The sequence below is a fragment of the Vibrio sp. 2433-A1 genome, assembly GCF_056726085.1.
This window is the reverse complement of record NZ_JBRESC010000003.1, coordinates 230,686-278,929: the sequence shown is the minus strand read 5'-3', so window position 1 is coordinate 278,929 and position 48,244 is coordinate 230,686. Positions and strand designations below refer to the sequence as shown.

The 48,244-nt window shown below is 45.1% G+C and carries 51 protein-coding genes, 10 tRNA genes and 1 rRNA gene (1 of these 62 cut by a window edge); 19 read left to right on the top strand and 43 right to left on the bottom strand.

Features of this window, described 5'->3' with window-relative positions:
• Window positions 1-4: 4 nt before the first annotated feature.
• The 4 genes from rrf to ACU01J_RS05185 all read left to right on the top strand — a co-directional run bounded on the left by rrf (window position 5) and on the right by ACU01J_RS05185 (window position 2,063).
• A 5S ribosomal RNA gene (gene rrf, locus ACU01J_RS05200) occupies window positions 5-120 on the top strand.
• Between the two features lie 69 nt (window positions 121-189).
• Window positions 190-266: transfer RNA gene (locus ACU01J_RS05195), tRNA-Asp, on the top strand.
• 755 nt (window positions 267-1,021) lie between these two features.
• On the top strand, window positions 1,022-1,240 hold the full coding sequence (locus tag ACU01J_RS05190; protein ID WP_481084699.1) for an FIST C-terminal domain-containing protein: 219 nt from the start codon (window positions 1,022-1,024) through the stop codon (window positions 1,238-1,240).
• Between the two features lie 142 nt (window positions 1,241-1,382).
• The gene (locus ACU01J_RS05185) at window positions 1,383-2,063 is read left to right on the top strand and encodes a DedA family protein (protein WP_481084698.1); all 681 of its coding nucleotides are present in this window, start codon (window positions 1,383-1,385) and stop codon (window positions 2,061-2,063) included.
• 81 nt (window positions 2,064-2,144) lie between these two features.
• Here ACU01J_RS05185 and ACU01J_RS05180 read toward each other — a convergent pair whose 3' ends face one another.
• Window positions 2,145-3,455 carry a cation:proton antiporter gene (locus ACU01J_RS05180; RefSeq protein ID WP_481084697.1) on the bottom strand — a complete coding sequence of 437 codons (1,311 nt, stop codon included), beginning with the start codon at window positions 3,453-3,455 and terminating at the stop codon, window positions 2,145-2,147.
• 168 nt (window positions 3,456-3,623) lie between these two features.
• On the opposite strand from ACU01J_RS05180, the gene metH reads away from it, so the two are divergent.
• Window positions 3,624-7,304 (top strand): methionine synthase, encoded by a 3,681-nt coding sequence (metH, locus tag ACU01J_RS05175; RefSeq protein ID WP_481084696.1) that lies wholly within the window; start codon window positions 3,624-3,626, stop codon window positions 7,302-7,304.
• Window positions 7,305-7,372: 68 nt separating this feature from the next.
• On the opposite strand, the gene mgtE is transcribed toward metH, so the two are convergent.
• From mgtE to ACU01J_RS05115, 12 genes are all read right to left on the bottom strand, one after another.
• Complete coding sequence (gene mgtE / locus ACU01J_RS05170; RefSeq protein ID WP_134835649.1) at window positions 7,373-8,728, bottom strand: magnesium transporter; 1,356 nt, start codon at window positions 8,726-8,728, stop codon at window positions 7,373-7,375.
• Between the two features lie 112 nt (window positions 8,729-8,840).
• A complete protein-coding gene (locus tag ACU01J_RS05165) occupies window positions 8,841-9,119 on the bottom strand; it encodes an HPr family phosphocarrier protein (protein WP_053441023.1) in 279 nt (92 codons plus the stop codon).
• A gap of 3 nt (window positions 9,120-9,122) precedes the next feature.
• A complete protein-coding gene (gene rapZ / locus ACU01J_RS05160) occupies window positions 9,123-9,986 on the bottom strand; it encodes an RNase adapter RapZ (protein ID WP_481084695.1) in 864 nt (287 codons plus the stop codon).
• Entirely contained in the window at window positions 9,986-10,432 is a 447-nt protein-coding gene (ptsN, locus tag ACU01J_RS05155) for a PTS IIA-like nitrogen regulatory protein PtsN (protein ID WP_481084694.1), read from the bottom strand. Before ptsN ends, rapZ begins: the two co-directional genes overlap by 1 nt.
• A gap of 4 nt (window positions 10,433-10,436) precedes the next feature.
• Complete coding sequence (hpf, locus tag ACU01J_RS05150; protein WP_053441026.1) at window positions 10,437-10,724, bottom strand: ribosome hibernation promoting factor; 288 nt, start codon at window positions 10,722-10,724, stop codon at window positions 10,437-10,439.
• A gap of 24 nt (window positions 10,725-10,748) precedes the next feature.
• Complete coding sequence (locus ACU01J_RS05145; protein ID WP_481084693.1) at window positions 10,749-12,206, bottom strand: RNA polymerase factor sigma-54; 1,458 nt, start codon at window positions 12,204-12,206, stop codon at window positions 10,749-10,751.
• 50 nt (window positions 12,207-12,256) lie between these two features.
• Window positions 12,257-12,982 carry an LPS export ABC transporter ATP-binding protein gene (gene lptB / locus ACU01J_RS05140; protein ID WP_053441028.1) on the bottom strand — a complete coding sequence of 242 codons (726 nt, stop codon included), beginning with the start codon at window positions 12,980-12,982 and terminating at the stop codon, window positions 12,257-12,259.
• Between the two features lie 2 nt (window positions 12,983-12,984).
• Window positions 12,985-13,482, bottom strand: coding sequence for a lipopolysaccharide transport periplasmic protein LptA (lptA, locus tag ACU01J_RS05135; protein ID WP_481084692.1), 498 nt, complete (start codon window positions 13,480-13,482; stop codon window positions 12,985-12,987).
• Window positions 13,463-14,026, bottom strand: coding sequence for an LPS export ABC transporter periplasmic protein LptC (gene lptC / locus ACU01J_RS05130; RefSeq protein ID WP_481084691.1), 564 nt, complete (start codon window positions 14,024-14,026; stop codon window positions 13,463-13,465). The genes lptA and lptC overlap by 20 nt, the downstream gene beginning before the upstream one ends.
• Entirely contained in the window at window positions 14,023-14,580 is a 558-nt protein-coding gene (gene kdsC / locus ACU01J_RS05125; protein ID WP_481084690.1) for a 3-deoxy-manno-octulosonate-8-phosphatase KdsC, read from the bottom strand. Before kdsC ends, lptC begins: the two co-directional genes overlap by 4 nt.
• A complete protein-coding gene (locus ACU01J_RS05120; protein ID WP_481084689.1) occupies window positions 14,580-15,545 on the bottom strand; it encodes a KpsF/GutQ family sugar-phosphate isomerase in 966 nt (321 codons plus the stop codon). Before ACU01J_RS05120 ends, kdsC begins: the two co-directional genes overlap by 1 nt.
• A gap of 18 nt (window positions 15,546-15,563) precedes the next feature.
• Window positions 15,564-16,529, bottom strand: a complete 966-nt coding sequence (locus ACU01J_RS05115) for a calcium/sodium antiporter (protein WP_481084688.1) — start codon at window positions 16,527-16,529, stop codon at window positions 15,564-15,566.
• 244 nt (window positions 16,530-16,773) lie between these two features.
• Between ACU01J_RS05115 and mlaF the strand changes: the two genes are divergently transcribed.
• The 8 genes from mlaF (at window position 16,774) to ACU01J_RS05075 (ending at window position 22,214) form a co-directional block, all read left to right on the top strand.
• Window positions 16,774-17,571 (top strand): phospholipid ABC transporter ATP-binding protein MlaF, encoded by a 798-nt coding sequence (gene mlaF / locus ACU01J_RS05110; protein ID WP_481084687.1) that lies wholly within the window; start codon window positions 16,774-16,776, stop codon window positions 17,569-17,571.
• The gene (gene mlaE / locus ACU01J_RS05105) at window positions 17,571-18,359 is read left to right on the top strand and encodes a lipid asymmetry maintenance ABC transporter permease subunit MlaE (protein ID WP_481084686.1); all 789 of its coding nucleotides are present in this window, start codon (window positions 17,571-17,573) and stop codon (window positions 18,357-18,359) included. Before mlaF ends, mlaE begins: the two co-directional genes overlap by 1 nt.
• A gap of 20 nt (window positions 18,360-18,379) precedes the next feature.
• Window positions 18,380-18,862, top strand: a complete 483-nt coding sequence (mlaD, locus tag ACU01J_RS05100; RefSeq protein ID WP_481084685.1) for an outer membrane lipid asymmetry maintenance protein MlaD — start codon at window positions 18,380-18,382, stop codon at window positions 18,860-18,862.
• An 11-nt stretch (window positions 18,863-18,873) separates the two neighbouring features.
• The gene (mlaC, locus tag ACU01J_RS05095; protein ID WP_481084684.1) at window positions 18,874-19,515 is read left to right on the top strand and encodes a phospholipid-binding protein MlaC; all 642 of its coding nucleotides are present in this window, start codon (window positions 18,874-18,876) and stop codon (window positions 19,513-19,515) included.
• Window positions 19,512-19,841 (top strand): STAS domain-containing protein, encoded by a 330-nt coding sequence (locus tag ACU01J_RS05090; RefSeq protein ID WP_481084683.1) that lies wholly within the window; start codon window positions 19,512-19,514, stop codon window positions 19,839-19,841. The genes mlaC and ACU01J_RS05090 overlap by 4 nt, the downstream gene beginning before the upstream one ends.
• On the top strand, window positions 19,834-20,088 hold the full coding sequence (gene ibaG / locus ACU01J_RS05085; protein WP_004409843.1) for a BolA family iron metabolism protein IbaG: 255 nt from the start codon (window positions 19,834-19,836) through the stop codon (window positions 20,086-20,088). The genes ACU01J_RS05090 and ibaG overlap by 8 nt, the downstream gene beginning before the upstream one ends.
• A 9-nt stretch (window positions 20,089-20,097) precedes the next feature.
• Window positions 20,098-21,357 carry a UDP-N-acetylglucosamine 1-carboxyvinyltransferase gene (murA, locus tag ACU01J_RS05080; RefSeq protein ID WP_053441039.1) on the top strand — a complete coding sequence of 420 codons (1,260 nt, stop codon included), beginning with the start codon at window positions 20,098-20,100 and terminating at the stop codon, window positions 21,355-21,357.
• Window positions 21,358-21,473: 116 nt separating this feature from the next.
• The gene (locus ACU01J_RS05075) at window positions 21,474-22,214 is read left to right on the top strand and encodes a 1-acylglycerol-3-phosphate O-acyltransferase (protein ID WP_481084682.1); all 741 of its coding nucleotides are present in this window, start codon (window positions 21,474-21,476) and stop codon (window positions 22,212-22,214) included.
• A 299-nt stretch (window positions 22,215-22,513) separates the two neighbouring features.
• Here ACU01J_RS05075 and ACU01J_RS05070 read toward each other — a convergent pair.
• From ACU01J_RS05070 to mutY, 13 genes are all read right to left on the bottom strand, one after another.
• Window positions 22,514-22,589: transfer RNA gene (locus ACU01J_RS05070), tRNA-Asn, on the bottom strand.
• A 38-nt stretch (window positions 22,590-22,627) separates the two neighbouring features.
• A tRNA-Thr gene (locus ACU01J_RS05065) sits at window positions 22,628-22,703 on the bottom strand.
• A 10-nt stretch (window positions 22,704-22,713) separates the two neighbouring features.
• Window positions 22,714-22,789, bottom strand: a tRNA-Asn gene (locus tag ACU01J_RS05060).
• A 21-nt stretch (window positions 22,790-22,810) separates the two neighbouring features.
• Window positions 22,811-22,886, bottom strand: a tRNA-Thr gene (locus tag ACU01J_RS05055).
• Between the two features lie 54 nt (window positions 22,887-22,940).
• A tRNA-Phe gene (locus ACU01J_RS05050) sits at window positions 22,941-23,016 on the bottom strand.
• Between the two features lie 221 nt (window positions 23,017-23,237).
• Entirely contained in the window at window positions 23,238-24,863 is a 1,626-nt protein-coding gene (locus ACU01J_RS05045) for a methyl-accepting chemotaxis protein (RefSeq protein WP_481084681.1), read from the bottom strand.
• 313 nt (window positions 24,864-25,176) lie between these two features.
• Window positions 25,177-25,252, bottom strand: a tRNA-Asn gene (locus ACU01J_RS05040).
• Window positions 25,253-25,298: 46 nt separating this feature from the next.
• Window positions 25,299-25,374: transfer RNA gene (locus ACU01J_RS05035), tRNA-Phe, on the bottom strand.
• 7 nt (window positions 25,375-25,381) lie between these two features.
• Window positions 25,382-25,457 (bottom strand) — tRNA-Thr (locus ACU01J_RS05030).
• 70 nt (window positions 25,458-25,527) lie between these two features.
• Window positions 25,528-25,603, bottom strand: a tRNA-Phe gene (locus tag ACU01J_RS05025).
• Window positions 25,604-25,706: 103 nt separating this feature from the next.
• Window positions 25,707-26,843, bottom strand: coding sequence for a membrane-bound lytic murein transglycosylase MltC (mltC, locus tag ACU01J_RS05020; protein WP_481084680.1), 1,137 nt, complete (start codon window positions 26,841-26,843; stop codon window positions 25,707-25,709).
• 71 nt (window positions 26,844-26,914) lie between these two features.
• A complete protein-coding gene (locus ACU01J_RS05015) occupies window positions 26,915-27,187 on the bottom strand; it encodes an oxidative damage protection protein (protein WP_481084679.1) in 273 nt (90 codons plus the stop codon).
• Window positions 27,188-27,204: 17 nt separating this feature from the next.
• The gene (gene mutY, locus ACU01J_RS05010) at window positions 27,205-28,260 is read right to left on the bottom strand and encodes an A/G-specific adenine glycosylase (RefSeq protein WP_481084678.1); all 1,056 of its coding nucleotides are present in this window, start codon (window positions 28,258-28,260) and stop codon (window positions 27,205-27,207) included.
• A 180-nt stretch (window positions 28,261-28,440) separates the two neighbouring features.
• On the opposite strand from mutY, the gene trmB reads away from it, so the two are divergent.
• Entirely contained in the window at window positions 28,441-29,160 is a 720-nt protein-coding gene (gene trmB, locus ACU01J_RS05005) for a tRNA (guanosine(46)-N7)-methyltransferase TrmB (RefSeq protein WP_481084677.1), read from the top strand.
• Window positions 29,161-29,297: 137 nt separating this feature from the next.
• Window positions 29,298-30,218, top strand: a complete 921-nt coding sequence (gene glsB / locus ACU01J_RS05000) for a glutaminase B (RefSeq protein ID WP_481084676.1) — start codon at window positions 29,298-29,300, stop codon at window positions 30,216-30,218.
• Between the two features lie 35 nt (window positions 30,219-30,253).
• On the opposite strand, the gene ACU01J_RS04995 is transcribed toward glsB, so the two are convergent.
• The 8 genes from ACU01J_RS04995 to ACU01J_RS04960 form a co-directional block, all read right to left on the bottom strand.
• Entirely contained in the window at window positions 30,254-30,919 is a 666-nt protein-coding gene (locus ACU01J_RS04995) for a YajG family lipoprotein (RefSeq protein WP_481084675.1), read from the bottom strand.
• A 136-nt stretch (window positions 30,920-31,055) separates the two neighbouring features.
• Window positions 31,056-32,234 (bottom strand): radical SAM family heme chaperone HemW, encoded by a 1,179-nt coding sequence (gene hemW, locus ACU01J_RS04990; protein WP_481084674.1) that lies wholly within the window; start codon window positions 32,232-32,234, stop codon window positions 31,056-31,058.
• 5 nt (window positions 32,235-32,239) lie between these two features.
• Complete coding sequence (locus ACU01J_RS04985; RefSeq protein ID WP_481084673.1) at window positions 32,240-32,839, bottom strand: XTP/dITP diphosphatase; 600 nt, start codon at window positions 32,837-32,839, stop codon at window positions 32,240-32,242.
• A 99-nt stretch (window positions 32,840-32,938) separates the two neighbouring features.
• Entirely contained in the window at window positions 32,939-33,370 is a 432-nt protein-coding gene (locus ACU01J_RS04980; RefSeq protein WP_481084672.1) for a DUF4426 domain-containing protein, read from the bottom strand.
• Window positions 33,371-33,417: 47 nt separating this feature from the next.
• Window positions 33,418-33,708: a DUF167 family protein YggU gene (gene yggU / locus ACU01J_RS04975; RefSeq protein ID WP_481084671.1), complete on the bottom strand. Its 291-nt coding sequence runs from the start codon at window positions 33,706-33,708 to the stop codon at window positions 33,418-33,420.
• A complete protein-coding gene (locus tag ACU01J_RS04970; protein WP_481084670.1) occupies window positions 33,708-34,265 on the bottom strand; it encodes a YggT family protein in 558 nt (185 codons plus the stop codon). Before ACU01J_RS04970 ends, yggU begins: the two co-directional genes overlap by 1 nt.
• Before the next feature lie 38 nt (window positions 34,266-34,303).
• Window positions 34,304-35,122, bottom strand: coding sequence for a pyrroline-5-carboxylate reductase (gene proC / locus ACU01J_RS04965; protein WP_481084669.1), 819 nt, complete (start codon window positions 35,120-35,122; stop codon window positions 34,304-34,306).
• 23 nt (window positions 35,123-35,145) lie between these two features.
• Window positions 35,146-35,862, bottom strand: a complete 717-nt coding sequence (locus ACU01J_RS04960; RefSeq protein ID WP_481084668.1) for a YggS family pyridoxal phosphate-dependent enzyme — start codon at window positions 35,860-35,862, stop codon at window positions 35,146-35,148.
• Window positions 35,863-35,887: 25 nt separating this feature from the next.
• Between ACU01J_RS04960 and ACU01J_RS04955 the strand changes: the two genes are divergently transcribed.
• Window positions 35,888-36,925 (top strand): type IV pilus twitching motility protein PilT, encoded by a 1,038-nt coding sequence (locus ACU01J_RS04955; RefSeq protein ID WP_481084667.1) that lies wholly within the window; start codon window positions 35,888-35,890, stop codon window positions 36,923-36,925.
• Window positions 36,926-36,942: 17 nt separating this feature from the next.
• Window positions 36,943-38,049, top strand: a complete 1,107-nt coding sequence (locus ACU01J_RS04950) for a PilT/PilU family type 4a pilus ATPase (RefSeq protein ID WP_481084666.1) — start codon at window positions 36,943-36,945, stop codon at window positions 38,047-38,049.
• 88 nt (window positions 38,050-38,137) lie between these two features.
• Here the strand turns inward: ACU01J_RS04950 and ruvX are convergent, their stop codons facing one another.
• From ruvX to metK, 8 genes are all read right to left on the bottom strand, one after another.
• Window positions 38,138-38,563, bottom strand: a complete 426-nt coding sequence (gene ruvX / locus ACU01J_RS04945) for a Holliday junction resolvase RuvX (RefSeq protein WP_481084665.1) — start codon at window positions 38,561-38,563, stop codon at window positions 38,138-38,140.
• A 21-nt stretch (window positions 38,564-38,584) separates the two neighbouring features.
• On the bottom strand, window positions 38,585-39,148 hold the full coding sequence (locus tag ACU01J_RS04940; protein WP_481084664.1) for a YqgE/AlgH family protein: 564 nt from the start codon (window positions 39,146-39,148) through the stop codon (window positions 38,585-38,587).
• 57 nt (window positions 39,149-39,205) lie between these two features.
• Window positions 39,206-40,159 carry a glutathione synthase gene (gene gshB, locus ACU01J_RS04935; protein ID WP_481084663.1) on the bottom strand — a complete coding sequence of 318 codons (954 nt, stop codon included), beginning with the start codon at window positions 40,157-40,159 and terminating at the stop codon, window positions 39,206-39,208.
• A gap of 12 nt (window positions 40,160-40,171) precedes the next feature.
• On the bottom strand, window positions 40,172-40,903 hold the full coding sequence (gene rsmE / locus ACU01J_RS04930; protein ID WP_481084662.1) for a 16S rRNA (uracil(1498)-N(3))-methyltransferase: 732 nt from the start codon (window positions 40,901-40,903) through the stop codon (window positions 40,172-40,174).
• Between the two features lie 129 nt (window positions 40,904-41,032).
• On the bottom strand, window positions 41,033-41,734 hold the full coding sequence (locus ACU01J_RS04925) for an endonuclease (RefSeq protein WP_481084661.1): 702 nt from the start codon (window positions 41,732-41,734) through the stop codon (window positions 41,033-41,035).
• Between the two features lie 78 nt (window positions 41,735-41,812).
• Window positions 41,813-42,310, bottom strand: a complete 498-nt coding sequence (locus ACU01J_RS04920) for a SprT family zinc-dependent metalloprotease (protein ID WP_481084660.1) — start codon at window positions 42,308-42,310, stop codon at window positions 41,813-41,815.
• A gap of 69 nt (window positions 42,311-42,379) precedes the next feature.
• Window positions 42,380-43,177, bottom strand: coding sequence for a DUF2189 domain-containing protein (locus tag ACU01J_RS04915; RefSeq protein WP_481084659.1), 798 nt, complete (start codon window positions 43,175-43,177; stop codon window positions 42,380-42,382).
• 272 nt (window positions 43,178-43,449) lie between these two features.
• Window positions 43,450-44,604 carry a methionine adenosyltransferase gene (metK, locus tag ACU01J_RS04910; protein WP_481084658.1) on the bottom strand — a complete coding sequence of 385 codons (1,155 nt, stop codon included), beginning with the start codon at window positions 44,602-44,604 and terminating at the stop codon, window positions 43,450-43,452.
• A gap of 320 nt (window positions 44,605-44,924) precedes the next feature.
• Between metK and tkt the strand changes: the two genes are divergently transcribed.
• Window positions 44,925-46,919 (top strand): transketolase, encoded by a 1,995-nt coding sequence (gene tkt / locus ACU01J_RS04905; protein ID WP_481084657.1) that lies wholly within the window; start codon window positions 44,925-44,927, stop codon window positions 46,917-46,919.
• Window positions 46,920-46,998: 79 nt separating this feature from the next.
• Here the strand turns inward: tkt and ACU01J_RS04900 are convergent, their stop codons facing one another.
• Window positions 46,999-47,235, bottom strand: a complete 237-nt coding sequence (locus ACU01J_RS04900) for a hypothetical protein (protein WP_481084656.1) — start codon at window positions 47,233-47,235, stop codon at window positions 46,999-47,001.
• A gap of 200 nt (window positions 47,236-47,435) precedes the next feature.
• Here ACU01J_RS04900 and epd point away from each other — a divergent pair, with 200 nt between their 5' ends.
• A protein-coding gene (epd, locus tag ACU01J_RS04895) for an erythrose-4-phosphate dehydrogenase (RefSeq protein WP_481084655.1) crosses the window boundary here: on the top strand, window positions 47,436-48,244 show its 5' portion. The gene runs 232 nt beyond the window's last position; 809 of the gene's 1,041 nt are visible here — the first part of the coding sequence; the start codon lies at window positions 47,436-47,438; the stop codon falls past the right edge of the window.

Genomic DNA, 48,244 nt, shown 5'->3' with positions numbered 1-48,244 from the left:
TTTGCTTGGCGACCATAGCGATTTGGACCCACCTGATTCCATGCCGAACTCAGAAGTGAAACGAATTAGCGCCGATGGTAGTGTGGGGCTTCCCCATGTGAGAGTAGGACATCGCCAGGCTTTAAATTTCGTTTTTAGATTTTAGACAAATCTAAAGGCAAAAACTTAGACTTAGAGTCTAACCAGTGCGGAGCGGTAGTTCAGTTGGTTAGAATACCGGCCTGTCACGCCGGGGGTCGCGGGTTCGAGTCCCGTCCGCTCCGCCACTTATTCCAGACCTCAGCAGAAATGCTGGGGTCTTTTTGTATCTGCGGGATTATTTTGGTCTGCGATCAACGAGTCCCAGTTGCCCGCAACCCTGGCCGTCAGCCACTTATTTAGAAAGCCTAGTCTTGCGACTAGGCTTTCGTCGTTTTATAAGCTCGTTGCTGACGCAACGGGCTTTTTGCGTTTATCATCAAATCGCTTCAATCACATAATCTAAGTTGGCAGTTAGGCATAAATAGCTAACTGTAGTTTATGAGAAGGATGCTAATATGAATCCATAGTAGTTAGTTTAGGATTGTGAAAGCCATTGGACCTCTCGCTAATTTCGATATCGGATAGCTTTAATATTTTACTCATGGTTTAGGGGCCACTCATTAAGGAAGTATCTCAAACTCTAAAAACACTTTTCGTGAGTTATGTATCTCAAGGTGGATAGTACGCCTTCTGAATAGGACGTAAAGTGACTCCTTCTGAAGTAATATGCTCTATGAGTTCGATGATCAAAATGCGTTAGATATTTATCACAGTTACCTTAGGGAGCTTTCAAATGAGCTCTCTTCAAGTGGACTGCGGTTTCCTCTTGAGATCTCAGAACCTAAGTGGTTATAACTTTACTTGCAAGGGATTTCGAGTTGGGATCAATTACCTTTGCCGGCAGTATCTCTCTAGGAGTGTTAGCCAAATTAATGCGGGCACATGTAGACTTCCTGGCTGATTGCACTCAAGAGGCTGAAAAGTTTGTCGCGAATATATCGTGAAATCACCACAAGTTGCTATTCTGATTAGTTGCGTTGGTCGAAGGCTGCTGTTGAAGCAATTAGCCGATGATAAAGTAGACGCGATGCGCGAAGAGTTAGGTGATGAGACCATGCTATGTGGCTCCTTCTCTTATGACGAAATTGCTCCTTTAGAGAGTCGTCATAACGCGGAGATACATAATCATGGGTTACTTCGAAGGCAGTTAGTTGGTTGAGGCGGTGAATGGCTTGTTTTTTTGAACTATTGAGAGTGCTTCATTTTTATCAATCTTGACGATTGCGTATTGAATTTGTACTTTTTGATTAACGAGGCTACAACAAGGATATACTGACGGCCAAGATGATAAGGATAGGCGTATGTTGGACTCTATGCTTTCGGTGCTTTTCGCTTTATGGAACCAAGATTTCTCCATTTTACAAAGTCCCGGAAGTGCAGCTCTAATCTATAGCATTGTTGCTATACTGATTTTCCTCGAAAGTGGCTTTATACCTTCTGCGCCATTCCCTTGTGATAGTGTCGTTGTGCTCTCCGGCACCTTGGCTGCGGTTGGAATACTTGACCCTATCGCAATATTACTCTTGATCTGTGTATGCGCTGCCTTAGGTAGCTGGGCTGGCTATTTACAAGGGACATGGTTGAATCGCTTACCTAGAGTACAAAGTTGGTTGAAAGCTGTTCCTGCAAATCGCATGACTCAAGTAGATACTTTACTTGGAAAACATGGCCTCGTAGCTCTGTTTAGTGCGCGTTTTATTCCTGTTGTACGTTCATTGCTCCCTCTGATGATGGGAATGCGTGCGAATAAAGTGAATAAATTCCATTATTTCTCTTGGTTGAGTGCGATTTTATGGACGTTTCTGCTATGTTCTTTTGGCATGCTGCTACCGTTACTGCCTGAAACCATGAGCAAGTACATTACAGCAGGGCTTATGGCGGCGCCCGTTATTACGCTATGTCTAGCCATAACTAGCTTTGTGATTCTTAAAATTAGAAGGGCGAATACTAAACAGGTTAAAGTCGAAGCGGTACAAAAATAACGACAGACTAAGCTAGTTCAGAGTTTTTACGATATAAAAAAGGTAGTCATTCTAGGCTACCTTTTTTCATTGTTCTGAGATTTACGACTCTTGTTCTGTGGCGCTGCTCTCTGAGTCCATCTCTTTTTGCGCGAGCTTGGCTTTTTCGATCATTGGGGTAATGGTTGACCCTTGAACGAGGATGGAGAATACGACGACCGAGTAGGTCATAACCAAGATGATTTCTTTTACGTCGATGAGCTTATCTTGAATCACCCAAATGCCGGAAGGAATCGATAGCGCCATAGCTAATGCAAGACCACCACGTAGTCCGCCCCAAGTTAAGATTCTAACTGACCAAGGGTTATATTTACGGTAGCACTTAAACCCTATGTAGGATAAGAATACGCTAAGGTAGCGGGAAGCAAGTACCAGTGGAATCGAAAACGCCATTAAAATCCAGTCTTCTTTGTGGAATTCGAACAGTAGCATCGACATTCCGATTAATAGGAAGAGTACCCCATTGAGGAATTCATCGATTAGTTCCCAGAACTGGTCTAGGTGATCTTCACTTTTTTTGGAGAAACCGGTAAAGCGAGTCCAGTTACCAATCATGATACCTGAAACTACCATAGCTAGTGGACCTGACACATGTAGCACCTCAGCGAAAGCATAGCCAGCGGTTGGAATACCAATTGTGAGTAGAAGATCCATTGAGTGGTCATCAGTAGCACTAATCAAGTAGTGGAATATAAGACCTAATACGAAGCCATAGGCTATACCACCAAGAGCTTCTTGGGCGAATAACATAGTAACGCTACTAATTGTTGGTGCTTCTGTTCCAAAAGCTATGGTGAAGATGGTGACAAAAATGACCAAACCAAAACCATCATTGAATAAAGACTCGCCTTCAATTTGGGTAGAAATACGCTTTGGAGCTTTGAGCTTTTTAACAATAGCCAAAACTGCAATTGGGTCAGTCGGTGAAATCAAGGCACCAAACAGTAAGCAGTAGACCAAATCAAATTGGATGCCGATGAACTGACAGAATCCGTAGAGTACGAAACCAATAAAGAAAGTCGAAAATAGCGTTGCGGCTAATGCTAAAATCGCAATTTCCCATTTTTGATCTTTTAAGTGTGGCAATTTGATTCCCAAACCGCCAGCAAATAGTAAGAAGCCTAAGATGCCTTTAAGCAAGAAGTCTTCAAAATTGATGCTTGCAACAGTTTGGGATGCAATCTCTGCTAATTGAAACCAATTATTCTGACCTGCAATTAGGATGATTAGGGAAAGCATCATTGAGCCTGCGGTAATTGCAATGGTGGTTTGCATTTTACCTATCTTACTGTTTACAAAAGCAATCAACATAGCCGCAGCAGACAGAAAGCAAAGCGTGTAATAGACTGACATTAGACTTTTACCATGTAACAAAATATGAATAGGAATTTTCTGATGAGTTTGTTCAAATAGCAAACATTATTTGTCAGCTTTAAGTCATCAATTTCCTTATTTAGACGTCTAGACTCCTTTTTAATGTGTGATAGGATGGAATGATAACTAAAGGAATGAGGCTGTACTGTGGGAAGTAATGTAAGGCAACAGATTGAAGCTCAATTAAAGCAACGTATTCTCTTGATCGATGGTGGTATGGGCACCATGATCCAAGACTATAAACTTGAAGAGCATGATTATCGTGGAGAGCGTTTTGCTGATTGGCATTGCGATTTGAAAGGTAATAATGACCTTTTGGTACTGTCTCAATCAAAGCTGATTAAAGATATCCATCTTGAATATCTAGAAGCCGGCGCAGATATTCTTGAAACCAACACATTTAACGCGACCACTATCGCGATGGCTGACTATGATATGGAAAGCCTCAGTGAAGAGATTAACTTTGCGGCCGCTAAGTTAGCGCGTGAAGCTGCGGATGAGTGGACGGCGAAAACACCAGATAAGCCTCGTTACGTTGCTGGCGTACTTGGTCCAACTAACCGCACATGTTCTATCTCACCAGATGTAAACGATCCTGGTTATCGTAACGTCAGCTTTGATGAGCTTGTGGCGGCATATTCTGAGTCAACCCGAGCACTGATCAAAGGTGGCTCCGACCTTATTTTAATCGAGACTATTTTCGATACGCTTAATGCTAAAGCATGTGCCTTTGCCGTTGACTCGGTATTCGAAGAGTTAGGTATTGCTCTTCCAGTGATGATTTCCGGTACGATTACCGACGCATCAGGTCGTACACTCTCCGGTCAAACGACAGAAGCTTTTTATAACTCTCTACGTCACGTGCAGCCAATTTCATTTGGTCTTAACTGTGCTCTTGGCCCAGATGAACTTCGTCCTTATGTCGAAGAGCTCTCCCGCATATCTGAGTCGTTTGTCTCTGCGCACCCTAATGCTGGTTTACCGAATGCATTTGGTGAGTATGACTTGACTCCTGAAGATATGGCCATTCACGTTAAAGAGTGGGCGCACAGCGGCTTCTTAAACCTTATTGGTGGTTGTTGTGGTACAACCCCAGAGCATATTCGCCAAATGGCCCAAGCTGTAGCTGAGATCACTCCTAGAGAATTACCTGATCTAGTGACCGCTTGTCGTTTATCCGGTTTAGAGCCACTAACCATCGAAAAAGAAACGCTATTTATTAACGTTGGTGAGCGTACCAATGTGACGGGTTCTGCTCGTTTTAAGCGTCTGATTAAAGAAGAGCTTTATGATGAAGCGCTGGAGGTTGCTCGTCAGCAAGTTGAAAACGGTGCTCAGATCATCGATATCAATATGGATGAAGGCATGCTTGATGCGGAAGCCTGTATGGTGCGCTTCCTTAATCTATGTGCGTCAGAGCCTGAGATTTCGAAAGTTCCAATCATGGTCGACTCTTCTAAATGGGAAGTTATCGAGGCTGGCCTCAAATGCATTCAAGGCAAAGGCATCGTTAACTCTATCTCGTTAAAAGAGGGTAAAGAGAAGTTTGTCGAACAAGCGAAGCTGATCCGTCGTTATGGTGCTGCGGTTATCGTGATGGCATTTGACGAAGTCGGTCAGGCCGAAACGCGTGAGCGTAAGTTAGAAATCTGTACCAACGCGTATCGAATCTTAGTTGATGAAGTGGGCTTCCCACCGGAAGATATTATTTTTGACCCGAATATCTTTGCCGTCGCGACAGGTATTGAAGAACACAACAACTACGCCGTTGATTTTATTGAAGCGGTTGCAGATATTAAACGCGATTTACCACATGCAATGATTTCTGGTGGTGTCTCAAACGTTTCGTTCTCATTCCGAGGCAATAACTACGTCCGTGAAGCGATTCATGCGGTGTTCTTATACCACTGTTTCAAGAACGGTATGGACATGGGCATCGTTAACGCAGGTCAGCTTGAAATTTACGACAACGTGCCAGATAAGCTGCGTGAGGCGGTAGAAGATGTGGTTCTTAACCGTCGTGATGATGCGACTGAACGACTGCTTGATATCGCTGCGGAATATGCAGGTAAAGGTGTCGGTAAAGCAGAGGATGTTTCTGCACTTGAGTGGCGTACATGGCCAGTAGAGAAGCGCCTTGAACATGCATTGGTGAAAGGCATTACCGAGTACATTGTTGATGACACCGAAGAGGCGCGTGTTAATGCAGCTAAGCCACTAGAGGTGATTGAAGGCCCTCTAATGGATGGCATGAACGTTGTCGGTGACCTGTTTGGTGAAGGCAAGATGTTCTTACCACAGGTTGTGAAATCAGCGCGTGTAATGAAGCAGGCGGTTGCTCACCTAGAACCTTATATCAACAAGGAGAAGCAAGCTGGCTCTACAAATGGAAAAATTTTGTTAGCGACGGTAAAAGGCGATGTGCACGATATCGGTAAAAATATCGTTGGTGTGGTTCTGCAATGTAATAATTACGAAATTATCGACCTTGGTGTGATGGTGCCTTGTGAGAAGATCCTAAAAGTTGCTAAAGAAGAGAACGTCGACATCATTGGTCTATCTGGCTTGATTACTCCATCACTGGATGAAATGGTGCATGTTGCTAAAGAGATGGAGCGCCTTGAGTTTGATCTGCCGCTACTGATTGGTGGTGCAACGACCTCGAAAGCGCATACTGCGGTAAAAATTGAGCAGAACTACAGCAAGCCAGTCGTATATGTAAATAATGCTTCACGTGCGGTAGGTGTGTGTACCTCACTGCTATCTGACGAACTTCGCCCGGCATTTGTTGAAAAGCTCGATGCAGATTATGAACGTGTGCGTGATCAGCATAACCGTAAAAAGCCCCGCACTAAGCCAGTAACACTAGAGCAAGCGCGTGCCAACAAGGTTGATATTGATTGGGACAACTACACTCCGCCAGTGCCAGCTAAGCCGGGTGTACATGTGTTTGATGATTTTGATATCGCGACACTACGCAACTACATTGACTGGACGCCATTCTTTATGACTTGGTCGCTGGTGGGGAAATATCCTAAGATCTTTGAACATGAAGAAGTAGGCGAAGAAGCTCAACGCTTATTTAAAGATGCCAATGAGTTGCTAGACCGTGTTGAGAAAGAAGGCTTAATGCAAGCGCGTGGTATGTGTGCATTATTCCCAGCTGCAAGTGTTGGTGATGATATTGAAGTCTACACCGATGAGTCGCGTACTGAAGTGGCTAAAGTGTTGTGTAATCTGCGTCAGCAAACTGAAAAACCAAAAGGCTTCAATTACTGCTTGTCTGATTACATTGCACCGAAAGAGTCAGGTAAGAAAGATTGGATTGGTGCCTTTGCCGTCACTGGTGGTATCAATGAGCGTGAGTTGGCCGATGAGTACAAAGCCCAAGGTGATGACTACAATGCGATTATGATTCAGGCGGTTGCCGACCGATTAGCAGAAGCATTTGCAGAGTGTCTACATGAGCGTGTGCGTAAAGAAATCTGGGGTTATGCCGCTGACGAGAACTTGTCGAACGAAGAGCTGATTCGTGAGAAATACCAAGGCATTCGCCCAGCACCAGGCTATCCAGCTTGCCCAGAACACACAGAGAAAGGCCCTTTGTGGGAGCTGATGAAGGTAGAAGAGACGATCGGTATGACCCTCACGTCGAGTTATGCAATGTACCCTGGTGCATCTGTGTCGGGTTGGTACTTCTCTCACCCTGATTCACGTTACTTTGCGATCGCTCAGATCCAGCATGATCAAGTTGAGAGCTACGCTGATCGTAAAGGTTGGGATATGCTTGAGGCTGAGAAGTGGCTTGGGCCAAACATTAATGGTTAGAGCTGAAGGCTAGAACAAGTAAAAGCGCAGTTATTACGACTGCGCTTTTTTGTATCAGCTAATTGGTACTAGATTAGAATGGTTGCTAAACCTAAGAACACCGATAGACCAATCACATCGGTTACCGTGGTTAGCGCCATACCGCCAGCAAGGGCAGGGTCGATATTCATCTTCTTTAACAGAATAGGGATGGTTACCCCAGCGATGCCTGCGACGAGTAGGTTAGTGAGCATGGCTGCGGAAATAATCCCACCGAGCATCCAATTTCCTTTCCAAGCCACAACAATTCCGCCAATGATTAAAGCCCACATGATGCCGTTGAGTAAGCCGATGGCTGCTTCTTTCATCAGTAGTTCGCGTTTGTTGGAGTCACCAATATGACCCAGTGCCAAACCTCGAATTACAAGTGCGACGGTTTGGTTACCTGCAACACCCCCCATAGAAGGAACTATGGTCATCAATACAGCGATTGCCGCCATTTGATCTAAGGTGGCTTCAAACATATTGGAGACAGAAGCTGCCGCCAATGCTGCAAGTACGTTAGCGCCTAACCAGACACTTCGTTTACGTGCAGATTTAACCACAGGCGCAAAGGTATCTTCGTCATCATCCATACCCGCCATGCTCATCATCGAGTGCTCGGCATCTTCACGGATAACATCAACCACGTCATCGATGGTGATACGACCGACCAGATGCTGGTTCTCATCGATAACCGGCGCTGATACCCAGTTACGGCGCTCAAACAGGCTAGCGATATCAGAATCACTCATTGTCACGTCGATCGCTTCATCTGCATCTTCCATGACATCGCTGACTTTGACATCTGGCTGAGTCGTTATAAGGGTTGTGATCGGTAATTCACCGATTAAGCGGCTTTCTTCATCGATAACGTACAAAGCATCTGTGGCTTCTGGGAGCTCGCCTTTCATACGTAAATAACGCAAAACAACATCGACATCAACATCACCACGAATGGTTATGACGTCGGTGTTCATCAAGCTACCAGCTGTATCTTCTGGGTAGGAAAGGGCGGTTTCGACCAGTAAACGCTCTGCTGCATCCATCTGCGATAGAACTTCGCGAGAAACGTCATCAGGCAAGCTACGCAGTACGTAGGCAACATCATCGGTTTCCATGCCTTCGGTCGCTTCAGCAAGCATCTCTGGCGCCATTTTTGACACCAGATCGTCTTTCACATCCTCATTTAATTCATCAAGGATCTCACCGTAATCTTCGGGATCGGTAAGTTGCCAAAGTACTTCACGGCTTTTTCGCGGTGAGGCTTCTAACAGGTGGGCAATATCTTCTGGCTCCATATCCTGCAATTGGCGACGGACATGAACAAAGCGGCCATTTTCTAATGCTTCTGTGACTTCTTGGAGGGCTTGGTGAGCTTGGTCGAATTCTATTTGCTCTGCCATTGGTTCCCCCTGACTCTATAAGCTTACAATGCTAAGGATAGTAACTTAATTTTAGAGCGGATTTAATAAGTTAATGTTAAGGAAGGTGATTTTATCAGTAGAGAAGAGGCGCTTACTCATCTTCGTCGAATTTATCTTCAATCAGGTGGCAAACTGCTTCTAATGCCGGGTGAGCATCACTGCCTTCAGCGCTGATGGTGACGTGTTCACCCTGAGCAGACTCAAGCATCAATAAACCCATGACACTGTCGGCGGTTGCTTCTTTACCTTCGTGATTCTGAATGGTGAGAATTACATCGAATGATTGAGCTAACTCAACCAGTTTTACAGCAGCACGAGCATGAAGCCCTAAACGATTTTGGATTAGAACTGTACGACTTTGCTGCTGCATAAACTATTCCTTATGATTTTTCTCTAATGATGCATGGCGAATTTGCACCTGATGACCCATCTGTGCAAAGTACTCACCAATTTGCTGAGTGAGATAAACTGAGCGGTGTTTTCCGCCAGTACAACCAATCGCTACAGTTAGATAGCTGCGGTTGTTTTTCTCAAGTAACGGTAACCAATTTTCAATGAATTTTTGAATTTGCTGTTTTAGATCCATCACTTCTTGGTGGCTTTCCAAGAAAGACTTGATCGGCGCATCGAGCCCAGTCAGTGGACGTAAATCTGGTTCCCAGTGAGGGTTGGGTAAAAAGCGCACGTCAAAGACGTAATCAGCATCACTTGGCAGACCATATTTAAAACCAAATGACTGGAATACCATCACCAGATCTTTACGCTCTCGGCCTTCAATACGCATGCGAACCGTTTCACTGAGGTTATGCAGCGATTGGTGGCTACTATCAATCACCAAGTCTGCATTCTCTTTTAGAGGTGAAAGGATACATCGCTCTTTTTCAATCGCTTGCTCCAGAGAGGTATTTTCGAGACTGAGCGTCAGTGGGTGAATACGGCGCGTTTCGCTATAGCGTTTTAGCAGTGTCTCTTTGTTAGCGTCTAAAAAAAGCACGCTGACATCGGAACCCTGTTTCAATTTGGTGAGAACATCTTCAACTAAGTTCGGCTCGGCTGGCAGGTTACGAATATCAATACTTACCGCGACATTCTGTTTACTGGATTGCACTGACTGGACAAACGCCTCAAGCATATCGACAGGAAGATTATCGACACAGTAGTAACCCAAGTCTTCAAGCACTCGTAGCGCGACGCTTTTGCCAGCTCCGGAGTAACCACTTACTACGATAAGGCGCATTATTGGCTAACCATGATGTCGTAAAGTTCTTGATCGGACTGAGCTTTACGCAGTTGTTTTAAGACCTGCTTATCGTTAAGACGTTCAGCCATACTCGAAAGAGTTTTTAAGTGTTCTTTGCACTGCGCGTCAGGCACTAGCAAAGCAAAAAGTAGGTCGACAGGACGGTTATCGATAGCATCAAACTCTACAGGTGATTCGCATTGGAGCAAAACAGCGACGGCTTTGTCACTTGAGTGCATACGAGCATGGGGAATGGCAATCCCATTTCCAATGCCAGTACTGCCCATTTTTTCACGACTGAGCATACACTCAAACAGTTCGGTAGAATTTTGCCCAGTTTGCTCAGCAACTAGTTCACTGATCATTTCAAGGGCTCGCTTTTTACTAGTACATTGGACTGCACTTTTGGTGCAGTCCAATGTGAGGATTTCGCTTAGTTGCATGGTGTTAGTGGGCGTTTAGTTTTTCTTTGTGCTTATTGAGCTGTCGAACAAGTTTGTCGACGAGGGAATCTATTGCTGCATACATACTCTCATCATCAGATGACGCATGAATCTCAGCTTGGTTTACATGAAGGGTAGCTTCTGCGATTTGGTTAAGTTTTTCAACTTTTAATACCACATGGATACTGTTGATATGATCGAAAAATCGCTCAAGCTTTTGAAACTTATCGTTTACGTAGTCTTGCATTGAATCGGTTAGATCAACGTGATGGCCAGTAAGATTAATTTGCATAGACTTTCCTTCTCGGTTGTTGGCCTAAAGCAGGCGTTTGCGCTGACTTGAAGGAGCGATACCTAATGATTCACGGTACTTCGCTATTGTTCTTCTAGCGACCTGAATTCCTTGGTCAGCAAGTAGAGCTGCAATTTTGCTATCACTCAGAGGCTTCGCGCTATTCTCTGCGGCGACGAGCTTCTTAATTAGTGCGCGAATTGCAGTAGATGAGCACTCCCCGCCATTGTCAGTACTGACGTGGCTAGAAAAGAAGTACTTCAGTTCAAAAATACCACGTGGAGTATGCATATACTTCTGAGTGGTAACTCTTGATATGGTCGACTCATGCATATCAACGGCTAATGCAACGTCATTGAGCACCATAGGTTTCATCGCTTCTTCACCATACTCAAAGAAATCACGCTGATGTTCAACAATACACTTAGCAACTTTGAGCAGTGTCTCGTTTCTACTTTCCAAGCTCTTAATTAACCACTTTGCTTCTTGCAAATTGCTGCGGATGTACTGACTGTCAGGACTACTGCCTTTACCTAGTGCGGCATACTGCTGGTTAACTTTAAGTCTTGGAATAGAGTCTGGGTTAATCGTGACGACCCATTTACCGTGATCTTTAAACACAGACACATCAGGAATGACATACTCTGCATGCTCTGAAGCAATGCGGCTTCCCGGTCTTGGGTCAAGTTGCTGAATCAGTTTTAGAACTTCGCGTAACTCAGCTTCTTTGAGTTTAGTTTCCTTGATAATCAGTTTGTAGTCACGATTACCAAGTTGGTCAATATGGTTGATAAGTACTAACTTGGCTTCTGCTAGCCAAGGCGTATCTTCAGGGTAGGTGGCAAGCTGGAGCAACAAGCAATCTTGCAAGTTGATGGATGCCACACCAAGTGGGTCAAACTGTTGAATACGTTTACGAACCGCTTCGATTTCTTCGATCTCAATCTCTTCGTTATCAAAGCTTTCAAGAATATCTTGCGTTGAAATGGTTAGGTAGCCGTAGTCATCGATCGCATCAATCAGAGTCAGTGCAATGGTTCGGTCTGTTTCACTGAATGGAGTCAGATCGAGCTGCCAAATCAGGTAGTCGTATAGAGATTGAGTCGTTTCACCTTGATAAACAGGTGTGTCATCATCAAGGGCAATACCGGTACTGCCTGTATTGGCGCTGTACACATCGTCCCAAGTGGTATCGATCTCTAAATCGTTGCTGATTTCTGATTTTTCAATCAGTTCTGAGCTGTCTTTTACCTCAGGTTCAGCAACTTCAACGGTTGGTTCTTTTTCCTCATTGTGGCTGTTCTCTTCTGAAGAAGGTTCATCACTATTTTCTTCAACCTCTAGCAGAGGGTTTGAATCCAAAGCTTCTTGAATTTCTTGTTGAAGATCTAGCGTTGACAGTTGCAACAAACGAATCGCTTGCTGCAATTGAGGAGTCATCGCTAACTGCTGTCCTAGCTTGAGTTGTAATGAGGGTTTCATTCAGTATTGTTTGCCTTAATGCTGGAGAATCTTACCGTTCTTCCCTTTAATCATAGACGGAATTGTTCGCCTAGATAAACTTGTTTTACTTGTTCGTTATTTAGCACTTGGTCTGGTGTACCTTCTGCGATCAGGTGTCCTTGGCTCACGATATAAGCTTTTTCACACACATCCAGTGTTTCGCGAACGTTGTGGTCAGTGATAAGGACGCCAAGGCCTCGGTCTCTTAAATGCTCGATAATCTTCTTGATATCGATAACCGAAATTGGGTCAACGCCAGCAAATGGTTCATCGAGGAGGATGAACTGTGGATTAGCTGCTAGTGCGCGAGCAATTTCAACACGACGTCTTTCACCACCAGATAATGCCATACCTGCACTAGCGCGAATGTGCTGAATGTGGAATTCTTCCAACAAATCTTCCAGCTTATCTTGGCGCTCTTCGCGGGTCATTTCTTCGCGTGTTTCTAGCACTGCCATGATGTTGTCTTCAACCGATAACTTGCGGAAGATCGACGCTTCTTGAGGCAGATAGCCAATACCCATACGAGAACGGCTGTGCATAGGTAAGATACTGATATCTTTATCGTCAATGGTGATGGCTCCTTGATCACGAGCGACAAGGCCGACAATCATATAGAAAGACGTCGTCTTACCCGCACCGTTAGGACCAAGGAGTCCAACGATCTGCCCAGATTCTACCTGAAGGCTTACATCGGTAACCACAGTGCGATTACCATAGGTTTTCGCTAAATGCTCAGCTTTGAGTATGGCCATAATTATTCTTGTACTGCTTGTGGCTGAAGAACGGTAGAAACGCGATCGCCTTTCTCTTTACCGTCAGCAATCAGCTTTTGAGATGAAATCTTGTAGCGAATTTTGGTACCACGAATCACACTATCGTCTTGCGACAGCTTAGCTTTGTCGATCATCGTCAACTGATCGTCAGCCATTACGTAGTAAAGCTCTTTCGCTTCACCGTATAGAGTCTTACCATCATCCGTGAGCTGAGAGAAGGTTGCCAAATCACCATAACCCTCAATTTCTTGGATAGACCCATCCTTTGGATCGCGAGTTACGATAACTTTGTCTGCGTTAATATTGATACTGCCTTGCTTAAGCTTAACGTCACCAAGAAAGGTGACTTTATTACTTTGCATATCTAGCTGCTGGCTATCAGAGTCAATATAAACAGGTTGATCCTGGTCTGTTGATAGCGCTAGCGCTTGGCTAGAGATAAATAAACAAGAAATCAGACTAAGGTGTGAGAGTTTCATATCTACCTTGTACATGTTTGTATAGGGTGGCGTGATTATCGGCAAAGTTACCGTTCATTGCTTGCCCTACCGTTTCAAATTGTGGACCAACCAAAGTGACTTGGCTATCTGCCCAAAAATCTCTACTGTCTAACTGAATATTCATCACTTCAGTCGACATAGTGTCAAATCCAGAGTCGGGCAATAAGTTTGTCGCAAGGACATCCTCATACAGGGTTAACACATGTTCTTTGGTTAATACACCGCGAACTGCTGTAATTTCCCACTCTTGGGTTGTGCCTTCCTTATACACTTTAAGGACCGGCTGTTGGAATATGGTGTCACCGCTCTTTGCGTAGTGATCGAGCTTGACTGATGTAATGATGTAGCTACGGATACCGTCTTCAGTATAAGAAGTATTTTCTAGCCCTTCCCCACTAAACATTGGGAGTTCTGTATCTGGTTCAACCTGAATATCATAACTCTGCTGCTTGTCTAAAAGATAGTAAGCAGACCAGCATATTATGAAACTCACGATGATATAGCCAATACGAGAGAGACTCATATACTTAAACCTTTATGAACGTCGAGTTCGTTTCGTGCTTGAAGAATAAGGTCGCAGACTTCCCTAACTGCTCCGTGGCCACCTCGAATCGAAGTGACGTAATTTGCTCTTTTAGAGAGGAGAGGGTGACCATCGGCAACGCAGACTTTGAGTGCCACTTTCTCCATGACTGGCCAATCAATCAGATCATCGCCAATATAGCCAGTTTGTTCTGGAGCGATATTTAATTTGCTACAGATGTCTTGGTACGCTTTGATTTTATCGTCTTGGCCTTGGTAGATCAGCGAAATGCCAAGGGCTTTCATGCGATTCTCAACAATTTGCGAACGACGACCAGTGATGATAGCAATCTCAATACCAGCATTCATTAGTGACTTAACGCCATAACCATCACGGGTATGGAAAGTTTTAAGCTCTTCACCTTGGTTGCCCATGTAGATTAAACCGTCAGAGAAAACACCATCGACATCGCAAATGAGTAGCTTAATCTGTTTAGCAATCGCGAGAGTAGAAGGTTCCACTGGTTGATACAGGGTTTCAATCATTTCCGGCATTACATCACTCCTGCTTTTAATAAGTCATGCATGTTCAGCGCACCAACCACTTTGCCTTGTTCACATAGAATTAGTCCATTGATACTTTTATCTTGCATTAAGTTTAGGCCTTCAGCCGCGAGCATATTGGGTTCAGCAACCGTTGGGTTCACTGTCATCACATCGCCAATCAACGCGCTATGAATATCAATTCTTTTGTCAAGGATACGCCTTAAATCACCATCAGTGAAGATACCAACCAGTTGCTGGTGGTTATCGACAACGGCAGTCATACCAAGCCCTTTTTGGCTGATTTCAAGTAAAGCGTCACGTACCACAGTTGTTGGTGTCACTAATGGTAGTGCACTACCTGTATGCATGATGTCAGCAAGTTTAAGCAACAATTTACGTCCTAATGCGCCACCTGGGTGTGATAGGGCAAAATCTTCAGAGGTAAAACCGCGCGCTTGCATTAGCGCCATAGCCAGAGCATCACCCATTACCAGTGTCGCGGTTGTGCTAGAAGTTGGCGCTAACTGAATCGGGCAAGCTTCTTTCGGCACGGTAATTTGCAGGTGAATATCTGATAATTTGGCCATGTTTGAGTTTGGTTTGCCTGTCATGCTGATGATTTTGATATTGAGGCGTTTCAATACCGGGAACAGGGCTAAGATTTCTCCTGACTCACCTGAATTGGAGATCGCCAGAACAATATCACCAGGTTCAATCATACCAAGATCACCGTGTGCGGCTTCACCGGGGTGAACAAAAAACGATGAGGTGCCGGTACTAGCCAGCGTTGCCGCAATCTTGTTGCCGATATGGCCCGATTTACCCATTCCCATCACTACAACTTTGCCGTCTTTATTGGCAATGATTGACTCACATGCTTTAACAAAGTCTTGGTTCAGGTACTGGTCTAACTGCTCTAAAGCTTCAATTTCAGTTTCTAGAACTTCTAACGCAGCAGAACGAAAATCAAACATAGAGAACTCCCGAGAATCTTAAGCGGTCATGTTCATGATTAGGTAAGCTTGGTAGCCAATAAAGCAGCAGAATAGGGCTGCGCCTTCGTAACGGTTAATGCTACGTGATTTGCCTAGGGCCATTGCAACCAACAGTAATGACACACCTAACATGACCCAGAAATCACGTCCCATAGCATATTCGCTTAGGATTGATGGGTTCAGAATACCAGGGATACCCATTACCGCGAGAATATTGAATACGTTGGAGCCGATAATGTTACCTACCGCCATATCGTCTTCACCTTTCATCACACCAGCAAGAGAGGCTGCAAGTTCAGGAAGACTAGTACCTATGGCGATAATGGTTAAGCCAATCACTAGGTCACTCATACCGAAGTATTGAGCGATGATTACTGCGTTATTGACTAGAACGTCCGCAGCCAAAGGCAGAACGATAAGACCAATCACCACCCACATTGCTGCTTTACCGTTACTCACGCCTTCTGGCACTTCGGATTCCTGCTCTGCAATCAAGGCATCGCCTTTTTTCTTCTCGTTGCGGCTAATGCGGAGCATGGCAAGAATAAAGGCAGCAAACAGGACAAACAGTAGAACACCTTCGTAGAAACCTAAGTGGTTGTCCCAAAGTAGGACGCCAGCAAGAATTGTCACGCCAATCATCAGTGGCAATTCACGACGTAGTACTGCCGAGCTAATCGATAGTGGCTTTATCAACGCCGTGATACCAAGAATCAGAGCAATGTTGGCGATGTTTGAACCCAGTACGTTGCCAACCGCTGTATCTGTTTTTCCATCTAGGGCTGCGGTGGCCGAAACCATCATTTCTGGAGCAGACGAACCCATTGCAAGAATAGTCATACCGATAACTAGTGGTGAAATACCGACATTGCGAGCCAGAGCAGCAGCGCCAAATACCAGCTTATCTGCACTCCAAACCAAAAAAACTAATCCAATAATGAGAAACGCAACGGCTTCGAACATGATAATTCCTAATCAATATACAACGAGACAATTTAACCGTTAATTTTGACGGTTTGGTTTATAAAAGGGAAGCGCTACCTTCAAATTAATTGTTAACTATAACTACGATTAGAAGAGTTTAAGTGTGAGCAGTTATTACTGTTGCTAATATTAAACTCACTCACATTTAATCGAACAGTGCTTTAAATTATGTATGAATGTGCTTATGATTGCCCATTCCTTAAGGAGTGACGAAGAGTTGAACATGGAATTCGAAGATTTAGTAACGGTAAAACAGCTAACCTTCTCTCGTGGTGAGCGTAAGATCTTTGATGATGTGAATCTCCACGTACCAAAAGGTAAGGTAACTGCGATTATGGGCCCGTCAGGTATAGGTAAAACGACCTTGTTGCGCCTTATCGGTGGCCAGATTTCCCCTGACTTGGGTGAGATTTGGTTCGATGGTCACAATATTCCTACCTTGAGTCGCTCTAAGCTCTATCAAGAGCGCAAAAAGATGAGCATGTTGTTCCAGTCAGGAGCTCTGTTCACGGACCTCAGCGTATTTGATAATGTTGCTTTCCCCTTGCGTGAACATACGCAACTTGAAGAGTCTTTAATCCGAACGTTAGTATTACTTAAGCTTGAAGCCGTTGGTCTGCGTGGTGCAGCTGAGCTGATGCCAAGCGAGCTCTCTGGTGGTATGGCAAGACGTGCGGCTTTAGCAAGAGCAATTGCCCTTGATCCTGACCTAATCATGTTTGATGAACCTTTTGTTGGCCAGGACCCGATTACCATGGGTGTGCTGGTGGAGTTGATTCGCAACCTCAATCAAGCATTAGGCATCACCTCAATTGTCGTTTCTCATGATGTGCCTGAAGTGATGAGCATTGCAGATTGGTGCTACATCTTGGCGAATGGCAAGGTTGTCGCGTGCGGCACCCCAGAGGAGCTACGCGATAACTCGGATCCTCAAGTACAACAATTTCTCAAAGGGGAGGCTGACGGCCCAGTACCATTTAGCTACCCATCTCAATCTTTAGCCAAGGAGCTTTTCTCATAATGGCAGGTTTTGCTAATTTCGTAGCTTCTGTAGGTCAAAGAAGCATGGCTATCTGTGAATCATTTGGCCGTGCCAGCTTAATGTTGTTTGGCGCTATCGCTAGCCGACCTCAACCGATTAAGAATCTGCCATTGCTGATAAAGCAGCTATACAGCGTCGGTGTCCAATCGCTGCTCATTATTGTGCTATCGGGCTTATTTATCGGCATGGTTCTGAGCTTACAAGGTTATGTCATCTTAGTTGACTTTGGCGCGGAAGGTGCTTTAGGTCAGATGGTCGCGCTATCTTTACTCCGTGAGCTTGGCCCAGTGGTCACGGCGTTGTTGTTTGCTGGTCGGGCTGGTTCAGCATTAACCGCCGAGATAGGCTTAATGAAAGCGACAGAGCAGCTTTCTAGTATGGAAATGATGGCGGTTGATCCACTTAAAAGGGTGATCGCACCACGTTTTTGGGCAGGTGTTATTTCTATGCCGATGCTGGCGATGATTTTTATGGCCGTCGGTATTTGGGGTGGACAATTGGTTGGAGTGGATTGGAAAGGAATCGATCACGGCAGTTTCTGGTCTGCGATGCAGGCTTCAGTGGAACTAGGGCAAGACATCGGTAACAGTATGATCAAGAGCGTAGTGTTTGCGATTACGGTGACTTGGATTGCGTTATTCAACGGTTACGATGCTATCCCAACTTCGGAAGGGATCAGCCGAGCGACAACACGTACAGTTGTCCACTCTTCATTGGCTGTACTTGGGCTAGACTTCGTGCTGACCGCCTTGATGTTTGGTAATTAAATGATGTTTGGGAATTAATCATGCAACAAACTCGAAAGATTGAATTATGGGTTGGTAGCTTTGTTATCGCAGGAATTTGCGCAATTCTGGTGATGATTTTTCAAGTTGCTGACGTGAAAGGACTGGGTTCCAACGATACTTATACGCTCAAAGCGGAATTTGACAATATCGGTAGCCTTAAAGTTCGCTCACCGGTCAAAGTTGGTGGCGTCGTGATTGGGCGCGTGACCAATATAGGCTTAGATAGTGAGTCCTTACTACCGGTTGTCAGCATGGCGATCAATAGCACGTATAACCAGTTTCCAGAGACCTCTAGTGTAAAGATCCTGACATCGGGCTTAATCGGTGAACAGTACATCGGCTTAACGCCAGGCTTTGTTTATGACGATGAGCAAATGCTGGTGGAAGGCGACTACATTGAAGATACAAAATCAGCGCTGGTGCTAGAAGATTTGATTGGTCAGGTCTTGTATAGCGTTGGTGGCGATTCAGAGAGTGAGTAAGGAGCAGTAATATGTTTAAAAAGTTAGTACTTACTCTGTGCTCATTGTTGTTGACGTTTCAAGTTGCAGCCAATGAAATCGATAAAACCCAGCCATACCAGATGATGAAGCAAGTCTCTGAAGTGGCGTTTGCGCGATTAAAGGCCGAGCAGGAACAAATTCATCAAGATCCTGAACACTTGAAAGTGATTGTTGATGAAGAGCTAATGCCGTACATCAATGAGAAATATGCGGCGCTTAAGCTGCTTGGGCCAAATTTAAAAGGCGCTAAGCGTGAAGATGTCGCAACATTCATTGTTGCGTTTCGTGCTTACCTGAACAGCTCATACGCACAGGTTTTGACGCAATATACCGATCAAACTATCGAGTTTGGTCCAGAGTTAAAACTCGACCCTAAGAAAAGTATTATAGGGGTTAAAGTGGACATCGTTGATACGCCTAGACCTAATATCAAGTTGGAATTTAAGCTACGCAAAGACAAGAAAACTGGCGAGTGGCAAGTCTTCGATATGATTGCTGAAGGCATTAGCTTGTTGTCGAGTAAACAATCTGAGTGGAATGGTAAACTGCGTCAAGAGGGTATTTTGGCGGTCGCTAAAGAACTTGAAACGCTTGCTCAGCAGCCGATTCGCTTTGAGAGCAAAACACAATGATAAACCCAGAGTGGCGTTCAAATAGCGCAGCTGAGTTTGTATTGAGTGGCGACCTAAACCGAGAGTCAGTGCCTAAATTGTGGAGCTCTTTAAAGCAGCAGCAATGGCCGGGCAGTGAGGTTGAGGTTTCACTTGAGCAGCTTAAAAAAATCGACTCAGCAGGAATGGTGATGTTAATTCACCTAATAGAGCATGCAAAAAAACAAAACTGTCATATAATGCTCAGTTTCGTGCCGGATGAACTGCGCACACTATTTCAGTTAAGCAATGTTGATGAGTTTATTGCTCAACATTTAAAGAATAATACAGGGGTGAATTGTGGATAGCGCAAAAGTACAACAGATTTTAAACGACGCTTTGAAATTAGAAGAACTACACGTTAAAGGCGAAGGTAGCCATTACGAAGTAGTTGCTGTTGATGCTTGTTTCGATGGAATGAGTCGCGTTAAAAAACAACAACTAATCTACGCACCACTAATGGAATACATCCAAAGAAATGACATCCATGCAGTTTCAATTAAAGCTTACACTCCGGATGAGTGGGCGCGTGATAAGAAACTGATGTCACTGTAAGGTTTAATAATGGAAAAGTTTCGAGTAACAGGTTCTGATCAGCCATTAGTTGGTGAAGTCACTATCTCAGGTGCAAAGAATGCTGCACTACCAATTTTATTTGCATCGATTCTGGCTGAAGAGCCAGTAGAGGTGACAAACGTACCACGCTTACGCGACATCGATACTACGATGGAGCTGCTAGAGCGTTTAGGTGCAAAAGTAGAACGTAATGGTTCTGTTCATGTCGACCCAAGTAGTATTAATGAGTACTGTGCGCCATATGACTTAGTAAAGACGATGCGTGCATCTATCTGGGCTCTTGGTCCACTAGTGGCTCGCTTTGGTCAAGGCCAAGTGTCACTGCCAGGTGGTTGTGCTATCGGCGCTCGTCCAGTGGATTTGCATATTCACGGTCTTGAGCAGCTAGGCGCGACAATCACACTTGAAGATGGTTACGTGAAAGCCAATGTTGATGGTCGTCTAAAGGGCGCTCACATTGTTATGGACAAAGTGAGCGTTGGTGCAACCATCACGATCATGTGTGCTGCAACACTAGCTGAAGGTACCACGGTACTTGATAACGCGGCGCGAGAGCCAGAGATTGTTGATACTGCTGAGTTCCTGAATAAGCTTGGTGCGAAGATCTCAGGCGCTGGTACAGATACCATCACTATTGAAGGTGTTGAGCGTTTAAGCGGCGGTACTCACGCTGTAGTTGCTGACCGCATTGAAACGGGTACTTTCCTAGTTGCTGCTGCGGTATCTGGCGGTAAAGTAACTTGTCGTAATACCAAAGCTCACTTGCTTGAAGCGGTTCTCGCTAAGCTTGAAGAAGCAGGCGCGAAAGTAGAGACAGGTGAAGACTGGATTTCTCTTGATATGACGGGTCGTGAGCTAAAAGCGGTGACAGTGCGTACAGCGCCACACCCAGGCTTCCCAACCGATATGCAGGCGCAATTCACGCTACTTAACCTGATGGCGAAAGGTGGCGGTGTGATTACCGAAACTATCTTTGAAAACCGCTTTATGCACGTGCCAGAGCTGATGCGTATGGGTGCTAAAGCAGAGATTGAAGGTAACACGGTTATCTGTGGTGATGTTGATGAGCTGAGTGGCGCACAAGTAATGGCAACAGACCTTCGTGCTTCAGCAAGTCTGGTTATTGCCGGTTGTATCGCTCAAGGCGAAACTATTGTTGACCGCATCTACCATATCGACCGTGGCTACGACAAGATTGAAGACAAGCTATCGGCACTAGGTGCGAATATCGAGCGTTTTCAAGACTAATTTAGCTTTGAGCTAACATTTGTAAGCCGAAACGCAAGTTTCGGCTTTTTTATGAGCGATAGATCAGTTAGAGTCTGGTCAACTTATTTTTACTCCCAGAACTCTTGGAGAATACAATGATTGCACTATTACGTGTATTAGCAGTTGCTATTTTTGCAGTCGTAATGTTTGTGTTTGGCTGTGGCTACTGTTTGCTGAGCCCACGTAACCCTAAGCATGTTTTTACCTTTGGCCGCCTGTTCGGCAAGATGTCACGAGTGTTTGGTATTAAACTGGAACTCCGCTTGCCAGAGGACGCATATCAGCGTGGTCAGCACATCTATATTGCTAACCACCAAAACAACTGGGACCTATTTACGGTTTCTTCTGCAGTAACGCCTAAAGTGGTTACTGTCGGCAAAAAGAGCTTAGCTTGGATGCCGCTATTTGGTCAGCTTTACTGGCTGACAGGTAACATTTTGATTGACCGTGCGAACCGTTCTAAAGCAAAAGGCACGATTGATCAGGTCGTTGATCAAATGAAGCAAAGTGATGTATCAGTGTGGATGTTCCCAGAGGGTACACGTTCACGTGGTCGTGGTTTACTGCCGTTTAAGACTGGCGCGTTCCACGCGGCTATCGCTGCTAAGCTGCCAATCGCTCCAATCGTATGCAGTTCTACGGCTGGCATAAAGCTCAACCGATGGAACAACGGTCATGTGATTGTTGAAATGCTGCCACCAGTGTCGGTAGAGGGCTACGGCAAAGAAAACGTAAGAGAACTTGCTAACGAGTGCCGAGAGCAAATGAAGGCGAAGCTAGAAGCACTAGACCATGAAGTCGCGATGCTTAATCAGCAAGAAGGTGTTAAGGCGTAGCCTCAACATCTAAATAGAAAACTTTAAGCCAGTAGTCTTATGTCTACTGGCTTTTTTGTACTTTTAGGGTCGTGCGATATTGATATCTAGGCAATCTAAGAAGCGCTCTGAATATTCAGTATTTAATTAGGTGAGAGTTGTGGAATCCATAGTAAATAGGTGTGTAGGACTTCTCGGGAGTTTTAGACAATATGGTAGGGTACAGCTAAGGAATGATGTCTAAGGGCTTGGTTAGGAGTGGCAAGAAGGAAATATTTAGATATAAAAAAAGCCAAGTCTTTCGACTTGGCTTCAAAAAGTGGCTCCTCCTGCTGGGCTCGAACCAGCGACCTGCGGATTAACAGTCCGTCGCTCTACCAACTGAGCTAAGGAGGAATTATTCTTTTTATGCTCTTCCTTGCTAGAAGAAAGAGTGGTGCCGACTACCGGAATCGAACTGGTGACCTACTGATTACAAGTCAGTTGCTCTACCTACTGAGCTAAGTCGGCACACTAAATGTGGCTCCTCCTGCTGGGCTCGAACCAGCGACCTGCGGATTAACAGTCCGTCGCTCTACCAACTGAGCTAAGGAGGAATTGTCCATTGAGAAAAGAAATGGTGCCGACTACCGGAATCGAACTGGTGACCTACTGATTACAAGTCAGTTGCTCTACCTACTGAGCTAAGTCGGCGCACTTTATTTCTTTTCGTGTTGTTGTCTTATTTAGACACCAACAAATAAATTGTGGTGCCCGGAGGCGGAATCGAACCACCGACACGAGGATTTTCAATCCTCTGCTCTACCGACTGAGCTATCCGGGCGACGAGGTGTATTAAAAGGCTTTTCGTTCTTTAGGTCAACATTAAAATGCAAAAAAAATATCGTTTGTTGTTTTTCTATACTTAATGGGCTGTTTTTATCCATTTTGAGCAAGAAATGTATAGAGGACAACAGGGGATATGCGATAGAAAAGGCGTAATAGTCTAGCTAAGACAATAAAAAAGCACGCAAAGAGGCGTGCTTTTTACTAGTCTGAGTTCGATTAGTGTTTAACAGTAAACTTGCTTACCCAGTTTTCGAGCTCATTGGAAAGCTGAGTCAGGCTCTGAGTGCTGTTATGACTCTCTGTAACGACGCTACTTAACTGATTACCACTCTCTTCAATCATGTTAATACGCTGAGAGATATCATCGCTGACTTGGGTTTGTTCTGCAGCTGCGGTCGCGATTTGATGACTCATTTGCGTAATGGACTCTAGAGCCACTACGATTTGCTGCAGGGCTTCTGAAGCATGTTGTGATTCTTCTACCGTGCTTTGACTGGTTTCGGCACACACTTCCATGGTTTGAATAGCGTTGCGAGAACCTTCTTGCAAGTTAGTGATCATTTGCTGGATCTCTTTGGTGCTATCTTGAGTTCGACCCGCTAGGTTACGTACTTCGTCCGCAACCACTGCAAACCCACGACCCTGTTCACCGGCACGTGCAGCTTCGATAGCGGCATTGAGTGCTAATAGATTGGTCTGTTCAGCAATATCACCGATAACATCGAGTACTCTAACGATATTGTTGACGTCGCTATCAAGATCAGCCACGGCTTGGCTAGCGGTGCCTAGTTGAGATGCAAGGCCTTGAATGTTGTCGACGGTATTATGAATCAGTTGCTGAGTATGCTGACTCTGTTTATCCGCTTCTTCGGTATTACGTGCCGTGTCGCTAGCTGAGTCTGCGACATTAATTGCAGATGAAGCCATTTCCGTCATTGCCGTTGCGATCATCGCTGTCGATTGCTGTTGTGAGCCGGTTAGATCGGCAATGGAGGCTGCTCGACCTTCCACGTTACCTAATTCATTACGCAGGGCGTGCATTGAGTTGTCTAAGTTACCGACTAACTGAGCAAGTGATAGACTCATTTGCTGTACAGCTTCGTAGATACTGCCGCTAGGCGCTTGCTCACTGAAAGAGCTTTGAATATGGCCGTTTGCCACATCTTGCACCGCTTTGCGTACATCTTGCGGCTCACCGCCAAGTAACGTAAGTATGCGGCGGATAGAGACAATCAATATTGCGAGTATCCCCCCTGCGATAACGAGGCATAAAGCAAGCTGCCATTTTGCTGTAGACCAAAAACGAGCGTTGGCTTCATTAAAACCAATACCGGTGCCGACTACCCAACCCCAGTGCGGTGTTCTGGCTGCGATGGATAGTTTGTCTTCAATTGATCCATCCGCTTGCTTTTGGGTCCATGTGTATTCAACTATTTGGTCAGTACGTTGGCCCAGTACATTACGGATCAATTGGCCTACGCTCTTACCGTCACCATCTTTAAAGTCATTGAAACTGGTGCCATGTAGCTGAGGATCTAGTGGGGTTGCAATGAACGTCATGTTTTCATCTGCGACATAAACGTATTCATTATCTTTGTATAGATTATTGCGTAGGAGTCGAGTTGCCAGTGCTTTGGCTTCGCTTTCTTCCATCGCACCTTCTACCGACATTTTTTCAACTTCGGTAAGGATGCTATAAGCACTCTTAAATAATTCAGTGACTCGTTGTTTATTATCAAAGTTACTAGCAGAACGGAGCGCCAATAAGCCAGTTGCCGATAAGGCGAGTAATGCGATAAGGATAATTCCTGACAACAAATAAGTCTGTGTCTTTAGTTTCATAAAATTAGCTCACAAATCAGTTATTTTTATATATCTAACAGCTACATATCGTTCTGTAACATAACTATCATCCTATTGTAGTTCATAAAAAGCAAATAGGGGACAGGTGTCAAACTATGATTTGAGTTAAATTTTTGGGGTGAAATAAGTTCTTTTTCGGAAAGCTAGCGCATAGCGCTATAGCTATTTGAGCCAGTGTAATTGTCATTGAGTATGGGAAGCGGTGAATGTAAGGGTATTTTCTAAAAGAGCTTAGGAAATTGAGGAAAGCAGAAATGAAAAAAGCCAAGTCTTTCGACTTGGCTTCTTAAAGTGGCTCCTCCTGCTGGGCTCGAACCAGCGACCTGCGGATTAACAGTCCGTCGCTCTACCAACTGAGCTAAGGAGGAACTATTCTGTTTGTGTCTTACCAATATTAAGTAAGCGCACCAAATATGGTGCCTCGAGGCGGAATCGAACCACCGACACGAGGATTTTCAATCCTCTGCTCTACCGACTGAGCTATCGAGGCAAAAGAATGGTGCCGACTACCGGAGTCGAACTGGTGACCTACTGATTACAAGTCAGTTGCTCTACCTACTGAGCTAAGTCGGCACACTATATTCTTTTTGCTGCAAATTGCTTTGCATCTCTGTTGACGTCTAAGACACCAACAATCAAATTGTGGTGCCCGGAGGCGGAATCGAACCACCGACACGAGGATTTTCAATCCTCTGCTCTACCGACTGAGCTATCCGGGCGACGGAGCGCTATTAAACGGATTTTCGGTCTTGCCGTCAACATGTTTTTAGAAAAAAATAAAAAAAACTGCTTAAGTGTCGATTATTTAGTCGTTTTTGCTGGTTATGTTTTACCTGAGTTAAAGTCTTTTTGAAATTTAGTCACTTTTTCTAGATAGCGACGCGCTTCTGCGTTGGGGTGTTTTTTCGTCAGAGCCCAATAAACTTGATTGGGTTGCAAAGAGTTTAAGTCTCTCATCGCTCGTTTGCGGTCATTGCGGTTGAATGTGTTCAAAACACCACCAGTACCACCGTTGTAGGCAGAAATCATACTGTACTCTAGCGACAGTGGGTGGCTTACATCTTTCAAATAGCGATTTTTTAAGATGTAGAAATAGGCGGTACCCGTATCAATATTGTTTTCTGGGTTGAATAGATACTCAGGTGTTGGTTGTCCTGACTTCTTCTTCACCAGTTTAAATACATCTTTACCGGCTGTTTTAGGCACAACTTGCATCAAGCCGTAAGCATTAGCCCAACTTACAGCGTATGGGTTGAAACTACTTTCCGTTTTGATAATGGCATAAATCAAGTCTTCTGGAATGCCATATTTACGAGAAGCGCGCTGAACAATGTTTGCATATTTATAGCTGCGAATTTCTAATTGTTCTTTCACCATTGGGATTTCAACGTAGTACGCCTTTTTGAAATCTACGTCTTTCACTTTGAGCTTGTTGGCAATTAGGTAGTCGGCAAAGCGATTGGCACGCCAAGACCATTGGATTGGTTTCTTATCTTGGTCAACAACCTGACGATAAAGAAAAGGTTGGCCTTCAAGTACGATCTCTTTTGAAGAGAATAGATCGACATTAGCAGGATCGTCAGGAGTCAGCAGAGTTGTGATAATGGCATTTTTGAGGTGCTGTTTAGGATCGGTTGGCGAAACGGTTTCGATCGTGATTAAGCCTTTATCAAAGTTAACCTCAGAGCGACTTAAGTAGTTATCGATGTATTTTACGTAGTTGTTTTTACCTGCAAACTTGATTTCGCTTCGTCCCCAGCGTTTTTCGATATTGCCAGAGAAACTATTGATTAAGGCATCTAACGCATCGGTATCTTTTTCAAACTGACCGGGTAGCTGAGCGAGGTTTTTTGCAAAGCGGTTGGTTGGCTCATAATTGACGTCATAAAGCCCTTCAACAAATTCTCGACTACAGCCCGTTAGTGCCAATGTGAACAGAAAATACGCTAACTTCTTCATAATGCTCCTAAAAAAAAGACATCACTGCGGACAATGATGTCGTTTCTCTTCAATTTCAACTCTGCTTGCGACTATTCGCTAGGTGGAGTGTAACCTTCGATATGAACGTCTTTACCTTCAAATAGGAAGTTAACCATTTCAGTTTCGATCAACTTACGATGCTCAGGATCCATCATATTCAATTTCTTTTCATTGATCAGCATGGTCTGTTTGTGCTGCCACATCGACCATGCTTCTTTTGAAATGTTATCAAAGATACGTTTCCCTAGGTCACCTGGGTAAAGCTGAAAGTCTAGACCATCAGCTTTTTTTTGTAGTCGAGCACAAAATACAGTGCGGCTCATAACGACTCCTTTAAATATTAGTTTTGAAGTTCGAACGGCAGGCTTTCCAGTAGTTGTTTCACTGGAGCGGCTAAACCGATCTCTTCAGGTTGCGATAAGTTATACCAAAGACCTTTGTCCGCTTCCATGATCACGTTAGGTTGCTTTGATAGGTCTACCAAAATCGGTGTGATATCTAGATGGTAGTGGCTAAAGGTATGACGAAAGGCAATCAACTGAGTTTGTTGCTTAATCTCTCTGTCTTGAATACCTCGATTGTCGATTTGAGATTGGATATCTGCGTTGCTATTTTCAGGGAAACAAAATAGCCCGCCCCAAATACCCGATTGTGGGCGCTGCTCTAGCCATACCTTACCGTCATGATGCAACATGACAAACCAAGCCTCTTTAACGGGCTTATCTTTCTTTGGCTTTTTGCCTGGGTAGTCGAGTGGATTGCCTTGCTTATTGGCGACACAAAATGATTCCACTGGGCACAGGGTACATTTAGGCTTGCTGCGGGTACAAACCATGGCGCCCATATCCATCATCGCTTGGTTGTATTTGTCGACATCAACTGTCGGCGTGTGCTGTTCGGCGAACTGCCACAGTTGGTTCTCAACTTTTTTCTGCCCTGGCCAACCTTCGACGGCAAAGCAGCGCGCTAGGGTGCGTTTAACATTGCCGTCCAAAATTGCATGAGGCTGTTTATATACCGAAGACAAAATCGCGGCAGCTGTTGAGCGGCCAATACCCGGTAGGGCGTTCATCTCTTCAATGCTGAGTGGGAACTCACCACCGTATTGCTCGGCGACGACTTTAGCCGCTTTGTGCAGATTTCGCGCGCGGGCATAGTAGCCAAGCCCAGTCCATAGGTGTAGCACTTCATCTTGCTCAGCATTGGCTAAATCAATTACGGTTGGGAAACGCTCTAAAAAGCGTTGGTAATAGGGAATTACTGTCGCTACTTGGGTTTGTTGCAACATAATTTCTGACAGCCAAACGCTATATGCGGTTTTATTTTGCTGCCACGGTAGGCTTTTTCGGCCATAGTTTTCGTACCACTCTAAGATGGCGCTGGCGAATGGAGTCACGACTTGCTCTATTTATAATTTGATTTGCTAAAATTGCACCACATTCGGTGGCTAAAGTACAACCGATAAAGTGTAGGGTTATAATATCGGTGAAATATCCTAAAAGACTTGCACCAGTGGCAATTCTTTGGATAATCACAATCCCTTTGAGTCGAGACCAATTTTTAAACAGGCAAAATCATGAGTGAAGTGACCACTAACGAGTACAACGAAGACGGTAAAATGATACGCAAAATTCGCAGCTTTGTTCGCCGCGAAGGTCGTTTGACCAAAGGTCAAGAAAACGCGATGAATGAGTGTTGGCCAACAATGGGTATTGATTACCAAGAAAAGCTTCTAGATTGGAAGGAAGTGTTTGGTAACGATAACCCTGTTGTTCTAGAAATTGGTTTTGGTATGGGTGCATCGCTGGTTGAAATGGCGAAGAACGCTCCTGAGAAAAACTTTATCGGTATCGAAGTACACAGCCCAGGTGTTGGTGCGTGTTTATCAGATGCTCGTGAAGCCGGTATCACTAACCTACGTGTTATGTGTCACGATGCGGTAGAAGTGTTTGAGCACATGATCCCTGATAGCAGCCTTGCAACGCTACAACTGTTTTTCCCGGACCCATGGCACAAGAAGCGCCACCATAAGCGTCGTATCGTTCAGCTAGGTTTCGCTGAAATGGTGCGCCAGAAGCTGATTGATGGTGAAGGTATTTTCCACATGGCGACTGACTGGGAAAACTACGCAGAGCATATGATTGAAGTGATGAACGAAGCGCCTGGTTTCGAAAATATCGCAGAAGAGGGGGATTACATTCCTCGTCCAGATGAGCGCCCGCTAACAAAATTTGAAGCACGTGGTCACCGTTTAGGTCACGGCGTTTGGGATATTAAGTTCAAGCGCGTAAAATAATCGCCACGACTGATTCCGAATGAATGCATTCTCGTGATGCGATTCATTTTAGTGAAAGACAAAAGCCAACATTGATGTGTTGGCTTTTTTGACCCTACAAGAAAATAATAACAAGTCATTGATTTTTAAGGTTGCCGATGAAACCGACACAAGAAATTTTAAATGAGATTCTCGAAGAGGTTCGCCCATTAATTGGTCAAGGTAAGGTGGCCGATTATATTCCTGCTTTAGCAAAAGTGCCGGCATCTAAGCTGGGGCTGGCGGTTTTTACTAACCAAGGGGAAGTGATTAAAGCAGGTGATGCGGACGAGCCTTTTTCTATTCAGTCGATTTCAAAGGCGCTGAGCTTAACCTTAGCTATGTGCCTGTATAAGCCGGAAGAAATCTGGGCGCGTGTTGGTAAAGAGCCATCTGGGCAAGCATTTAACTCGCTTATTCAGCTTGAAATGGAGCAGGGTATTCCGCGTAATCCATTTATCAATGCTGGAGCGATTGTCGTGGCTGATCTGCTTAACAGCCGTTTATCTGCACCGCGTCAGCGTTTGTTGGAATTCGTCCGTCAGCTTTCTGGTGATACTCATATTTGCTATGACAAAGTGGTTGCGGCCTCAGAGATGATGCATAGTGACCGTAACGCTGCCATTGCTTATCTGATGCGTTCATTTGGCAACTTCGAGAATGATGTTATTCCAGTACTGAATAACTATTTCCATGCCTGTGCACTGAAGATGAGTTGTGTCGACTTAGCGAAAACTTTCAGCTATCTGGCCAATAAAGGCACATCCGTTCAAACGGGTAAATCAGTGATAACATCAACGCAGACCAAACAACTCAACGCACTGCTCGCTACGTGTGGCTTGTATGATGGCGCCGGTGAGTTTGCTTATCGAGTAGGGATGCCGGGTAAATCGGGCGTTGGTGGCGGCATTATGGCCGTTGTCCCGGGTGAAATGACCATTGCAGTCTGGTCACCAGAGCTAGATCCGTCAGGCAACTCTTTGGCAGGTACCAAAGTGCTTGAGTTACTGGCTGAGCGTATTGGACGTTCTATTTTCTAGAAAAGAAAAAGCCGTAGATCACTACGGCTTTATTTTTACTTCTCAAGTGCTGCTTGAATTTCTGGGTCTGTGACAATCTCGATGAGTTGATCACGGTAAGCTCTCAAAATATTATTTTGCGGTGATTCATCAGCCGCTTCGTCAATGACATCTCTGTCTTTAAAGCGTTTTTCTACTAGCTTGCCATCTTGCAGTTCATAGACACTAACCACAGAGTCAGTATCAAAGTTGAACGCTGATACCCAGTTAAGATTGATGCTGAAATACCATTCGCTGATATTGAGTATCAAGAGTTTTTGAGCGTTCTTGTCTACAAGTAGTGCCTTAGCTTCGTTTTCCGAAGGCATCACTTCAACATTGGCTTCAACTGCATCCCAACCACTTTCTTGGAACCCTTGAGCTAATCGGTGCTCTAAGAACTGAGCCAGATTTCGTTCATCATCTCCGTCCTCGGTAGCTAAAACCTGACCTACGTGCCAGTCGAATGGAATCCCGAATGTACCATGCACAACGCCAACAAAATCTTTAGGTCTGTCGTCATTAGCAACTCGTAGGCGGTTATCAATAACCGAAATCACGACTTTGTCATCGTGAGTTACGTTTGGATTTGGGCTTTGCTCTTCTAGTGGTATCGAACTAACACAGCCAGATAGAGTAAATGCAGCACATAGCCCTAGCCATAGCTTGATTGTTTTCATCATTATCCCTTCATATTATTATGTAATTGATAAGGATGTTACTTGATAACAATCGTTAGCTAAATCAACGGCTTGTGCTGTCACTCTCATTTTAAAACGGACTCTTGGATTTACCGTTGTCGTCTCAGAAGTGAGATGCTCAATACTCTTCTGCCATAAAAGCTTCTAACAAGTCATTGAGGAATAGCTTACCTTTCTCGGTGATTTGCCAATGGCTATCACTTTCATCGAGATAGCCCATCTCAATCGCCCAATCTATGGTTTCTTGCACTGCTTCAAAGCCTAAGCCTGTAGTATCAAGAAAGTCCTGCTTCGGACACGCTTCGATCAGACGGAAGCGGTTCATAAAGAACTCGAAAGGACGGTCTTCATTCGCAACTTGCTCTTCACTGTTTAAATACGGTTTGACCATATTATCGTAAGCAGCGAGGTAGCCTTTCGGATGCTTGATCTTAGTGGTTCGGACAATACGTCCATCACTAAAGCTGAGCTTGCCATGAGAACCACATCCGATACCTAAATAATCACCGAAGCGCCAGTAATTTAGGTTGTGCTGGCATTGATAGCCCGGTTTGCTGTAACCAGAGATCTCATACTGAACATAGCCGGCATCTGCTAGCTTCTTATGACCTAATTCGAAGATGTCCCACAAGTCATCATCATCTGGCAGAGTCGGCTGCTTGTAGTAGAACATGGTGTTAGGTTCGATAGTGAGTTGATACCAAGAGAGGTGTGGAGGATTGAGTTCGATCGCTTTCTCTAGATCGCTTAGGGCTTGTTCAACAGATTGATTCGGCAGGCCATGCATAAGATCGAGGTTAAAACTGTTTAAGCCGATCTTATGCGCAAGTTTGGCGGCATTGACCGCTTCGGCTTGACCGTGAATACGCCCCAGTCGTTCGAGCTTTTGCTGTTCAAAGCTTTGTACGCCAACAGAGATACGAGTTACCCCAGCTTTTTGATAGCCAGCAAAACGTTCGGCTTCAATGGTGCCAGGGTTGGCTTCCATGGTGATCTCAATATCTGGTTTAAACGGTAGCTTTGCTTCAATCCCTGCCAGTAAGTGAGCAATACCTTCGGCTGAGATTAAGCTTGGTGTTCCGCCACCAATAAAAATCGAGTGTAGTAAGCGCGGGTTATCGTTGAGCTGGTAGCGCTCGATATCCGCTTCTAGATCTTGCAATAGTGCCGCAATGTACTCTTGCTCTGGGATCTCTGCTTTCATCGCATGAGAGTTAAAATCGCAGTAAGGGCACTTTTGTACACACCATGGGATGTGGACATAAAGGCTTAACGCTGGTGGAATTAGTTGGCTCATTACAATTACAAAGGTTGCTCAGAAAGCGTAGCAAACAGTGTTTTGAGTGCTTTACCGCGATGAGATAGCTGCTTTTTACGTACTGGTTCTAGCTCTGCCGATGCGCAGCTATCTTCAGGTACAAAGAATATAGGGTCGTAGCCAAAGCCATTTTCGCCGTGGGCTTCGGTTAGAATGCGACCTTCCCACTTACCATGGCAAACAATCGGTGTTGGATCGTTCTCGTGGCGCATAAGAACAAGCACGCAGTGGAATCGAGCTGTACGCTCTGCTTCCGGTACATCTTTCATTGCTTCAAGCAGCTTTTCAAGGTTCTGTTGGTCTGTTGCGCCTTCGCCAGCGTAACGAGCTGAGTAGATACCAGGAGCACCCTTCAATGCATCGACTTCAAGACCTGAATCGTCCGCAATAGCCGCAAGGCCAGTTTCTTGTGCAGCGTGACGCGCCTTGATGATGGCATTTTCAATAAAAGTGGTTCCTGTTTCTGCTACTTCTGATACGTTGAACTCGCTCTGCGCAACAACGTCGAAGCCAAAATCAGACAGCAGGCCTGCCATTTCACGAACTTTGCCTTGGTTACCTGTTGCTAGCACTATCTTTTTCATCTTGGCCTCTTTTGTTACAGCAAAGGAGAGCTAGCCGCTCTCCCTTTAAATAGGTTTTGGTCTTAGGGGGCAAAAAGCGTTTAGATCATCACAACCCCATTACTCTTCGACATAAAATTTCTGGCTGAACTTTAATGCGCCTGTGCCTTTAATTCCAGCGTTAACATCAATATTGAACGTTAAGCGCTCCTCTTCTGAGATTGGAAACTCCGCAAGGTAGTAGATTGCATCGCCTTCTTTCACTTCTTTGAACGTCAGTTCGCGCATTTGGCCAATTAGGTTTTTACTATGACCTGAAAGCTGTGCAGTGATGGCAGGTTTACCCGCTTGAGAGTTGTCTAGCACACTAATGTTCAAAATTGCCGAGTAGCCGTTGCGCTTAAGTTTATAACTACGTGCTACCTGTGGAGTCAGAAAGGTTGAGTTGAAAGCCGAGTAGTGGACTTCAACATCTTTGATGTTCTTAAACTGTCCAGCAAAGCTAGGAACCGTGAATAGGCTTACCAGTAGTAGAGTGATCCATTTTTTCATTATGTGTCCTGATGTTTTTTTAGTATTTGGATTTAAATAAAAAGCCATCAAATGATGGCTTTAATTTCTTGTGGGATTTGCACTGGCGATTGGATGCGGACTTGTTTATGTCGCCCGAGTTCGCCTTTTTCTATGATTATTAATCCCTTCGCCACTTTAAATTGCTTGGCGAGATACTTACTTAAATGCGCATTGGCTTTGCCATCAATAGGAGGAGCCGTAATGGCAATTTTCAGCTCCTCACCATGTTGGCCAACAATTTTATCACGGCTGGCTTTCGGTTGGATGTAGAGCCTTAGCAGTAGATCTTCTCCATCAAACCAAGCGGCTTGTGACATTATAGCTGATACCAAATCGGGCCAATGATGTCGCCCATTAAGAAATTAGCGAATTGCAGAGCAATAAATAGCACCAATACGCTTAAATCAAAGCCACCCATCGCAGGAATGATACGGCGAATTGGCGTTAGCATTGGTTCTGTGAGTTGGTGGAAGACATACTCGATTGGGCTACGACCTTGGCTAACCCAGCTAAGGATTGCGCGAATAAGCAGAACCCAGAATAGTAAACCGCCAGCCGCTTTGACCAGTGATAATAGACCTAAGAATAGGAAGTCAGCGCTAAAGCTTACTGAACCATTTGAAGCGACTAAGATAAGCGCCACAAACTTCAATACACATAATATGTATGCAAACAGAACCGTGGCTAAATCTAAACCGCCCACAGACGGAACAATGCGGCGCAATGGCGCAATAACAGGTTGTGTAGCTTTAACAATAAATTGCGAAAACGGGTTGTAGAAGTCTGCACGTGCAGCTTGCAACCAAATACGTAAGATCACCACCATAATGTAGAGATCAAACAGGGTGGAAATCAGAAAACTCATTGAATTCATAGGTTACCCTTAATAGTAGAGCCATCAGCTCAAAGTTATTAAAATAATTTTTCCATCTCTTCAGCGCGCGTTACCGCTGCTTGCATAGCTTTGGCTACTATATCTGAAAGTTGGTGTTCGTTGAATGTTCGTAGCGCTTCTGCGGTTGTACCACCTTTAGAAGTCACGTTCTCACGTAAGGTCGCAAGCTCAGTATCCGGGTTGCCAGTAACCATACTTGCAGCGCCTAGGGCAGATTGTTGGACAAGCAGTCGGGCTGTCTGTTTATCAAACCCTTGTGCGATGGCTTCCGCTTGCATTGCTTCCATAAATAGGAAGAAGTAGGCAGGCGCACTGCCAGCAGCAGCAATGATATTATTGATGCCTGATTCTTGTTCTACCCAACATACCTTGCCACAGGATTGCATTAGCTCAGCTGCAAAGGCTTTATCTTGCTCTGATACATGTGATGGTGCGTAAAGACCACTCATCCCTAGCCCAAGTTGTGATGGAGTATTTGGCATCACTCGCACTAAGTTGAGCGAGCTATTTAACATCTGATCAAATCGCGCACTTTGAATACCCGCTGCGATAGAGATAACCAATTTTCCTGACCAGTCGATCGCTTGTAGAGGCTTACATACTTCTTCCATCATCTGTGGTTTGACGGACAACACCACTACGTCAGCGTCCTGCGCTGCTTGGATGTTATCGCTAGTGGTATGAATACCATAGGCTTGCTTTAGAGGCAGACGACGAGTTTCAGACGGAGCAGTTGCAGTAATCAACGATGCTGGATATCCATCTGCAATTAAGCCCGATACGATAGCTTTGACCATATTGCCTGCGCCAATAAAGGCGATCTTCTTGTGTTCCATTGGTTATTCGATCCTTTAAAGATTTAAGCTTTATTGCTGTAATCGCGTGCACCAAAAATGGCAGTGCCAATGCGCACCATAGTACTTCCTGCCTCAATCGCCGCTTCCATATCGCCACTCATACCCATAGAGAGGGTATCAATTGGTTGTTCAGGATAACGTTGCGCGAGCTTCTCTTTCAGCTCTGCCAGTTGAGTAAAGGCGTTGAGTTGAGAGGCGTAGTCAGTAACGTTGGCCGGAATTGACATCAATCCTCTTAAAGTGAGGTTTGGAAGTGAAGAAATCAACTCTGCAAGCTCAAAGATTTCATCCTCGTTAAGCCCTGACTTAGATTGTTCGCCACTGGTGTTGACCTGCATGAGTACTTGAATTGGGTCGGTTCCCGCAGGTCTTTGATCATTGAGGCGCTGTGCGATCTTGGCACGATCAATGGTGTGCACCCAAGCAAAGTTCTCTGCGACGTGGCGAGATTTATTCGATTGAATCGGGCCAATAAAGTGCCACTCTAGTTCTAGCTCTGGATGGTGTTCGGAAAAATGTGCTACTTTGTTTGCACCTTCTTGCACATAGTTTTCACCAAAAGCGCGCTGCCCTGCTTGCGCTGCTTCGAGAATTGCTTCGTTAGGCTTGGTCTTGCTCACTGCGAGAAGTTGCACTGTCTCTCGACTGCGTCCACACTTTTGTTGTGCAGCCTCAATCTGTAAGGTGATCTGTTCAATATTTTGTTGAATACTAGTCATAGCCGATTTTACTTAAGGATTTTAAATGGATATCGCTGAATTACTGGATTTTAGTGTAAAGCATAATGCGTCAGATCTACATCTTTCTGCTGGAGTATCTCCAATGGTGAGAATTGATGGTGAAGTAAGAAAGCTAGGTGTCCCTGCGTTTAGCCATGCTGATGTGCATAAATTAGTGTTTGAAATTATGAATGACGGGCAGCGCAGTGAGTTTGAAGAGCGCTTAGAAGTCGACTTTTCATTTGAACTGCCTAACGTTGGGCGCTTTCGTGTTAATGCTTTTAACCAGACTCGTGGCTGCGCGGCGGTGTTTCGAACTATCCCAACAGACATCCCAACCTTAGAGCAATTGTCTGCGCCAAAGATCTTTGAAAGCATCTCGGATATGGAAAAGGGCTTGGTATTAGTCACGGGCCCAACAGGTTCGGGAAAATCGACCACGCTAGCGGCCATGGTTGATCATATTAACCGTAACCATAATAAGCATATCTTGACCATCGAAGATCCGATCGAGTTTGTCCATGACAATAACAAGTGTTTGATCAACCAGCGTGAAGTTCACCGCGATACTCACAGTTTCAAAAATGCACTGCGCAGCGCACTGCGTGAAGATCCAGACGTGATCTTGGTCGGTGAGTTGCGCGACCAAGAGACTATCAGCTTAGCTTTGACAGCTGCGGAAACGGGGCACCTGGTGTTCGGTACTCTGCACACCAGCAGCGCAGCGAAAACCATTGACCGTATTATTGATGTTTTCCCTGGCAGTGATAAAGAGATGGTGCGCTCGATGTTGTCAGAGTCATTGCGTTCAGTCATCGCGCAGAAATTATTAAAACGTATTGGTGGTGGTCGCGTGGCTTGTCATGAGATCATGATGGCGACACCTGCTATTCGCAACTTGATCCGCGAAGATAAAGTCGCTCAGATGGCGTCGGTAATTCAAACCGGTGCGGCTCATGGCATGCAGACGATGGAGCAAAATGCCAAGCAGTTGATTGCCCAAGGTTTGGTTGACCAAGCTGAGGTGGCAAAGAAAATCGAACTTGAAACATCGATGTTCTAATTAGCTGGAGCAGAATAATGGATATTGATGCTTTTTTGCAGGGGATGATCAACCAGAAGTCTTCTGATCTCTATATCACCGTCGATGCGCCGATTCTTTATCGCGTCGATGGTGAGTTACGTGCGGACGGTGAAAAGCTTTCACGTGCGGTTGTGACCTCACTGCTTGAAACCATGATGGATCATGATCGCCTGCATGAATTTCATACCAGTAAAGAAGCCAACTTTGCGATCGTGCGTCACTTTGGTCGATTTAGGGTATCTGCCTTCTATCAGCGCGAAATGCCTGGTGCTGTGATTCGCCGTATTGAAACTAAAATTCCGACCTTCGAAGAGCTTCGGTTGCCAGATGTGCTGCAAGATCTCTCGATTGCCAAGCGTGGCCTAGTGCTGGTCGTGGGTGCAACAGGCTCTGGTAAGTCGACCACTATGGCGGCGATGACTGGCTATCGTAATACCCACCGTACAGGGCATATCTTGACTGTGGAAGACCCGATTGAGTTTGTTCATGAACATCAGCGTTGCATCATTACGCAGCGTGAAGTGGGGCTTGATACTGAAAGCTATGAGGTGGCGCTCAAGAACTCACTGCGCCAAGCGCCGGATATGATTCTTATTGGCGAAATTCGCTCCCGTGAAACCATGGAATATGCAATGACCTTTGCTGAAACAGGTCACCTCTGTATGGCAACACTCCATGCGAACAACGCCAACCAAGCGTTAGAGCGCATTTTGCATTTGGTGCCGAAAGAGCAAAAAGAGCAGTTCCTGTTTGATTTATCGATGAACTTACGTGGTGTCATTGCCCAGCAGTTGATTCGCGATAAAAATGGCCAAGGGCGTCATGGCGTGTTTGAAGTGCTGCTTAATAGTCCACGAGTGTCAGATTTGATTCGTCGCGGTGATTTGCATGAACTGAAAACAACCATGGCTAAGTCACAGCAAGTGGGGATGCAGACTTTCGATCAAGCCTTGTATCAGCTGGTCGTCGATGGAAAGATTAATGAAGAAGATGCATTACACAGTGCAGATTCAGCCAATGATTTGCGCCTAATGTTGAAAACTCAGCGTGGTGATAGTTCGGGAGGCAGTAGTTTAGCCAACGTTAAGATCGATATGGACTAACATACTCACTCTTGAGTGATGACGCTTAACTGATTGAAATAAAAAGGGGTGATGCTTGCACATCACCTTTTTTACTTATTACTTCTCGCTAGTCGCCGTACTGAGTTTCAAACCAGCTCTCTAAAATAACCACTGCGGATTGGCAGTCGACATTGCCTTTGCTCAGTGCTTTGTAGCCGCCCATGGCGAATAGGTCTGAGCGCGCTTCGGTAGTCGATAGGCGCTCATCATGCAGCTCAACCGCTATGCCAAAGCGGCCATGAAGTCGATTGGCAAACTTTTTCGCTCTTGGGGTAATGGTTTCTAAATCGCGGCCATGTAGGTCGGTTGGTAATCCCACCACCACTAAGTCAGGTTGCCACTCTTTAATTTGTTTTTCGATATCATCCCAGTTTGGAATGCCATCATTGGCTTTGAATGCTTTGAGTGGTGACGCGGTGCCAGTAATTTCTTGGCCAATAGCGCTGCCAATACTCTTGGTACCAAAATCAAAGGCCATAATAGTTCTAGACATAATTACTCTTTACGAATGGGGTTAGGCGTGGCCGATGTCGCTTGAAAGCTGAGCTACGTTAATCCCCAACATTTGAACCGCTTTTTGCCAGCGCTCGTTAATTGGGGTATCAAACATCACGTTAGGGTCAGCTTCTACGGTAAGCCATGAGTTTTCAGATAGCTCAATCTCAAGTTGCCCTGCTTCCCAACCTGAATAGCCTAGAGCAACGATATAATGATTCGGCTCTGCTTCGGTGCCCAATACACTGAGGATGTCTCTCGATGTCGTCACCGAAAGGTAATCACTCATTTTGATGCTCGATTCATAGTTATCTTTCGGCTGGTGGAGAATAAAGCCACGGTCTTCTGAAACAGGCCCACCATTAAGAACCGGCTTGTCTAAGCTTTCTGTTTGAAGTTTAGGGTGAGACGCTTGAACATCGACTTTTTCGAGCATCTTACCTATGGTGATATCAATCGGTGCATTGATCATCAGCCCCATTGCACCATCTTCATTATGCTCGCAAACGTAAATAACACTGCGCTGAAAGTATGGGTCTTTCATCCCCGGCATTGCCACTAAAAAATGGTTGGTTAAGTTCATAGTCACTCCAACTCAAAATGGGGCGATCAATGACCGCCCTATGATTAGCATGGCAAATTATTTTGATTCTTTTAGGCGACGCTCAATTGCGTCCATAAGTTTGCCAGTAATAGAGACATCAAAAGCTGCTTCGATTTCACGAATGCACGTCGGGCTCGTTACGTTGATCTCAGTTAGCTTATCGCCAATCACATCCAGACCAACAAAGATAAGTCCTTTTTCTTTAAGTGTAGGCGCTACTGCTTCGGCGATCTTTTTATCTGTCTCGCTAAGTGGGCGAGCTTCACCTGTACCGCCAGCTGCTAGGTTGCCACGAGTCTCACCTTTTGCAGGAATACGCGCTAGGCAATATGGCATTGGTTCACCATCAACAACCAAGATACGTTTGTCACCGTTACTGATATCAGGGACGAAAGTCTGCGCCATTGCGTAGTTCTGACCATGGTTAGTCAGGGTCTCGATAATCACAGATACGTTTGGATCGCCTTCTTTAACGCGGAAGATAGACGCGCCACCCATACCATCAAGCGGCTTAAGAATTACATCACCATGCTTTTCACGGAACTGCTTAATCTTCTCTGCTTTACGCGTCACGATAGTGGTCGGTGTTAGCTCAGGGAACCAAGCCGTAAACAGCTTTTCGTTACAATCGCGTAGGCTTTGCGGTTTGTTGACGATCAGTGTGCCTTGCTCTTCAGCGCGCTCTAGGATGTAAGTGGCGTAGATGTATTCCGTATCAAACGGAGGATCTTTACGCATCAGTACCGCATCTAGCTCTGAAAGCTCGATAGTTTGCTCAGATTTGAACTCATACCAACCCGTTGGATCTTCTTTAAGCTCAACCACTTTAGTATCAGCAACTGCTACACCTTGGTCTAGGTGAAGGTCATCCATTTCCATGTAGTGGATTTCGTAGCCGCGGCGCTGCGCTTCAAGCATCATGGCAAAGCTAGAGTCTTTCTTGATGTTAATGGACGAGATAGGGTCCATTACGATACCTAATTTGATCATATTATTCTCCGTCTAACCAAGATCGCCGAAACGAACTTGCAGGGCTGTAATTGCAGTAAGCGCCGCCGTTTCGGTACGTAGTACACGTGGGCCGAGTAGCGTCTCTTCAAATTTGTAGTTTTCCGTCATACCGATCTCTTCCGCTGATAAGCCACCTTCTGGGCCAATCAACAGACGCACCTTCTCTACTGGTGTTGGTAGAGTATTGATCGAGTATTTTGCACGCGGGTGGAGGTTCAGTTTTAGACCGTCATATTCCTCTCCACACCACGCTTCTAATTGCATGATTGGGCGGATTTCTGGGACTGTGTTGCGACCACACTGCTCACAAGCACTGATGGCGATCTTTTGCCATTGGGCGAGTTTTTTCTCGAAACGTTTTTGATCGAGTTTGACACCACAGCGCTCTGAAATCAGAGGGGTAATCGTGTTTACACCAAGCTCTACCGACTTCTGGATGGTGAATTCCATCTTATCGCCACGTGAAATAACTTGGCCTAAGTGAAGGTCGAGTGGTGATTCTGAGCTGCGTTCGACACGTTGAGTAATATTCACTTCAACGTTTTTCTTTGAAACGCTAGCGATCTCTGCTGGGAACTCAGCGCCACTGCCGTCAAACAGCAGTACTTCTTGTCCCTCTTTCATGCGTAATACACGGCCAATATGGCCTGCGGCATCATCGCAGAGCATGAGAGAGCCTAACTGATTAATGGCTTCTGGGTGATAGATTCGTGGGATTCGCATTGTGTTTCGATTTCCAGCAAGAGGTTTTGAGATAACCTCTAACATGGATGCTTTTATGCGAAAAAACAAGGGGCAGAGAGAGTTTCCAATTAATTACTGGAAACTCTCAATTTCATAACGCTGTGAGAGCTATAGCGCTTGGCAAGCTTGGTAAACAAATCGGTTGTGATTACCTTGGATTTTGAAGATACGCTCTTCACGTTTGCATTCCCACTTATCTACTGGGAACTGCTTGTTCCATGCTGTCATCAACTGCTTCTGCTGTTTGGACAATTTAAAGCCGTACTCTTGACTCATGTAGAGGTAAGTACGCGCAATTGAGCCTTTTGCTCTATCAGGTGGCATGACCTTACGTTGCTTAAAGTTAACCTGCATTTCGCAGCGTCCGTAGCTAATGCCATCAACACCGTTCCACTGGCTGAAGTTGTAGTTAGAACGGTCGCCATTCACTTCTCCAATAGCCGGAGTCAGGTTATGCAGATCCGCTTCCATCAGACGGAAGGTTTTATCGTTCTTAGTACAGTTTTTACGTCCGCCAGTTTGCCAACATTGACGCTGGTGGCCAAATTGCCAAGCTGGGACGACATGCTCCCATTCTATTCGAGAAGCGCGCTTTTGTTGTTTACGGACTTGGTAACCACACGACTCTAAATCAGGTGTTCCTTTACGTCCTTGCCATTCAATATCACAACCACAGTAAAAACTGGTTGGGTGATCGGCGTAAATTTTTACGGCTTCTTTTTTTGCTTTGGAGAAAGAAGAGGGTGGAGCAGCATGGCTAGTAACACTGAAAAGTGTCAATAATAGACTGAAAAATAGGATTCTTTTCATGGAATTTTGTATTAGAAAAGTAGTATGAATTACAGTCTAACACGCAATTATGGCTGGTATTGATGAGAATTGTCTTAATTAGGTCAGTTGTTTGCCAGTGAAACTTAACGTCTGTTGGCACTGTTGGCAGCGGTAACTGGCTTGGTTTCGCAGTACTTTATTATGGCGGCGAATGGAAAGGGGATAGGTCGTACAGGCGCAAAGATATTCAAAGGTTTTCCCTTGTACGGAAGTGACTTCGAAGCTATGGGTTGTTTTTGCTGGCACTTTAAAGACGGCTTCCATCACGCCTTGCCATTCTTTCCCGTGCGGCTTAACGCGACCATAGACTTGGTAGGTAATCAGATGAGCAACTTCATGCGGAATCACATCTGTAAGGAAAGCCTGCTGGTTTTCTTCAAATAGCGTTGGGTTGAGACGAATCTCATTTAGCTGCAGGTAGGCTTTACCCGCGGCTTTACCGCGCAGTTTGTAGTTTAATTTTGGCTGAGTAAATGTGCGTTTGAAGGAGACCTGAGCCTGCTGGATGCAGTTAGCTATCACTTTATGTGCACGATAATTGAGTTCAGAATCCACAACCACTCCTAAATAAACGCCCCAGCTCAAATGGCTGGGGCGCATCATAGATCGAAATGGCTTCGCTTGTTAAGGGTGATGTTTCTTCTTGATGGTTTCATGGTAAGCGTGCCAAGTACCATAGCCAAGGATTGGCATGGTAAACAGCATACCGATACCGTAGGTGGCAAAGCCGACAAGAATACCGCCACAAATCAGCGCCGCCCAAACAATCATCGCAGGGATGTTTGATTTAACCGCGTTAAAGCTGGTGAATACGGCGGTCATCATATCGACGCGGCGTTCCATCATTACCGGGATAGAGAACGCGGAAATACTAAACACCACACAAGCTAGGACGAAGCCAACCAGTGAACCTATGACGAGGAAAGGCATAAATTCGGTGAGCGGTGCGCCTTGTACCGAAGGGTAGAGGGCATGAAGTAGCGCGGCAATACGCATCCAGAAAATCATACACACCGCCAATAGCACCGCAAATGCCCACTGTGAGGAGGAGTTACGGCTAATGGCTTTCATGGAGTGGATTAAGCTGGCGCTATGGCCTTTTTCTCGTTCCCAAGCGGCATCGTATAAGCCTAAAGCGAGGAAAGGGCCAATGAGCATATAGACCACTAGACTTGGCATGACTACTAGGTGAGTGCCTTGCCATTGAACGAGTAGCACAATGCCGATTGCTGCTGCCATAAAGCATAACCCATAGAAAGCACTGATTAAGGGCATTCTAACAAAGTCATGCAGGCCAAGAGACAGCCAGTGGAATGGTGCTGAAATACTGAGTTGATTACACGGAATCGTGCGAGCGTATTCCGAGTCTGGGACTTCTTTCTGTTTAGGTTTAAAGTCGTCTGGATTCACCGTACGAGGCATACATCCTCCTTGATCGATTCTCTATGTAGACTAAATTCGCTGGCAAATTTAGCGTTGGAAACTCGATGCCCGGCTTGGCGACTTCTGGGATGTAAGCGGCGCATCAGTTAACGCAAACGAGCTTTCATCGCTGAAATTGCTCGTTAACATATTTTTAACTATTGACCCCATGGCAAAAAAATACAAATTTACGCCATAAATTTATCCCTAAAGAAAAAGGGCTTTTGGTTACCCAAAAGCCCTTTTCAATTCTATTACGTCTTAAATTTTAATTACTTAAGACCAGCGAACTCTGCAAGAATCGCTGCTTTGTCTGTCGCTTCCCATGGGAACTCTTCACGACCAAAGTGACCGTATGCCGCAGTCTTCTTATAGATAGGCTGAAGCAGGTTCAGCATTTCTTGTAGACCGTATGGACGTAGGTCGAAGTTCTGACGAACAGCTTCGATGATGATCTCGTGGGCAACTTTCTCAGTACCAAACGTTTCAACCATGATAGACGTTGGATCTGCTACACCGATAGCGTAAGACAGTTGGATTTCACAACGGTCAGCCATGCCAGCTGCTACGATGTTTTTCGCTACGTAACGCGCTGCGTATGCTGCAGAACGGTCTACTTTTGATGGATCTTTACCAGAGAATGCACCGCCACCGTGACGAGCTGCGCCGCCGTAGGTATCTACGATGATCTTACGACCTGTTAGACCACAGTCACCCATAGGACCACCGATTACGAAACGGCCAGTTGGGTTGATAAAGAAGTTAGTCTCTTTGTTGATCCACTCAGAAGGCAGTACTGGCTTGATGATCTCTTCCATTACTGCTTCACGTAGATCTGGAGTCGAGATTGAATCACAGTGCTGAGTTGAAAGAACAACTGCATCGATACCAACGATCTTACCTTGATCATATTGGAACGTTACCTGAGATTTCGCATCTGGGCGAAGGAAGTCTAGCTTGCCATTCTTACGAACTTCCGCTTGTTTTTCTACAAGACGGTGAGAGTAAGTAATTGGTGCAGGCATTAGAATTTCAGTTTCGTTGGTTGCATAACCAAACATGATGCCTTGGTCGCCAGCGCCCTGATCTTTAGGGTCTGCTTTATCAACACCTTGGTTGATGTCTGGAGACTGCTTGCCGATAGTGTTTAGAACCGCACAAGAATTAGCATCAAAACCCATGTCTGAGTGAACATAACCAATTTCACGTACTGTCTCACGAGTGATCTCTTCGATATCAACCCATGCAGAAGTAGTTACTTCACCACCAACCATTACCATGCCGGTTTTTACGTAAGTTTCACACGCAACACGTGCTTTAGGGTCTTGTTCTAGAATCGCATCAAGTACTGCATCAGAAATTTGGTCTGCAATTTTATCTGGATGACCTTCTGATACTGACTCAGAAGTGAACAGGTGCTTAGCCATGTGAGCTCCACTTTATCGATTGAGAGTGACCAGTTTTATTAACTCATCACTATTAAATAATATTAGTAATTGTAGGTGTATCTACATCTAGACGTCTATTCTAATTTTGATTGCTCGAATTACAAGCTCTTTTTTTTCATCAATCATAACTAAACGTTTGCTTTACTGTGTTTATATATAGACAACTTGAGGGTAAAGGGAGCGAAATCTCGGAAAATTGTGAGCTTTTGGCTTGGAAAACGTTTGCAGTGCCCCAAGTGCTTTGAGAGAATTATTATTCACACACTTATTTGATTCGCTTAATGCATTCAGGAGCTGACATGTCTTCTCGTCAACATCTCGCAAACGCAATCCGTGCTCTAAGTATGGATGGTGTACAACAAGCTAACTCTGGTCACCCAGGTGCACCTATGGGTATGGCTGACATCGCTGAAGTTCTTTGGCGTTCTCACCTAAACCACAACCCGGCTAACCCTGAGTGGGCTGACCGCGACCGTTTTGTTCTGTCTAACGGCCACGGTTCTATGCTGATATACTCTCTACTGCACCTTGCAGGTTACGAGCTATCAATTGACGATCTGAAAAACTTCCGTCAGCTGCATTCTAAGACTCCAGGCCACCCTGAGTACGGCTACGCACCAGGTGTTGAAACAACAACAGGTCCTCTAGGTCAAGGTATCACTAACGCTGTGGGTATGGCGCTTGCTGAGAAAACTCTAGCAGCACAATTCAACAAAGAAGGCCACGACATCGTTGACCACTTCACTTATGCATTCATGGGTGACGGCTGTCTGATGGAAGGTATCTCGCACGAAGCATGTTCTCTAGCTGGTACGCTAGGTCTTGGTAAGCTAATCGCATTCTGGGATGACAACGGTATCTCAATTGATGGTGAAGTAGAAGGTTGGTTCTCTGACGACACACCTAAGCGTTTTGAAGCGTACGGCTGGCACGTAATCCCTGCAGTAGACGGTCACGATCCAGAAGCGATCAATGCTGCTATTGTTGCAGCGAAAGCTGACCCACGCCCAACTCTAATCTGTACTAAGACGATCATCGGTTTTGGTTCACCTAATAAGTCTGGTTCACACGATTGTCACGGTGCTCCACTAGGCGCTGAAGAAATTGCAGCAACTCGCAAAGAACTTGGTTGGGAACACGGTCCATTTGAAATCCCAGCAGACATCTATGCAGAGTGGGATGCGAAAGAAGCAGGCGCAGCTAAGGAAGCAGCGTGGAACGCTAAGTTCGATGCATACGCAGCAGCTTACCCAGCTGAAGCGGCTGAGCTTAAGCGTCGCCTAAACGGCGAGCTACCTGCCGAGTGGGAAGAGAAAGCAAACGCAATCATTGCTGATCTTCAAGCTAACCCAGCAAACATCGCATCACGTAAAGCGTCTCAAAATGCGCTAGAAGCGTTTGGTGCTATGCTACCAGAATTCCTAGGCGGCTCTGCTGACCTTGCACCATCTAACCTAACTATGTGGTCTGGCTCTAAGTCAGTATCTGCTGAAGATGCGTCTGGTAACTACATCCACTACGGTGTCCGTGAATTTGGTATGACGGCTATCATGAACGGTATTGCGCTGCACGGTGGTTTCGTACCATACGGCGCTACTTTCCTAATGTTCATGGAATACGCTCGTAACGCAATGCGTATGGCTGCTCTGATGAAAGTTCAGAACATCCAAGTTTACACACACGACTCTATCGGTCTTGGCGAAGATGGCCCAACTCACCAACCAGTTGAGCAAATGGCTTCTCTACGTCTAACGCCAAACATGAGCACATGGCGTCCATGTGACCAAGTGGAATCTGCAGTAGCTTGGAAACTGGCTATCGAGCGCAAAGACGGTCCAACGTCTCTAATCTTCTCTCGTCAAAACCTTGCACAGCAAGAGCGTAACGAAGAGCAAGTTGCAAACATCGCTCGCGGTGGTTACATCCTGAAAGATTGTGCAGGCAAACCAGAGCTTATCCTTATCGCAACCGGTTCTGAAGTTGAGCTAGCAGTAGAAGCAGCTGCACAGCTAACAGCTGAAGGTAAGCAAGTACGCGTTGTTTCAATGCCATCAACAGATGCATTTGACAAGCAAGACGCTGAGTACCGTGAGTCTGTACTTCCATCTGACGTAACGGCACGTATCGCTGTTGAAGCTGGTATCGCAGACTTCTGGTACAAGTATGTTGGCTTCGGTGGCAAGATCATCGGTATGACAACGTTTGGTGAATCTGCTCCAGCAGGTGAACTGTTCAAGATGTTCGGTTTCACCACTGAAAACGTAGTGAACACAGCGAAAGAACTACTTTCTTAATTTAGTTCGTATCGACAAAAAAGAGAAAACCGAGCAATTTGGCTCGGTTTTTTTATATTGGCTTCATTAAGTTTAAAAGTTATTCAAACTCATTACCCCAGTTATCTTTTTCTTTACGACCACATACTTTACATGTCACGTATCGATCCATGTCGTAGTAATGTCCACCGTTGATAAAGGAGTGAGCCATCAGCTTAATTCTTCCAAGCAAAGAACGATCACTGTCGTAGCTGCTCGTTTTTCTCACTAAGACTTCGCTATGGGGCGTTTCTTGTGAGCATTGCTTACAAAAGTGGGTAGCTGGGTAACCAGACATAGTCATTTCCTTTGGTTGATGAAACTAGAAAAGAAACAGCCAACAGAAAACCACTTATCTATCTGTTAATAAAACATATTGTCCATATATTAATCAAGTTTTATAGAGTTGATGCTTAGGCACATATCACGAATTTAATGCGCTTTGGATGGCTATCGGTTACTATTTGTGACACGAAAATCATGTAGGGCGATGGAATCATGCTAAAAGTTGCGATCAATGGATTTGGACGTATCGGTCGTAATGTACTGCGTGCAGTATATGAAAGTGGAAAGAACCAAAAAATCAAAATTGTTGCGGTGAATGAACTGGCTCAACCCGATGCCATGGCGCATCTACTTCAGTATGACACCAGCCATGGACGTTTTGGTAAGAAGATCTCCAATGACCAAGAGCATATTTATGTTCACCATGATGCTCCGCATGAAGGGACGGGCGAGTTTGACTCAATCCGCATCCTGCATTTAAGCGATATCGAGCTTTTGCCATGGCGAGATCTAGAAGTTGATTTGGTTCTAGACTGTACTGGTGTATTTGGCTCTCAAGTTGACGGGCAAGAGCATATAAAGGCTGGCGCTAAAAAAGTGCTGTTTTCGCATCCAGGTGCGAGTGATTTAGACAACACCATTATTTATGGTGTGAACCATGACACGCTAAAAGCCGAACACAAAGTCGTTTCCAATGGCTCGTGTACCACTAACTGTATCGTTCCTATCATCAAAGCCCTCGATGATGCGTTTGAAATCGAATCTGGCACCATTACGACCATCCACTCATCAATGAATGATCAGCAGGTCATTGACGCTTACCACTCTGACTTGAGACGAACTCGAGCTGCGAGCCAATCCATCATACCTGTTGATACTAAGTTGCATAAGGGTATTGAAAGAATCTTCCCGAAATTTTCTAACAAATTTGAGGCAATTTCAGTACGAGTGCCCACTGTTAACGTCACTGCGATGGATTTAAGTGTCACAATTAATACAAATGTGAAAGTTAATGACGTAAA

Coding starts and splice junctions, on each gene's coding strand:
- ACU01J_RS05185 (WP_481084698.1), top strand. CDS start 1,383: ATGTTGGACTCTATGCTTTCGGTGCTTTTCGCTTTATGGAACCAAGAT.
- ACU01J_RS05180 (WP_481084697.1), bottom strand. CDS start 3,455: ATGTCAGTCTATTACACGCTTTGCTTTCTGTCTGCTGCGGCTATGTTG.
- mgtE (WP_134835649.1), bottom strand. CDS start 8,728: ATGGCAGAGCAAATAGAATTCGACCAAGCTCACCAAGCCCTCCAAGAA.
- ACU01J_RS05165 (WP_053441023.1), bottom strand. CDS start 9,119: ATGCAGCAGCAAAGTCGTACAGTTCTAATCCAAAATCGTTTAGGGCTT.
- rapZ (WP_481084695.1), bottom strand. CDS start 9,986: ATGCGCCTTATCGTAGTAAGTGGTTACTCCGGAGCTGGCAAAAGCGTC.
- ptsN (WP_481084694.1), bottom strand. CDS start 10,432: ATGCAACTAAGCGAAATCCTCACATTGGACTGCACCAAAAGTGCAGTC.
- hpf (WP_053441026.1), bottom strand. CDS start 10,724: ATGCAAATTAATCTTACTGGCCATCACGTTGATCTAACCGATTCAATG.
- ACU01J_RS05145 (WP_481084693.1), bottom strand. CDS start 12,206: ATGAAACCCTCATTACAACTCAAGCTAGGACAGCAGTTAGCGATGACT.
- lptB (WP_053441028.1), bottom strand. CDS start 12,982: ATGGCCATACTCAAAGCTGAGCATTTAGCGAAAACCTATGGTAATCGC.
- lptA (WP_481084692.1), bottom strand. CDS start 13,482: ATGAAACTCTCACACCTTAGTCTGATTTCTTGTTTATTTATCTCTAGC.
- lptC (WP_481084691.1), bottom strand. CDS start 14,026: ATGAGTCTCTCTCGTATTGGCTATATCATCGTGAGTTTCATAATATGC.
- kdsC (WP_481084690.1), bottom strand. CDS start 14,580: ATGCCGGAAATGATTGAAACCCTGTATCAACCAGTGGAACCTTCTACT.
- ACU01J_RS05120 (WP_481084689.1), bottom strand. CDS start 15,545: ATGTTTGATTTTCGTTCTGCTGCGTTAGAAGTTCTAGAAACTGAAATT.
- ACU01J_RS05115 (WP_481084688.1), bottom strand. CDS start 16,529: ATGTTCGAAGCCGTTGCGTTTCTCATTATTGGATTAGTTTTTTTGGTT.
- mlaF (WP_481084687.1), top strand. CDS start 16,774: ATGGAATTCGAAGATTTAGTAACGGTAAAACAGCTAACCTTCTCTCGT.
- mlaE (WP_481084686.1), top strand. CDS start 17,571: ATGGCAGGTTTTGCTAATTTCGTAGCTTCTGTAGGTCAAAGAAGCATG.
- mlaD (WP_481084685.1), top strand. CDS start 18,380: ATGCAACAAACTCGAAAGATTGAATTATGGGTTGGTAGCTTTGTTATC.
- mlaC (WP_481084684.1), top strand. CDS start 18,874: ATGTTTAAAAAGTTAGTACTTACTCTGTGCTCATTGTTGTTGACGTTT.
- ACU01J_RS05090 (WP_481084683.1), top strand. CDS start 19,512: ATGATAAACCCAGAGTGGCGTTCAAATAGCGCAGCTGAGTTTGTATTG.
- murA (WP_053441039.1), top strand. CDS start 20,098: ATGGAAAAGTTTCGAGTAACAGGTTCTGATCAGCCATTAGTTGGTGAA.
- ACU01J_RS05075 (WP_481084682.1), top strand. CDS start 21,474: ATGATTGCACTATTACGTGTATTAGCAGTTGCTATTTTTGCAGTCGTA.
- ACU01J_RS05045 (WP_481084681.1), bottom strand. CDS start 24,863: ATGAAACTAAAGACACAGACTTATTTGTTGTCAGGAATTATCCTTATC.
- mltC (WP_481084680.1), bottom strand. CDS start 26,843: ATGAAGAAGTTAGCGTATTTTCTGTTCACATTGGCACTAACGGGCTGT.
- ACU01J_RS05015 (WP_481084679.1), bottom strand. CDS start 27,187: ATGAGCCGCACTGTATTTTGTGCTCGACTACAAAAAAAAGCTGATGGT.
- trmB (WP_481084677.1), top strand. CDS start 28,441: ATGAGTGAAGTGACCACTAACGAGTACAACGAAGACGGTAAAATGATA.
- glsB (WP_481084676.1), top strand. CDS start 29,298: ATGAAACCGACACAAGAAATTTTAAATGAGATTCTCGAAGAGGTTCGC.
- ACU01J_RS04995 (WP_481084675.1), bottom strand. CDS start 30,919: ATGATGAAAACAATCAAGCTATGGCTAGGGCTATGTGCTGCATTTACT.
- hemW (WP_481084674.1), bottom strand. CDS start 32,234: ATGAGCCAACTAATTCCACCAGCGTTAAGCCTTTATGTCCACATCCCA.
- ACU01J_RS04985 (WP_481084673.1), bottom strand. CDS start 32,839: ATGAAAAAGATAGTGCTAGCAACAGGTAACCAAGGCAAAGTTCGTGAA.
- ACU01J_RS04980 (WP_481084672.1), bottom strand. CDS start 33,370: ATGAAAAAATGGATCACTCTACTACTGGTAAGCCTATTCACGGTTCCT.
- yggU (WP_481084671.1), bottom strand. CDS start 33,708: ATGTCACAAGCCGCTTGGTTTGATGGAGAAGATCTACTGCTAAGGCTC.
- ACU01J_RS04970 (WP_481084670.1), bottom strand. CDS start 34,265: ATGAATTCAATGAGTTTTCTGATTTCCACCCTGTTTGATCTCTACATT.
- proC (WP_481084669.1), bottom strand. CDS start 35,122: ATGGAACACAAGAAGATCGCCTTTATTGGCGCAGGCAATATGGTCAAA.
- ACU01J_RS04960 (WP_481084668.1), bottom strand. CDS start 35,862: ATGACTAGTATTCAACAAAATATTGAACAGATCACCTTACAGATTGAG.
- ACU01J_RS04955 (WP_481084667.1), top strand. CDS start 35,888: ATGGATATCGCTGAATTACTGGATTTTAGTGTAAAGCATAATGCGTCA.
- ACU01J_RS04950 (WP_481084666.1), top strand. CDS start 36,943: ATGGATATTGATGCTTTTTTGCAGGGGATGATCAACCAGAAGTCTTCT.
- ruvX (WP_481084665.1), bottom strand. CDS start 38,563: ATGTCTAGAACTATTATGGCCTTTGATTTTGGTACCAAGAGTATTGGC.
- ACU01J_RS04940 (WP_481084664.1), bottom strand. CDS start 39,148: ATGAACTTAACCAACCATTTTTTAGTGGCAATGCCGGGGATGAAAGAC.
- gshB (WP_481084663.1), bottom strand. CDS start 40,159: ATGATCAAATTAGGTATCGTAATGGACCCTATCTCGTCCATTAACATC.
- rsmE (WP_481084662.1), bottom strand. CDS start 40,903: ATGCGAATCCCACGAATCTATCACCCAGAAGCCATTAATCAGTTAGGC.
- ACU01J_RS04925 (WP_481084661.1), bottom strand. CDS start 41,734: ATGAAAAGAATCCTATTTTTCAGTCTATTATTGACACTTTTCAGTGTT.
- ACU01J_RS04915 (WP_481084659.1), bottom strand. CDS start 43,177: ATGCCTCGTACGGTGAATCCAGACGACTTTAAACCTAAACAGAAAGAA.
- metK (WP_481084658.1), bottom strand. CDS start 44,604: ATGGCTAAGCACCTGTTCACTTCTGAGTCAGTATCAGAAGGTCATCCA.
- tkt (WP_481084657.1), top strand. CDS start 44,925: ATGTCTTCTCGTCAACATCTCGCAAACGCAATCCGTGCTCTAAGTATG.
- ACU01J_RS04900 (WP_481084656.1), bottom strand. CDS start 47,235: ATGTCTGGTTACCCAGCTACCCACTTTTGTAAGCAATGCTCACAAGAA.